The sequence below is a fragment of the Agrobacterium sp. 22-223-1 genome, from assembly GCF_053522385.1.
The window spans coordinates 1-56,348 of the sequence record NZ_JBNWCN010000003.1 but is presented as its reverse complement, the minus strand read 5'-3'; the positions used below and the strand labels follow the sequence as shown (position 1 = coordinate 56,348).

General features: G+C 61.0%; 53 protein-coding genes (1 of these 53 running past the window's edge). 24 read left to right on the top strand and 29 right to left on the bottom strand.

What is annotated here, in order from left to right; genetic code table 11:
* Positions 1–150: the 3' end of a WD40 repeat domain-containing protein gene (locus tag ACQZ60_RS15730; RefSeq protein ID WP_004433450.1), read on the top strand. The gene continues 843 nt to the left of window position 1, outside the view; 150 of the gene's 993 nt are visible here — the last part of the coding sequence; its start codon lies off the left edge, out of view; it ends in the stop codon at positions 148–150.
* 222 nt (positions 151–372) lie between these two features.
* Here the strand turns inward: ACQZ60_RS15730 and ACQZ60_RS15725 are convergent, their stop codons facing one another.
* On the bottom strand, positions 373–1,554 hold the full coding sequence (locus tag ACQZ60_RS15725) for an MFS transporter (RefSeq protein WP_448735573.1): 1,182 nt from the start codon (positions 1,552–1,554) through the stop codon (positions 373–375).
* Positions 1,555–1,587: 33 nt separating this feature from the next.
* Here ACQZ60_RS15725 and ACQZ60_RS15720 point away from each other — a divergent pair, with 33 nt between their 5' ends.
* Positions 1,588–1,755: a hypothetical protein gene (locus tag ACQZ60_RS15720; protein WP_156430056.1), complete on the top strand. Its 168-nt coding sequence runs from the start codon at positions 1,588–1,590 to the stop codon at positions 1,753–1,755.
* Positions 1,756–1,758: 3 nt separating this feature from the next.
* Here the strand turns inward: ACQZ60_RS15720 and ACQZ60_RS15715 are convergent, their stop codons facing one another.
* Positions 1,759–2,406 carry an outer membrane protein gene (locus ACQZ60_RS15715; RefSeq protein ID WP_059758498.1) on the bottom strand — a complete coding sequence of 216 codons (648 nt, stop codon included), beginning with the start codon at positions 2,404–2,406 and terminating at the stop codon, positions 1,759–1,761.
* 545 nt (positions 2,407–2,951) lie between these two features.
* Positions 2,952–3,239, bottom strand: coding sequence for a hypothetical protein (locus tag ACQZ60_RS15710; RefSeq protein WP_004433441.1), 288 nt, complete (start codon positions 3,237–3,239; stop codon positions 2,952–2,954).
* A 270-nt stretch (positions 3,240–3,509) separates the two neighbouring features.
* Between ACQZ60_RS15710 and ACQZ60_RS15705 the strand changes: the two genes are divergently transcribed.
* The 3 genes from ACQZ60_RS15705 to ACQZ60_RS15695 all read left to right on the top strand — a co-directional run bounded on the left by ACQZ60_RS15705 (position 3,510) and on the right by ACQZ60_RS15695 (position 6,480).
* A complete protein-coding gene (locus tag ACQZ60_RS15705; protein ID WP_059758500.1) occupies positions 3,510–4,688 on the top strand; it encodes a hypothetical protein in 1,179 nt (392 codons plus the stop codon).
* Between the two features lie 107 nt (positions 4,689–4,795).
* The gene (locus ACQZ60_RS15700) at positions 4,796–5,437 is read left to right on the top strand and encodes a DUF1007 family protein (protein ID WP_059758503.1); all 642 of its coding nucleotides are present in this window, start codon (positions 4,796–4,798) and stop codon (positions 5,435–5,437) included.
* The gene (locus ACQZ60_RS15695) at positions 5,431–6,480 is read left to right on the top strand and encodes a nickel/cobalt transporter (RefSeq protein WP_059758505.1); all 1,050 of its coding nucleotides are present in this window, start codon (positions 5,431–5,433) and stop codon (positions 6,478–6,480) included. Before ACQZ60_RS15700 ends, ACQZ60_RS15695 begins: the two co-directional genes overlap by 7 nt.
* Here the strand turns inward: ACQZ60_RS15695 and ACQZ60_RS15690 are convergent.
* The 4 genes from ACQZ60_RS15690 to ACQZ60_RS15675 form a co-directional block, all read right to left on the bottom strand.
* The gene (locus tag ACQZ60_RS15690) at positions 6,477–6,737 is read right to left on the bottom strand and encodes a hypothetical protein (protein ID WP_020812153.1); all 261 of its coding nucleotides are present in this window, start codon (positions 6,735–6,737) and stop codon (positions 6,477–6,479) included. The two genes, ACQZ60_RS15695 and ACQZ60_RS15690, sit on opposite strands and share 4 nt — an antisense overlap.
* Positions 6,724–7,416, bottom strand: coding sequence for a GNAT family N-acetyltransferase (locus tag ACQZ60_RS15685; protein WP_059758508.1), 693 nt, complete (start codon positions 7,414–7,416; stop codon positions 6,724–6,726). Before ACQZ60_RS15685 ends, ACQZ60_RS15690 begins: the two co-directional genes overlap by 14 nt.
* Before the next feature lie 266 nt (positions 7,417–7,682).
* Positions 7,683–8,378, bottom strand: a complete 696-nt coding sequence (locus ACQZ60_RS15680; RefSeq protein WP_059758510.1) for a tellurite resistance TerB family protein — start codon at positions 8,376–8,378, stop codon at positions 7,683–7,685.
* Positions 8,379–8,486: 108 nt separating this feature from the next.
* On the bottom strand, positions 8,487–9,125 hold the full coding sequence (locus tag ACQZ60_RS15675; protein WP_004433419.1) for a 2-dehydro-3-deoxy-phosphogluconate aldolase: 639 nt from the start codon (positions 9,123–9,125) through the stop codon (positions 8,487–8,489).
* Positions 9,126–9,296: 171 nt separating this feature from the next.
* On the opposite strand from ACQZ60_RS15675, the gene ACQZ60_RS15670 reads away from it, so the two are divergent.
* The 3 genes from ACQZ60_RS15670 to trhO all read left to right on the top strand — a co-directional run bounded on the left by ACQZ60_RS15670 (position 9,297) and on the right by trhO (position 11,789).
* Positions 9,297–9,785 (top strand): CYTH domain-containing protein, encoded by a 489-nt coding sequence (locus ACQZ60_RS15670; protein ID WP_004433417.1) that lies wholly within the window; start codon positions 9,297–9,299, stop codon positions 9,783–9,785.
* A complete protein-coding gene (locus ACQZ60_RS15665; protein WP_080819088.1) occupies positions 9,769–10,677 on the top strand; it encodes a CHAD domain-containing protein in 909 nt (302 codons plus the stop codon). Before ACQZ60_RS15670 ends, ACQZ60_RS15665 begins: the two co-directional genes overlap by 17 nt.
* Positions 10,678–10,844: 167 nt before the next feature.
* Positions 10,845–11,789, top strand: a complete 945-nt coding sequence (gene trhO, locus ACQZ60_RS15660) for an oxygen-dependent tRNA uridine(34) hydroxylase TrhO (RefSeq protein ID WP_448735572.1) — start codon at positions 10,845–10,847, stop codon at positions 11,787–11,789.
* Between the two features lie 229 nt (positions 11,790–12,018).
* On the opposite strand, the gene ACQZ60_RS15655 is transcribed toward trhO, so the two are convergent.
* The 11 genes from ACQZ60_RS15655 to ACQZ60_RS15605 all read right to left on the bottom strand — a co-directional run bounded on the left by ACQZ60_RS15655 (position 12,019) and on the right by ACQZ60_RS15605 (position 27,935).
* Complete coding sequence (locus ACQZ60_RS15655) at positions 12,019–14,262, bottom strand: putative bifunctional diguanylate cyclase/phosphodiesterase (protein ID WP_448735571.1); 2,244 nt, start codon at positions 14,260–14,262, stop codon at positions 12,019–12,021.
* Between the two features lie 253 nt (positions 14,263–14,515).
* Positions 14,516–15,295 carry a MetQ/NlpA family ABC transporter substrate-binding protein gene (locus ACQZ60_RS15650; RefSeq protein ID WP_004433407.1) on the bottom strand — a complete coding sequence of 260 codons (780 nt, stop codon included), beginning with the start codon at positions 15,293–15,295 and terminating at the stop codon, positions 14,516–14,518.
* A gap of 33 nt (positions 15,296–15,328) precedes the next feature.
* Complete coding sequence (locus ACQZ60_RS15645) at positions 15,329–15,997, bottom strand: methionine ABC transporter permease (protein ID WP_004433403.1); 669 nt, start codon at positions 15,995–15,997, stop codon at positions 15,329–15,331.
* Positions 15,987–17,027 (bottom strand): methionine ABC transporter ATP-binding protein, encoded by a 1,041-nt coding sequence (locus ACQZ60_RS15640; protein ID WP_004433400.1) that lies wholly within the window; start codon positions 17,025–17,027, stop codon positions 15,987–15,989. Before ACQZ60_RS15640 ends, ACQZ60_RS15645 begins: the two co-directional genes overlap by 11 nt.
* 468 nt (positions 17,028–17,495) lie before the next feature.
* Positions 17,496–18,125: an NAD(P)H-dependent oxidoreductase gene (locus ACQZ60_RS15635; protein ID WP_448735570.1), complete on the bottom strand. Its 630-nt coding sequence runs from the start codon at positions 18,123–18,125 to the stop codon at positions 17,496–17,498.
* 368 nt (positions 18,126–18,493) lie between these two features.
* Positions 18,494–19,873 carry a GH1 family beta-glucosidase gene (locus ACQZ60_RS15630; protein ID WP_448734429.1) on the bottom strand — a complete coding sequence of 460 codons (1,380 nt, stop codon included), beginning with the start codon at positions 19,871–19,873 and terminating at the stop codon, positions 18,494–18,496.
* A 748-nt stretch (positions 19,874–20,621) separates the two neighbouring features.
* The gene (xylA, locus tag ACQZ60_RS15625; RefSeq protein WP_448735569.1) at positions 20,622–21,932 is read right to left on the bottom strand and encodes a xylose isomerase; all 1,311 of its coding nucleotides are present in this window, start codon (positions 21,930–21,932) and stop codon (positions 20,622–20,624) included.
* Positions 21,933–22,173: 241 nt separating this feature from the next.
* Positions 22,174–23,628 (bottom strand): xylulokinase, encoded by a 1,455-nt coding sequence (gene xylB / locus ACQZ60_RS15620; protein WP_448735568.1) that lies wholly within the window; start codon positions 23,626–23,628, stop codon positions 22,174–22,176.
* Between the two features lie 105 nt (positions 23,629–23,733).
* On the bottom strand, positions 23,734–24,756 hold the full coding sequence (locus ACQZ60_RS15615) for a LacI family DNA-binding transcriptional regulator (protein WP_448735567.1): 1,023 nt from the start codon (positions 24,754–24,756) through the stop codon (positions 23,734–23,736).
* Positions 24,757–25,102: 346 nt separating this feature from the next.
* Entirely contained in the window at positions 25,103–26,686 is a 1,584-nt protein-coding gene (locus ACQZ60_RS15610) for a DHA2 family efflux MFS transporter permease subunit (protein ID WP_003520997.1), read from the bottom strand.
* A 34-nt stretch (positions 26,687–26,720) separates the two neighbouring features.
* Positions 26,721–27,935, bottom strand: coding sequence for an HlyD family secretion protein (locus ACQZ60_RS15605; protein WP_448735566.1), 1,215 nt, complete (start codon positions 27,933–27,935; stop codon positions 26,721–26,723).
* Between the two features lie 160 nt (positions 27,936–28,095).
* Here ACQZ60_RS15605 and ACQZ60_RS15600 point away from each other — a divergent pair, with 160 nt between their 5' ends.
* From ACQZ60_RS15600 to ACQZ60_RS15570, 7 genes are all read left to right on the top strand, one after another.
* Positions 28,096–28,782, top strand: a complete 687-nt coding sequence (locus ACQZ60_RS15600; RefSeq protein WP_059758536.1) for a TetR/AcrR family transcriptional regulator — start codon at positions 28,096–28,098, stop codon at positions 28,780–28,782.
* Positions 28,783–29,047: 265 nt separating this feature from the next.
* The gene (locus tag ACQZ60_RS15595; RefSeq protein WP_080853574.1) at positions 29,048–29,794 is read left to right on the top strand and encodes a TerC family protein; all 747 of its coding nucleotides are present in this window, start codon (positions 29,048–29,050) and stop codon (positions 29,792–29,794) included.
* 29 nt (positions 29,795–29,823) lie between these two features.
* Positions 29,824–30,312: a hypothetical protein gene (locus tag ACQZ60_RS15590; RefSeq protein WP_448735565.1), complete on the top strand. Its 489-nt coding sequence runs from the start codon at positions 29,824–29,826 to the stop codon at positions 30,310–30,312.
* Positions 30,313–30,426: 114 nt separating this feature from the next.
* The gene (locus tag ACQZ60_RS15585) at positions 30,427–32,199 is read left to right on the top strand and encodes an SLC13 family permease (RefSeq protein ID WP_448735564.1); all 1,773 of its coding nucleotides are present in this window, start codon (positions 30,427–30,429) and stop codon (positions 32,197–32,199) included.
* A gap of 212 nt (positions 32,200–32,411) precedes the next feature.
* The gene (gene gltX, locus ACQZ60_RS15580) at positions 32,412–33,869 is read left to right on the top strand and encodes a glutamate--tRNA ligase (RefSeq protein WP_269830150.1); all 1,458 of its coding nucleotides are present in this window, start codon (positions 32,412–32,414) and stop codon (positions 33,867–33,869) included.
* A 250-nt stretch (positions 33,870–34,119) separates the two neighbouring features.
* Complete coding sequence (gene lysS / locus ACQZ60_RS15575; RefSeq protein ID WP_448735563.1) at positions 34,120–35,619, top strand: lysine--tRNA ligase; 1,500 nt, start codon at positions 34,120–34,122, stop codon at positions 35,617–35,619.
* 306 nt (positions 35,620–35,925) lie between these two features.
* A complete protein-coding gene (locus tag ACQZ60_RS15570; protein ID WP_020812137.1) occupies positions 35,926–37,665 on the top strand; it encodes a patatin-like phospholipase family protein in 1,740 nt (579 codons plus the stop codon).
* Positions 37,666–37,719: 54 nt separating this feature from the next.
* Here ACQZ60_RS15570 and ACQZ60_RS15565 read toward each other — a convergent pair whose 3' ends face one another.
* Positions 37,720–38,622 (bottom strand): hypothetical protein, encoded by a 903-nt coding sequence (locus ACQZ60_RS15565; protein ID WP_031234278.1) that lies wholly within the window; start codon positions 38,620–38,622, stop codon positions 37,720–37,722.
* Positions 38,623–38,936: 314 nt separating this feature from the next.
* On the opposite strand from ACQZ60_RS15565, the gene ACQZ60_RS15560 reads away from it, so the two are divergent.
* From ACQZ60_RS15560 to ACQZ60_RS15540, 5 genes are all read left to right on the top strand, one after another.
* Positions 38,937–39,827, top strand: a complete 891-nt coding sequence (locus ACQZ60_RS15560) for a metal ABC transporter substrate-binding protein (RefSeq protein WP_035260061.1) — start codon at positions 38,937–38,939, stop codon at positions 39,825–39,827.
* Positions 39,824–40,732 carry a manganese/iron ABC transporter ATP-binding protein gene (locus ACQZ60_RS15555; RefSeq protein ID WP_003523118.1) on the top strand — a complete coding sequence of 303 codons (909 nt, stop codon included), beginning with the start codon at positions 39,824–39,826 and terminating at the stop codon, positions 40,730–40,732. The genes ACQZ60_RS15560 and ACQZ60_RS15555 overlap by 4 nt, the downstream gene beginning before the upstream one ends.
* Complete coding sequence (locus ACQZ60_RS15550) at positions 40,713–41,573, top strand: metal ABC transporter permease (RefSeq protein WP_035260059.1); 861 nt, start codon at positions 40,713–40,715, stop codon at positions 41,571–41,573. The genes ACQZ60_RS15555 and ACQZ60_RS15550 overlap by 20 nt, the downstream gene beginning before the upstream one ends.
* Positions 41,570–42,424 carry a metal ABC transporter permease gene (locus ACQZ60_RS15545; RefSeq protein WP_035260057.1) on the top strand — a complete coding sequence of 285 codons (855 nt, stop codon included), beginning with the start codon at positions 41,570–41,572 and terminating at the stop codon, positions 42,422–42,424. Before ACQZ60_RS15550 ends, ACQZ60_RS15545 begins: the two co-directional genes overlap by 4 nt.
* A 211-nt stretch (positions 42,425–42,635) precedes the next feature.
* Complete coding sequence (locus tag ACQZ60_RS15540; RefSeq protein ID WP_003499086.1) at positions 42,636–42,809, top strand: DUF1328 domain-containing protein; 174 nt, start codon at positions 42,636–42,638, stop codon at positions 42,807–42,809.
* 57 nt (positions 42,810–42,866) lie between these two features.
* Here ACQZ60_RS15540 and ACQZ60_RS15535 read toward each other — a convergent pair whose 3' ends face one another.
* Entirely contained in the window at positions 42,867–43,598 is a 732-nt protein-coding gene (locus ACQZ60_RS15535) for an SDR family oxidoreductase (RefSeq protein WP_003499083.1), read from the bottom strand.
* A gap of 199 nt (positions 43,599–43,797) precedes the next feature.
* Here ACQZ60_RS15535 and ACQZ60_RS15530 point away from each other — a divergent pair, with 199 nt between their 5' ends.
* On the top strand, positions 43,798–44,571 hold the full coding sequence (locus ACQZ60_RS15530; RefSeq protein WP_448735562.1) for an IclR family transcriptional regulator: 774 nt from the start codon (positions 43,798–43,800) through the stop codon (positions 44,569–44,571).
* 105 nt (positions 44,572–44,676) lie between these two features.
* Here ACQZ60_RS15530 and tal read toward each other — a convergent pair whose 3' ends face one another.
* Positions 44,677–45,642 carry a transaldolase gene (tal, locus tag ACQZ60_RS15525; protein ID WP_003523123.1) on the bottom strand — a complete coding sequence of 322 codons (966 nt, stop codon included), beginning with the start codon at positions 45,640–45,642 and terminating at the stop codon, positions 44,677–44,679.
* 206 nt (positions 45,643–45,848) lie between these two features.
* Here tal and ACQZ60_RS15520 point away from each other — a divergent pair, with 206 nt between their 5' ends.
* Positions 45,849–46,835, top strand: a complete 987-nt coding sequence (locus ACQZ60_RS15520) for a sugar-binding transcriptional regulator (protein ID WP_035228277.1) — start codon at positions 45,849–45,851, stop codon at positions 46,833–46,835.
* A 152-nt stretch (positions 46,836–46,987) separates the two neighbouring features.
* Here the strand turns inward: ACQZ60_RS15520 and ACQZ60_RS15515 are convergent, their stop codons facing one another.
* On the bottom strand, positions 46,988–47,860 hold the full coding sequence (locus tag ACQZ60_RS15515; protein ID WP_035259893.1) for a methylated-DNA--[protein]-cysteine S-methyltransferase: 873 nt from the start codon (positions 47,858–47,860) through the stop codon (positions 46,988–46,990).
* A 267-nt stretch (positions 47,861–48,127) separates the two neighbouring features.
* The gene (locus ACQZ60_RS15510; protein WP_060724565.1) at positions 48,128–48,610 is read right to left on the bottom strand and encodes a DUF2244 domain-containing protein; all 483 of its coding nucleotides are present in this window, start codon (positions 48,608–48,610) and stop codon (positions 48,128–48,130) included.
* Between the two features lie 37 nt (positions 48,611–48,647).
* Here ACQZ60_RS15510 and nth point away from each other — a divergent pair, with 37 nt between their 5' ends.
* Positions 48,648–49,430, top strand: a complete 783-nt coding sequence (gene nth / locus ACQZ60_RS15505) for an endonuclease III (RefSeq protein WP_448735561.1) — start codon at positions 48,648–48,650, stop codon at positions 49,428–49,430.
* Here nth and ACQZ60_RS15500 read toward each other — a convergent pair.
* Positions 49,392–50,129 carry a sulfate transporter family protein gene (locus tag ACQZ60_RS15500; RefSeq protein ID WP_448735560.1) on the bottom strand — a complete coding sequence of 246 codons (738 nt, stop codon included), beginning with the start codon at positions 50,127–50,129 and terminating at the stop codon, positions 49,392–49,394. The genes nth and ACQZ60_RS15500 overlap by 39 nt on opposite strands.
* 298 nt (positions 50,130–50,427) lie before the next feature.
* On the opposite strand from ACQZ60_RS15500, the gene ACQZ60_RS15495 reads away from it, so the two are divergent.
* A complete protein-coding gene (locus tag ACQZ60_RS15495) occupies positions 50,428–51,261 on the top strand; it encodes a MurR/RpiR family transcriptional regulator (protein ID WP_111782059.1) in 834 nt (277 codons plus the stop codon).
* 210 nt (positions 51,262–51,471) lie between these two features.
* On the opposite strand, the gene ACQZ60_RS15490 is transcribed toward ACQZ60_RS15495, so the two are convergent.
* The 5 genes from ACQZ60_RS15490 to ACQZ60_RS15470 all read right to left on the bottom strand — a co-directional run.
* Complete coding sequence (locus tag ACQZ60_RS15490) at positions 51,472–53,046, bottom strand: FGGY-family carbohydrate kinase (protein WP_448735765.1); 1,575 nt, start codon at positions 53,044–53,046, stop codon at positions 51,472–51,474.
* Positions 53,047–53,106: 60 nt separating this feature from the next.
* Positions 53,107–53,826 carry an HAD family hydrolase gene (locus ACQZ60_RS15485; RefSeq protein ID WP_448735559.1) on the bottom strand — a complete coding sequence of 240 codons (720 nt, stop codon included), beginning with the start codon at positions 53,824–53,826 and terminating at the stop codon, positions 53,107–53,109.
* Between the two features lie 7 nt (positions 53,827–53,833).
* Complete coding sequence (locus ACQZ60_RS15480; protein ID WP_448735558.1) at positions 53,834–55,318, bottom strand: mannitol dehydrogenase family protein; 1,485 nt, start codon at positions 55,316–55,318, stop codon at positions 53,834–53,836.
* A 61-nt stretch (positions 55,319–55,379) separates the two neighbouring features.
* Positions 55,380–56,156 carry an L-iditol 2-dehydrogenase gene (locus ACQZ60_RS15475; protein ID WP_448735557.1) on the bottom strand — a complete coding sequence of 259 codons (777 nt, stop codon included), beginning with the start codon at positions 56,154–56,156 and terminating at the stop codon, positions 55,380–55,382.
* A partial coding sequence (locus ACQZ60_RS15470; protein WP_448735556.1) for a TOBE domain-containing protein occupies positions 56,153–56,348 on the bottom strand: 196 nt, incomplete at its 5' end. The genes ACQZ60_RS15470 and ACQZ60_RS15475, both read right to left, overlap by 4 nt.

The following is a 56,348-nucleotide window of genomic DNA, read 5'->3' as shown; positions in this document are numbered from 1 at the left end:
CTCGGCGTGCGCCTTGCCGATGGCAAGGAAGCCCTGCTGCGCCGCCCCGGCAAGGGCGCCATCACCGGCATGGACTGGAGCGCCACCGGCAAATTGCTCGCCTTTGCTTCGGAAGCGGGGGATTGCGGGATTATCGATATTTCGGCTTGAGGGATGGACGCGGGCGTAACAGGCCGCCCCACACTCCCCTCATTCCTGTTCCCCGGAACCAGCCCGAGGATGTCACAGGAATCCAGCCGACGCGCGTCTGCGCGGCGAAGGGAGTCTTTTCAGCCCAAGGACTTGGGCTGACTGGATTCCTGTGACAAGCACAGGAATGAGGGTTCGAGCTGCAAGGGCAAATGAAACTCTCCGCACTTCCGCCGGAACGCCCTACTCCCCCACCTGCCGCCGCGTCAGAAACAACAGCAGCAAGGCCGCGCCAGCACCAACCGAAGCGAGCCGGATCGAGACGCCGAAACTCGCATATTGCGATACGAACCCCATCAGCGGCACCGCAAAAAGCGCGGCGAGGAAAATGGAGTTCATGTAGAGCGCCGTCGCCCGGGCCGTGCGGCCGCGCGCAAAGCCCTGCACGAAGGTAAGGCAAGTGCCGGCGCAAAGGCCGTAATAGGCGCCCTCCAGCGCCGCACCCGCGATCATGGCCGGCAATGTGGTGACCGAGGCGATGACGTTGAAGGCGACGATGGCCATCACCGCCGAAACGCCCAGAAGCAGGCGGGCGCTGAAGCGGCGCATCATTCGCGGTGCAAGCAGGATGAACAGAACCTCCATGGCGCATTTGACGCTGAGCGACAGGCCCGGCACGTAATCCGGCAGGCCGACCTCCCGCACCAGAAACACCGGCAGGGCCGAGGCGCAGAGAGCATGGGCAAAAGACATGCAGAAGCTGGCGGCCGCCGCCAGAAGCAGCGGCAGGTTGCGCCCTGTATCGTCGTCACCCGCCTGTCGCCGCTCCATCGGGCTGGTCTGGTCGCGCGGCACGACCGCAAGGGCAAGCCCGCCCCAGATGACCGCCATCAGCATGGCATTCATGAACACGGCCTTCGCGCCGGCAAGATCGAAGATCAGATAGGCGGCGGCAGGCAGCAGCATCCACGCCAGCGACACCATCGTCCGCAGGAAGGCATTATAGGCGGCCGTATCGAGCGCCTTCACCCGGCCATGATACCGGCCGTAACTGAAAATGAGCGTGCTGGCGGCATTGGAAAGCCCCATGCCGGTCGCCGTTATCGCCACCAGCAGCGCCAGATGCCCGAAACTCGCCGCAGCCGCCGCGACAAAAGCGCCGCACACGGAAAGCATCAACAACGGCCTCACCCGCACCCCGGCATCGACACGCTCGCCATAAACACGGCTGGCGACAATCGAAGCCAGCGCCGCCGTCACGCTGTAAAAACCGACGGTCGCCGGCGGATGGCCGAGCACCTGGATGATGTAAAAACCGATAAACGGCACAACAGCCGCATTGGTGCTGCCGGCAATAAAAACCAGCAGAGCGATCAAATAGGCCTGACGATCGAAAGCGCCCGGCAAAGTGCTTTTCTGTAGCATGGGAATCGACTGAAGGCTGGGAGGCGAGACGGGATGACGGCGACCACCATCACACCAAAACGGCCTGCTGTTCAAGCCTGCCTGAAAAGCAATGCGCGTTTTCATCTTCGGCGGAACGTTCGCTGGATTGATGCCAGGATCGCCGCATCGAGCGCGTGGGGCGTCGCAACGTTGCGCCGCCCCCTGTCGAAAACGGAATAACCGTCAGAACTTCACGCCGAGGCCAACCTTGACGACGTGTTCGCTGACATCGCCGGTCGAGGTGATCGGACCGGTACGGTAGGTTGCCTTGCCGAAGTCGTTGTAACGATATTCGACGCGTCCAAACAGGTTGTTGGTGAAGGCATAATCGATACCCGCACCGACCGTCCAGCCGTGCAGGACCTTGCTGTCCTCGCCGAACGGCGCTTTGACTTCGCTGTCCGTCGCGGTGTAGCCGGCGGCGGTATAGATCAGCGCGCGGTCGACCGCGTAACCGGCGCGCAGGCGTGCAGAACCATTCAGGCCTGCAGAAACCTCGCTGGTGACAATGGTCTTGTCGCCCCAGGCGTAACCGAGATCGCCCTCGACGCCAAGAATGACGGAAGGGGCAACTTCGAAATTATAGCCCGCGAAACCGGAAAAACGGCCGCCGTCAAATTCATGCTTCGTGGTGACGCCAAAAGTCGTCGACTTAACCCGGTTCCAGCCGTAACCCGCAGACGCACCGACATAAACACCATCCCAGGAAAAGGCAGGCGCAACGTCGTTGACGACCGGCGCGGACGGAATGTCGCTGACGGCATCGGCGGCAGCGGCCACACCGGAGAAAACACCGAGCAGGCCGAGCGCGAGAAGTGATTGTTTCAACATGCGATAGCTCCTTGAAAATAACATCCCGTCACCTGCGGGCTGCGAGTATTTCGCGACCGGAAGCGCAGCGTCGTGACGGGGTTAACGCACCCGTAGATTGAAGAACATCGTGGTTAAAATCGCGTAAATAGCGCAGATAAAATAGCCGTCATGAAACGTATTTCGATTAATATCTGCAATATTTACCAAATATAAATTAGAATTAGCGCAGATATTCACAAGTCGGCCGTCGCGATGTAAAAACGGCTACCACCACATCACAAAAACCACCACGAGTAGTGGCCATCCCGCACTTCTGTGCGCGTCGTTCACATCGGCGACGCGGACAAAAAAAGAGGGCCGCGAGGCCCTCTTCCAGTCATGCGATGCGCCGTTTGTTCTTGCCGGAAACGCCATGCGTCAAACACACGCAACTCGAGGATCATTGCCGGCTTATGCGCTGCGCGCATCGTCTGCGTCGAAAATCCCTGAAGATTTTCGAGCTGTTGCGTTGGAGCGGGATGGAGAAAAGCCCGATGGTTTCGCCATCCCGTTCCACGTTTCGGTTAGTGCCGGCGCTTTTTGCCGCCGTCATTCTTGTTGTCGATGACATCGACGGACGTCTTGTTGCCGTTCAGCACACCGTTCAGGATGCCGGTCTTGTTGCCGTTCAGAATCCCGTTATTGGACAGGATGCCGCTGACACCGAGATCGATGCTGGGCGAGACGACGACAAGGGCGCCGCCCTTGTTGCTGTTGCCGGACAGGATGCCTCCCAGAAGACCGCCCGCATTGGCCTGACCAACGGAAGCGACAGTAAGAATAGCGGCTACACAAGCGAACTTTGCAATCATTTCTCTCTCCTCTTTTGTTTGATCACGCCATCTGGCGTAACCGAACTGTATATTTAGAGGATTCTAATTCAAGCAAAGGCTAATATTACAATAAACGATTAACACTAATACTTATGATTTTAATCAAATTTTACATATCGCACCTTCGCGTTTCCGCCCCTTGTTCAAACAATGCCTGCCGGCACCTGTGCCGCAACAGTAAAGCGGTGCGGGAAACTTTATTAACCATCCAAATATAAGATATTGCTTAATTAGAGACCGGAGATGCGAATGCGGGTGGGGGGATATATCGCGCTTGTTCTCGGGCTTGCCTGCGCCTGCGGCGCGTGGGCGGGGGAAAAGGCCGATGAGCACAATGTCACCTATAAATCCGGCATTGCTTATGACAGCAATTATTTCGCCGATACCAACCGGCTGAGCGCGATTTCGCTGCGCGCCGGCTTCGGGCTCAATGGCAAGATCGCGCTGGAGGGGGCGGAGCTGCGTTATTCGCTCGAGCAGGAAGAGGTTCGCCTGCCCCGTTATCGTTTCGCCAATGAACATAACACCATCGCGGCGCTGGGCTTGACCAAGCGATTTTCCGAAAAGCTGGAATGGGCCCTTGAGCTGCGCGGCACCCGCAGCGATGCCGGCGATATATTCCTGCACCTGCCGGAAGAAGACATTGGTTACCGGCAGCTGGATCACAAGCTGGAGGCCTCCTCCCAGCTCGGCATCCTCGCCCTTGGCGGCAAGAACACACTGACGGCAAGCCTGGCCAGCCTGATGAAAGGCAAGGCGCGGTTCCGCCCGGCTTATTTCCTGCCCACCCGACTGGAAGCGAACGAGGCGCTTTTATCGCTGAAGGCCGAACATGCACGATCACTCGGCGGCGGCGAGGCCGGGTTGACCCTTGCTTACGACCGTATCGCCGTGCCTGAGGGGCAGCAGGAAAAATATGAACGCTTCCCGGCCAACACGCTGCGAGGTTCTCTGGCCTATGGTTACAGGTTCTCCGACCGTTTCGCGGTTCTGGCCGAAGCGGGCTTCACATCCATTTCCGGCGATGAAATCAGCGACAAGGTAAAGCGCACCCGCCCCTATCTGCGGGCCGAGGCCGAGGTGAAGGCCACCGATCGCATCGCCTTCGGCGCGGGCTTTTCGCAGGACTATGCGCTTTTCGACCCGGATGACCCGATTGCCGAATTCCATCGCCGCTTTCAATTCGTCATCAAAAGCAGGCTCACCGAAAAGGTGGGGCTCGATCTTGCGCTGCACCGGGTCCACAAGGACTGGATCTATTATAATTACGATACCAGCGAGCGCCGGCTGGTCGCGACGCTCTCCTTCGATACCGGCAAGAACAGCAAGCTGGAGGTGGAGTTCAACCGCCTGCTGCATGGCGAGCGCGATACCGATCTTGCCTATAGCGGCTCCAGCATCACCTCGCGTTTCAGCGGCACCTTCTGAAATTTAGTATCGGCCCGCGCGAAGGATCGGACGCATCAGGTCGAAATTCGGTCCCAATTTCTGCTAGAGTCAGGCCTTCCAGATTCGAAGGCAGGACAGACCGGATAATGAACAGACGCTTTTTGCTCCTCGCGGCCGGCCTTGCCTGCGTTCCCGTCGCCGCGGCGGCGCATCCGCATATCTTTGCCGAAGCCCGCATGGAAATCGTCGAGGGGCCGAACGGCACCGTTCAGGAAGTGCGCAACATCTGGCGTTTCGACGAGATGTTCTCGGCAAGCGTGGTGATGGATTACGACAAGAACAGCGATCTGAAGCTCGACAAGGACGAGCTGGCGGAAATCGGCAATACCGTGCTGGAATCGCTCGCCGAATATTCCTACTACACCTTCATCACCGCCAATGGAAAACCGGTGGAGTTTTCGAAGCCCGAGGCCATTCACGTGGACTACAAGGATCAGCAGATCCTGATGTTCTTCTCCGTGAAACCGACCAAGCCTCTCGCCGTCAAGGGCAAGCTCAGCTTCGGCGCCTGGGATCCGACCATGTATACGGCGATCGATTTCGCCAAGGATGGCGATATCGCCACGCAGGGCAAGGATCTGAATGCCTGCAAGCATCATGTCGTCCGTCCCGATCCCGACGAGGTGATCTCGCAGAACCAGAGCACGCTCACCGACGCCTTCTTCAACGATCCGACCGGCACCGACATGACCAAGCTCTTCGCCACCCGGCTGGAGGTCTCATGCTGAGCCGCAGGGCCGGCCTCTTCGCCGTCGCCATCGGCCTCATTGCCGTGGCCGGTGCGGCCCATGCGCAGTCGCCGCTCGGCATCGGCTCGGCCGAACCTTCCTTTTCCGTCGGCGGCCCCTTCGCGCCACTGATGCAATGGATCAACGTGCACCAGCAGATGTTCTATCGTGCGCTGACCGGCGCGTTGAAGGCCATGCGCGAGGATGGCTGGGCGCTCAGCTCGCTGATCGGCCTCTCCTTTGCTTATGGCGTTTTCCACGCCGCCGGCCCCGGCCACGGCAAGGCGGTCATTTCGTCCTATATGATCGCCAATGAGACGCAGCTGAAACGCGGCATTCTCATTTCTTTCGTCTCGGCGCTCATTCAGGGTTTGATGGCCATCGGCCTCGTCGGCGCGGCCTGGCTCGTGCTGCGCGGCACTTCCATCACCATGACGAAGGCGACGCAGGCGATGGAGATCGCCAGCTTCGCCATGGTGGCGCTGTTCGGCGCCTGGCTGCTGGTGCGAAAACTCTGGTCGCTGCGCATCCGGCGCGAGCCGGTCGCGGTTTTCGCGCCGGCAGGTGAAACCGCGGCCGGCAGAACCACCGGCATGGGCACGGGCCTCCGGTTCCAGGGCAAGCCGGTTTTTGCCGATCACGACCATGACGGCACGGGCGATCTCTGCGCCGCCTGCGGTAAATCCCATGCGCCGGATCCGATGCTGCTCAAGGGCAAGAACTTCAGCCTGCAAGAGGCATGGTCCGCCATCATCGCGGTGGGGCTCAGGCCCTGCTCGGGCGCGATCATCGTCATGAGCTTCGCGCTTCTGAACGGGCTTTATCTCGGCGGTGTGCTCTCCGTCCTCGCCATGTCGCTCGGCACCGCCATAACGGTATCGCTGCTCGCCATCATGGCCGTCTCGGCAAAAGGCCTCGCCGTCCGTTTCGCTGGCCCCGGCAGCCGCAGGGCAGCCGGCATTAGCCATGCGATCGAGATCGCCGGTGCGCTGTTCGTGCTCATCATGGGACTGTTGCTGCTCGGCGCGTCGCTTAAGCTCTAACCGTCACGGCGACGCTGGTAACGCGCACGCAGCCAGAACAGCAGGAAGAAACACAGCACTGCCACCGTGCCGAAGGCAGCGGCGAGCCAGGGCGAATAATCGCCCAGCCACAGCATGATCTTCGGCATCACAAAGAAGACCAGCCCGAAACCGACGATGATGAGGGCGGCTGCGATGGCCGGAGACCAGTCCTTCTTGCCGGGGCTCGGCTTTTCAGGCGCCGGGTTTTCAGGCGCCGGATTTTCAGGCAATGGCATCGGCAAACTCCGCACGGATATCCTCAAGCTTGCGCTTCTGCGCGCCGTCGGCCGCAAAATTCTCCGGCGCAAGCCAGGCTTCGAAGGCCTTGCCGATCAGCGGCCATTCGCCGTCGATCATGGAAAACCACGCCGTATCGCGGTTCTGGCCCTTCGAGACCATATGCTGGCGGAAGACGCCCTCGAAGGTGAAGCCATAACGCTTCGCCGTGATCTTGGAGGGCTCGTTTTCATTGTGGCATTTCCACTCGTAACGGCGATACCCCAGATCCTCGAAAACATGTTTCGCCATCAGATAATGCGCCTCGGTGGAAAGAGGCGAGCGCTTCATCTTCGCGCCATGGGCGACGGAGCCGACCTCGACCACGCCATTGGCGGGATCGGGCCGCATATAGCTCGCCATGCCGACGATATCGCCGGTGGCGTTTTCAACGAAGACCAGCGTGACCCAGTTAAGCTTCTGCCCCGCGCCGACGAGCCAGTCGCCGAAAGCGTCGGCATCGGGAAAGGCGCTTTGCGGGAAATATTTGAGCAGCGCATTCACGCCCTCGCCGCCAAGTGCGGCCCAGAGCCTTGCGAGATGTTTTTCGCGATCGAACGGCTCCGCCGTCACGTAACGGCCCTTCAACACCACCGGCTGCGGCGGCGGACATCCCTTGAAATCACTCAGATCGCGCATTCTCTTCCCCATTTGCTGGGAGAAGGATTAGGGCAAGCGGGGCGGGATGACAACAGTGCATATGGGGTGGGATGCGGGTGCTGTTCACCCCCCTCTGCCCTGCCGGGCATCTCCCCCTCAAGGGGGGAGATCGGCAGGAGGCGCTACCACCACTTCATTCGCAAACGTTGAGAGAGGCGAGACATAACCACTTGTCGATCTCCCCCCTTGAGGGGGAGATGCCCGGCAGGGCAGAGGGGGGTAAACCGCGCCCGCCGAGGCTAACCTCAAACCTTCGCCGCCACCACCGTCGCCTCGATATGGTCCACCAGCGCATCCGGCAACCCAAGCCGCCCTGCCAGAAGATCGAGATACCCCCGCTCCGCCCGCGTATCGGCCTCGATGGCAAGCCGCGAGGCGGTGTAAAGCTCTACCTTCTGCTCTTCCGTGCGGGCAGCAGCGACCAGCGCGTCGATGTCGAGCGGATCGGCCAGTTCCTTTTCGAGGAACCGCTCGGCTTCGCTATCGAGACCGGAGACCTGCACCTTGTCCATGATGTTGGCGCGCTCCTTCTCATCGATATGGCCGTCCGCCTTGGCGGCGGCGATCATCGCCTGGATGAGCTTCAGCGCAAAATCATTGGAAAGGGCGGGCGATTGCGGATGGAAGGCGGAATCGGCGGGCGGGGCGAGAAGTTCCGGCTCGGGTTTCGGCGCGGCTTCAGGCGCCTGGCCGGACTTGTAATTCTTATAGGCGAGGTAACCGAGACCGGCGATGGCGGCCACGCCGCCGATGGTGGCGACATTACCGGCAAGCTTGCGGCCGGTCTTGGTGCCCAGAATGGCGGCGGCGAGCGCGCCGGCCTTTAGCGGATTGTTCCTGGCGATATCGGCGGCCTGCCCGGCTCTGTCACGGACGCTTCCCGAAAGGCCCGGCACCTGCGAGCCGAGGAATTGTTCAAGAAGCTTCTTGGCGTCGAACATCAAAATCTCCTGTAGAGGTCAAATCTACAGGGGAGATAGGAAGCCGAGGGCTGAAAACAAATGTCAAACCCGCTCACGCCTTCGTGAACGGGTTTGACAGGATGCAAATCAGGCGCGCAGTGCGGCGGCTTCGGCGGCAAGCTTGGTGATGCCCGCCCAGTCACCCGTGGCCACCAGTTCGCGCGGGGCGACCCAGGAGCCGCCGACGCAGACGACGTTCGGCAGGGAGAGATAGTCATTGGCGTTCTTGAGCGACACGCTGCCGGTCGGGCAGAAGACCGTGCCGGCGAGCGGCGAAGACAGCGCCTTGAGATAAGGCGCGCCGCCGGCCTGTTCGGCCGGGAAGAACTTCAGCACCTTGTAACCCTCGTCGCGCAGCGCCATGACTTCGCTGGCGGTGGCAGCGCCCGGAAGCAGCGGTACTTTGGAACCGCGCGCGGCTTCCAGCACGCTTTTATTGATGCCGGGGCTGACGATGAAGGTGGAGCCGGCTTCCGCCGCCGCTTCGAAATCCCTGGCATTGAGAATGGTGCCGGCGCCGACATTCGCGCCCTCCACTTCCGCCGCAACTGCGCGGATGGCATCGAGCGCCGCCGGTGTGCGCATGGTGATCTCGATCGCCTTCAGGCCGCCTGCGACCAAAGCGCGTGCGAGCGGCACGGCGGAAGCGGCGTCATCCACGATCAGCACCGGCACGACCGGCTGGAGCTTGAGGATGGAGAGCAGTTTTTCGGAGTCCTGGGCCAAGATGAGCCTCCCTTGCGCAATTGAAACGATTGAAATTCCGTCTACCGATTAGCCTGCCTCGGCTTTCATGTCGAGGCGCGCCAGCCGCATTTTTATCCAGATACTTCAATCAATTCGCTTCATCACACTATCATATTGCGATAATCTGGCGCCCCAGTTCGCGGAGACAGCATGGCCAAGGAAATTGAACGGAAGTTTCTTGTTGCAGGTGGTGAATGGCGCAATGAGGTCACGCATAGCATGGCTTTCCGGCAGGCATATGTCGCCTCGATGGAAAACCGCTCGGTCCGGGTCAGGATCGTTGACCGGCGCGATGCGACCCTGACCATCAAGATCGGCGCAAGCGCGCTTGTCCGCGACGAATATGAATATTCCATACCCCTCAAGGACGCCGAAGAGCTGATGGCAAGCGCGCCGGGCGTGGTGATCGAAAAAACCCGCCACACCGTCGACCACGGCGGCTTCACCTGGGAAGTGGATGTTTTCGAAGGGAAATATCACGGGCTGGTGGTGGCGGAAGTGGAAATGAACGACGAGAATGCCGACCCCGATCTGCCGTCCTGGCTGGGCAGGGAAGTCACCGGAGACAAGCGCTTCTCCAACCAGTCGCTCGCCATGGACTGTCCGAACGGAGACTTGCCGGATGCCCTTCAGAATTGATCCGAAAAAGCCCTTCGACAATGAAATCCGTCGGGCCGGGCTGGAGCTGATCGACGATACGGTCACGATCCTTCGCGACCAGCCGTCCGGATCGCACGAGGCCGTGCACGACGCCCGCAAGCGGTTCAAGCGGCTGCGCGCCCTCTATCGCCTCATCCGCAAGGCGGCGCCGGATTTCGGCCGCGAGGAAAACGCCCGTATTCGCGATATCGCCCGCTCCCTCGCCTTTGCGCGCGATGCAACGGCGCTGGTGGAGACAGCGGAATATCTCGAGGCCTTCGCGCGTTCCGATGCCCAGGGCGAAGCGCTGCGCTCGATCACCGCGATGCTGCGCGCCCGCCGCGACGACGCCATAGAACATGAGGCCGGTCTCGACGAGGCCATTGCCGCCGCCATTGCCGGCTGCGGGGAAGCGCGCAGGAAGCTTGAGGACCTGTCGCTGCCGGATGAGTTGAAAGACACCGCCCGGCTGCTCAGAAGCGCCTGGGCGAAACAGAGGAAAACGGCACGCAAGGCGCTCACCGATTGCCACGAACAGGCCGACGTTGAGCATTTCCATGAATTGCGCAAGTCCGGGCAGGCCTATTGGATGCATCTTGGCCTGATGCGCCGGCTCTGGCCTTCCGCCATGCGCGCCAAGCGGGCCGATACCAAGCGGCTGGTGGACATTCTCGGCCATGAGCACGATCTCTCGGTTCTCGCCGCCGTCGCCGACCGCGAGCCGGAGCGTTTCGGCAATGGCGAGCGGCTGGCCCTGCTGCTCGATGCGATCATCGAGCGACAGCAGGCGCTGCGCACGGAAGGCCTGGCGCTGGCGAACGAGGTGTTTTCCGAATCCGCCCGCACCGAAAGCCGCATCGTCGGCCTGTTGTGGCGGCAGGCGGCGAAATAGCCCAAACGCCACTTTCGGCGCTCGCCCACCTCCGTCATTCCGTTGCCTGCACACGGCAGCAGGAATGACAGGAAGCCCGCAAATCCTCCCGATTTGACGATTTTCAAAATGCCCGGAACCGCCGATAAATATTGCTTTGCGGTCGCCGTCGCTGTATTTCAGCGCCCATGACCGACACGACCATTCTCCCCCGCCCGGAAGTCTCTGGTGATTTCCTTGTGGCCGCGCTTTATCATTTCGCCCGCCTGCCGCGGTTCGAGAGCCTGCGCGAGCCGTTGTTCGAACTCTGCCAGGAAAACGGCGTCAAGGGCACGCTGCTGCTTGCCGCCGAAGGTATCAACGGCACCATTGCCGGGCCGGATGCGGGCATTCACGCCGTGCTCTCCTTCCTGCGCGCCCAGCCGGAATTCGCCGCGCTGGAGCACAAGGAAAGCCGCGCCTCGCACATGCCTTTCGTGCGGCTGAAGGTGAAGCTCAAGAAAGAGATCGTCACCATGGGCGTGCCGGATATCGATCCGAACCGCATCGTCGGCACCTATGTCGACCCGCGCGACTGGAACGAGCTGATCTCCGATCCGGATACAATCGTCATCGACACCCGCAACGACTACGAGACCGCCATCGGTATCTTCAAGGGCGCGGTCGATCCGCAGACGAAAACCTTCCGCGAATTTCCCGACTGGGTGAAGAACAATCCCGGCCTGCACAACAAGCCGAAGATCGCCATGTATTGCACCGGCGGCATTCGCTGCGAAAAGGCCACCGCCTTCATGAAGGAACAGGGTTTCGACGAGGTCTATCACCTCAAGGGCGGCATCCTGAAATATCTGGAAGAAGTGCCGGAAGAAGAAAGCATGTGGGAAGGCGCCTGCTTCGTGTTCGACGAGCGCGTCTCGGTGGTGCACGGCCTTGCCGAAGGCGACCACCAGCTCTGCCACGCCTGCCGCAACCCGATCACACCGGAAGTGCGCCTATCCCCCAAATTCGAGGAAGGCGTGTCCTGCCCGAGCTGCTACGATGACCGCAGCGAAGAGGACCGCCAGCGCTTCCGCGACCGGCAGCAGCAGATCGAACTGGCAAAGAAGCGCGGCGAGCGGCACCTGGGGCGCTAAGCCGGGTCGGCTATCGGACTGCACAGAGGTAGGATTTCGATTGAGCGGGTGCCGCGTATTTCTTCTCCCCGGCGGGGAGAAGTCCGCGGCAGCGGCATGAGGGGGCAAGCTCTCCGAAATCCGGCAACGTCGCCCCCTCATCCGACCCTTCGGGCCACCTTCTCCCCGGCGGGGGAGAAGAAATGGACCGCACCTTCAGGTGATCAAGAATGGGTGGAAGTAATCAGCCTCACGCCCCTGCCCGCAACGCAAAGAGCGGCGCGTCCTGCCCGTCCAGCATGGCGGTGATCTCTTCCGCCGCGACCGGTTTCGAGAACAGGTAACCCTGCAATTCATCGCAGCCGCACAGATGCAGGATGGCCGCCTGCTCTTCCGTTTCCACGCCTTCGGCCGTCACCGGAATATCGAGCGACTTTGCCAGCGCCACGGTGGCCTGCAGCATTTCCAGCGACCGACCGCCCTTGTCGAGCGCCATGATCAGCGAACGGTCGATCTTCATGCGGTCGAAACCGAAGCGGCGCAGATAACCGACACTGGCGAAGCCGGCGCCGAAATCGTCGAGCGCTATATGCAGGCCAAGCTGTTTCAGCTTGTCGATGGCCGCACTCGCCCGTTCCGGATGCTGGATGAAATAACCTTCCGTCATTTCCAGCCGCAGCCTTTCGGGCGGCGTCTGCGTCGCGTCGAGAATATCGGCCACATGGCCGGAGAAGGCCGGATTGCGGAACTGCACCGGAGAAATATTCACCGAGAGCTTGATGGACGGCCATTGCTGCGCCGTATCGCAGGCCTTGTGCAGGACGAGAAGGCCGAGCCGGTCAATAAGGCCGCTGGTTTCGGCAGCGGCAATGAAGATATCCGGCGGCACGAAGCCATATCCCGGCCGCTGCCAGCGGGCCAGCGCCTCCACCCCGGTAATACAGCGCGTGGCGGCGCTGACGACCGGCTGATAGACCACCTGTATCTCGTCGTTCAGAATGGCGGAGCGAAGATCGGCTTCGAGCTGCAGCTTTTCCTCGCGCAGCGCATCCATCTTCAGCTCATAGGAAACGTAACGCCCGCGTCCGTTCTCCTTGGCCTGATACATGGCCATATCGGCACGCCGCAGCAACTCCTCGCCATTGATATCGCCGGCGCGGGAAACCGAGGTGCCGATGCTGCAACCGATGCTCGCCACCCTTTCACCGATGCTGAAAGGCTCGGTAAAGAGTTCAAGAAGCGCCAGACACAGTTTGCGGCCTTCGGCCCAGACGTCGTTGCCCTGAATGGCGATGGCGAATTCGTCGCCGCCGAGCCGCGCCAGCACCGCGCCTTCCGGCACCAGCACTCTCAGCGCCGCCGCCACGCCCTTGATCAGCCGGTCGCCGGCGGCATGGCCGTAGGAATCGTTGATTTCCTTGAAACCGTCGAGATCGAGATAGAGCAGCTTGATATCCGTCTTGTCATGGCGACCCCTGTCGACCATGCGGTTCAGCCTGGCGAAGAGCCCGGCGCGGTTGCTGAGCCCGCTCAGCCGGTCGCGCAGCGCCTCCTCCCGCGCCGCCGCCTCATCCGCCTTCAGACGGTCGAGCGTGGCCGAACCGATGATGAGCAGCACCAGAAAAAACGTGCCGGCAATGCCAAGCGCGGTAAAGACGACCGGACGCGCCTCATGAAAGCTGACGTCTCCCGGCAGGTGCGAGCGCCAGACGAGCCGGGCCAGCACCTCCCCCAGCGGATTGACGATATCCACATGGTTGGCGGCAGGCCCGTCGCCATATTGCAGTTCCAGACCGTCGATGACGTAATTGCGGGCAAGCTTGTCCACCGTCGCCTGCTTGAGATGACGGGCGAAAACCAGGTAACGCCGCTCCGCACCGACCGGCGGCAGCGCCCCGGACTTTAGCCGCACGAGCGCGACGCCCGCGGCGGCGATACCATCGCCGGTCTTGACGAAGCCGGTCACCTGCGAGGTGATACCCGGACGCATGGAACGCACGCGCTCGATCATTTCCCGGAGGCCGCCGGCAAAATAGGCGTCCGGCTTCCATGCTACCGGCTTGCCGTCCTGATAGGCCATGCGGACCTTGCCGTCCTCATCGATGACCACGGCCGTATCGAAGAGATCGTTATTGACCGTCATCTCGCCATAATTGCTTGCCACCCAGTCGAACCGATCAGGGGCATAGACATATTCGGCGGCATCGTCCCAGGCGGCGTAGTCGTTCAGCGTCGCGCCGAGCTGTTCGCGAAAGGTGACGAGGGCGCCCGCCGTCGTCTCGCGCGAACGGGCATTGTCAAGCAGGTTGGCCTTTTCCCGAACCTGGCTCAAGGCGGATAAAACCAGCGCGGTGACGATGATAAGCACCAGCGCGAAGGTGGACAAGACGACGCCCACGGCGGTTCTGCGCCCGACCGGCAAATAGTCCCCAATGTTGCGCGGCGCAATCCGCATAAAATCCCCTTCGAAAGCATCATCTTCCGAAGGAAACATTCAAAAGCGGTTAAGCCGCATTGTGGCCCCGCCCCAAAAAACTACGGGTATAAAACGACAGTCTGGCAGGGGCGCTGAAAAATCCTTCCCTGAAATGCCCTGGGTTTTTCATGGAAGGCGGATTTGCGTCCGTCCGGAAAAGAAAAAACCTCCCCCGCGAACGGGAGAGGTCGTGATTTTTTTTAGACCGGGATGGCGAAAACTGTAAGCGGTTTTCGCCTTAAATCCCGGTCTGATCTAGTGCTGGAGCGGCTTACCAGGACGGGATGACCGTGCCGTTGTACTTTTCCAGAATGAAGGCCTTCACTTCCGGGCTCTGGTAGGATTCAACCAGCGTCTTCACCCACGGCTTGTCCTTGTCCTGCGCACGAACGGCGATGACGTTCGCGTAAGGGGACTTTTCGCTTTCGATGGCGATGGCGTCCTTCTTCGGGTTCAGGCCGGCAGCCGTCGCATAGTTGGTGTTGATGACCGAAGCGTCGGTATCGTCAAGCGAGCGCGGCAGCTGGGCGGCGTCGAGCTCGACGATCTGGATGTTCTTCGGGTTTTCGGTGATGTCGGCAGGCGTTACCTTGAGGCCGGCTTCTTCCTTGACCTTGAGCACGCCCTTGGAAGCGAGAACCAGCAGCGCGCGGCCGCCATTGGTCGGGTCGTTCGGAATGCCCACGGTTGCGCCGTCCTTCAGCTCGTCGAGGTTCTTCACCTTCTTCGAATAAACGCCCATCGGGGTGGTGATGGTGGTGCCGACGCTGACGAGATCGAACTTGCGGTCAGCGATCTGGTTGTCGAGGTAAGGCTGGTGCTGGAAGGAGTTGGCCTGCAGCTCGCCATCGGCCAGCGCCTGGTTCGGCACGACATAGTCGGAGAATTCGACGATATCGATATCGAGACCCTTGGCGGCCGCGATCTTCTTCACCTGCTCCATGATCTGCGCGTGCTCGGCGGGGGTTACGCCGATCTTGATGGTCTCGGCCAGCGCCTGACCGGCGGTGAAGAGAGCGGCGAGCGAGGCCGCGAGAATGAGTTTCTTCATGGGTGTCTCCTTGGGTTGTTATTATAAACGCAGTTAATTCTTCCGGGTCCGCTTGTCGAAGCTGCGGGCCAGTCTGTCGCCGGCGCTCTGCACCAGCTGTACCAGCACGATGAGCACCAGAACCACGACCAGCATCACATCCGGCATGAAGCGCTGGTAACCGTAGCGGATGCCGAGATCGCCCAGCCCGCCGCCGCCGACCGCGCCGACCATGGCCGAATAACCGATGAGGCTGACCAGCGTGAGCGTGAGCGCCAGCGTGATGCCGGGCTTGGCTTCAGCAAGCAGAACCTTGGTGACGATCTGCAGCGGCGTGGCGCCCATGGCGCGGGCGGCCTCGATCAGGCCCTTGTCCACCTCGCGGATCGCCGCTTCCACCAGCCTTGCGATGAAGGGCACGGTTGCGACCGTCAGCGGCACGATGGCCGCGCTGGTGCCGATGGAGGTGCCGGCGACGAGACGGGTGAACGGAATGATCGCCACCACCAGAATGATGAAGGGCGTGGAGCGCGCGGCGTTCACGACGAGGCCGAGGATGCGGTTGGTCATCGGCGCCGGAAACAGCTCGCCCTTGCCGCTGGTGGCAAGGAAAACGCCCATGGGCACGCCGATCAGCGAGCCGACGATGCCGGCAACGGCGACCATGTGCAGCGTCTGCAACAGGCCCTTGGAGAGAAGGCTGAACAGCATATCAGGCGACATAACCGAGCACCTCCGTGTGAAGACCGGTCTCAGCATAAAAGCGATTGGCGCGGGCGGTGACATCCGCCGAGGCCGGATAGGAGACGACCAGCGAGCCGAAGGGCTGGCCGGAAATTTCCTCGATGGTGCCGGCAAGGATGTTCACATCAGGGCCGATTTCGGCGACGAGGCGCGCCGTCAGCGGCTGGAAGGCCGTCTCGCCGAAGAACACGAGGCGCACCAGAACGCGGTCGCCTTCCGCCGCCTGCGGTTTCAGGCCCGAAGTGACCCAATGCGGCAGCTTCACGCCGACCGAGGACGACAGCAGGCTGCGGGTGGTCTCATGTTTCGGCGCGGTGAAGATATCGAAGGTCGTGCCTTGCTCGACGATCAGGCCCCTGTCGATGACCGCCACCTGCGAGGCGATGGTCTTCACCACCTCCATCTCGTGGGTGATGAGCAGCACGGTAAGCCCCAGCTCGGCATTGATGCGCTTCAGCAGTTCGAGAATGGATTGCGTCGTTTCCGGATCGAGCGCCGATGTCGCCTCGTCGGAAAGGAGCAGCTTCGGCTGGGTGGCAAGCGCACGGGCAATGCCCACACGCTGCTTCTGGCCGCCGGAGAGTTCCGCCGGATAACGATTGGCCTTGTCGGAAAGGCCGACGAGATCGAGCAGCGGCGCAACCCGCGTTTCGATCTCCTTCTTGCCCATGCCGGCGATTTCGAGCGGCAGGGCCACATTGTCGAAAGCGGTGCGCGAGGACAAAAGATTGAAGTGCTGGAAGATCATGCCGACGGAACGGCGCAGCGTGCGCAGGCTCTTTTCATCGAGCGCCGCGACATCGACGCCATCGACGACCACGCGGCCGGTCGAGGGCTTTTCAAGGCCGTTGGCGAGGCGGATGAGCGTGGACTTGCCGGCACCGGAGCGGCCGATGATGCCGGTGATGGAGCCTTTCGGCACGACGTAGTCGATACCGGCAAGGGCTGCGAAGCCGGGCTTGCCGCCGGCGCCGCCAAAGGTCTTGGTCACGCCTTCAAACGTGACCATAGGCTCCTTTGCCGACCCTTCAGGGACCGCCTGTTCTTGGCGCGCGGGGGATGCCGCGCTGGATGGAAAACTCATTGTAAACTCTGGGAATGCGTGACGGATCGGGTCTCAAAAAATCCTGTTGCGGTGCTGAACCGCTCTCTTCATGCAGCCTTCTGGCACATTCGATGACAGCTGATTTTCCGGGTCATTTCGTCAGGCTTTCACTCAGAAATGCCGGGGATCGGCAATTCGATGGCGCATACTTGCCCGCACACGCCACCTTTTAACAGGGATGTTTTTTCAATTATCTGAAAAGAGAGGAAAAATCTACCGCAAAGCCGCGTGTGCAGCCCTGCGGCAGTCTGGAGCGTTTTTGCGTTCTTCGAATCGCAAAAACGCTCCAGCTCTTTGTGTGCCGCATTTCCGGACGGAAAACCGGATTCCACTTTTCCTGGAAATGCTTTAGCTTTCGCGAGCGGCGTAAAATCAGACGCGGCTGACGAATTCTCCGACGGGGCGGCGCACCTTCTTCAGGTTCACCAGCCAGTCGCCTTCCGGCTGGCGATAACCGAGCGGCAGGATGGTGACGGAGCGCAGGCCCTTCTCGCGCAGACCGAGGATTTCATCGAGCTTCGCCGGGTCGAAGCCTTCCATCGGGGTGGAATCCACGCCCTCGAAAGCGGCCTGAGCCACGGCCATGCCGAAGCCGATATAGGCCTGACGGGCGGCGTGCTCGAAATTCACCTGCTGCTCGCGCTGCGGATAGGTGGAAAGCAGCATCTGACGATAGGCTTCCCAGCCTTCATTCTTGATGCCGCGTTCTTCGTTGGCCAGATCGAACATGTGGTTGATCCGCTCTTCGGTGTAATTGTCCCATGCCGCAAAGACCAGCAGATGCGAACCGTCGGTGACCTGCGCCTGGTTCCAGGCGATCTCGCGGATCTTGGCGCGCACTTCGGGATCGGTGACGACGATCACCTCGAAGGGCTGAAGGCCGCTGGAGGTGGGGGCAAGCCGCGCCGCCTCGACAATGCGCTCGACCTTGTCTTCCGACACGGCCTTGGAAGGATCCATTTTCTTGGTGGCGTAACGCCAGTTGAGTTTTTCGATAAGCATGTTCGTTTTCCCTGGGAGGACCAACCCGCCCTGCCCCTTGGACGCCAGAACGGGTGCTACGCCTTCGTAGCCCGTCTGACATAGGAGGCGGGACGGCGGGCGCAAGCAGGTACCGCGGGGTAACCGATAAAAAAGTTTGGAAAACTGATAATAAGGGGAGAGAACTTTATTGCGGCGGGCGCTGACACGTCGCCTGCTACCGGATGCGGCGCGTAAAGTTCATGCACGGCCGTCCCCCAACCCTCATTCCTGTGCTCGTCACAGGAATCCAGCCGACACGCGTCTGCGTGGCGGAAAGACTCTTTTCAGCCCAAGGACTTGGGCTGGCTGGATCCCTGTGACAAGCACAGGGATGAGGGAGGTGACCGTTACGGCTTCACCAAACCGTGATTGCCCTTCGGAAAGCCCGAAGCCAGCGCGCTGTACCATTTGCCGCTGTTCTTCAGCGTCCGCACCTGCGTGTCGTAATCCACATGCACGAGACCGAAGCGCATGCGATAGCCCTCTGCCCATTCGAAATTATCCATCAGGCTCCAGGCGAAATAACCGCGCATCGGATAACCCTCGCGGATGAGATCGGCGACGATGCCGAGATGTTCGGCGTAATAGTCGAGACGCGGCTGGTCATCCACCTCGCCGTTTTCCACGCCCATATTATAGCAGGCGCCGTTTTCGGTGATGTAGCATTCCGGCAGGTCGTAACGCTTGTAGAGCGTTTCCACCAGCGACTGGAGCGCCGGGGCATAGACCTCCCAGCCGATATCGGTCTTCACATCGCTGACGGCCGGGGCCGGTGTCGTGGCGGGGAATTCCGCGCCCGGCGTCGCATCGTCGGCAACGCGCATCGGCGTGTAATAATTCAGGCCCCACCAGTCGAGCTTCTGGCTGATGATGGCGAGGTCTTCCGCCTCCACCACCGGCATGCGGCTTCCCAGCGCCTCCATCATCTCGGCCGGATATTCACCCTTGAAGACCGGATCGAAAAACGCGCCGTTGTGGAACTGGAAGGCCCGTTCGGCGGCCTTGAGATCGGCCTCGTTATCGGAAGCCGGGATGACGGAATGGGCGTTCAGCACCAGCCCCACCGGCACTTTCGGCGCGACATGGCGGGAGGCTTCCACGCCGAAACCATGGGCGAGATTGATGTGATGCATGGCGGCAAGGGCTGCCTCCATGTTGCGCTCGCCTGGCGCATGAATGCCATAGAGATGGCTGAGCCACACCGCGCACCAGGGTTCGTTGAAGGTCGCCACCGCATCCAGCCGGTCGCCCAGACGGGCCATCACGGTCTTGGCGTATCGCTGGAAGGCATGCGCGGTGGAGCGCGAGGCCCAGCCGCCATCGCCCATCAGCGTCAGCGGCAGGTCCCAATGGTAAAGCGTCGCATAGGTCTTGATGCCGCGCGCCTTGCAGCCATCGACGAGGCGGTCGTAGAAATCCAGCCCCTTCTCGTTGATCGGCCCGAAACCATCCGGAATGATGCGCGGCCAGGCGATGGAGAAACGATAGGCCTCGACACCCATGTCCTTGATGAGATCGAGATCCTGCTCCCAGCGATTGTAGTGATCGCAGGCAATATCGCCATTGTGACGCTCGAAGACATGGCCCGGCATGTTGCAGAAGGCGTCCCAGATGGAGGGCTTGCGGCCATCCGCCTTCGTGGAGCCTTCGATCTGGAAAGAGGCGGTCGCGACGCCGAACAGGAAATCGCCGGGGAAACGGGCGGCTAGCGTTTTGGGATCGGTCATTTACGAGGCCCTTCTCTGTCCATCGAGCGTGAAAAGATCAGCAGCGGTTTAGACCATGTCGGCCGGCAGGTACAGTCGTGGGCGGCAGGAATCTACAACGTTTCAGGATGCGCAGTTAACAAGTCCAAAGCGCTTTGCATGGGGGATTGCCGCCGCAGCGGTTTGCCGGCGGCGCAAGGCATCGACCCGGAGAATGCGGGTGGGAGATGGGAGATGGTGGAAGTCGTTGCATTCACCGGGCCGTATCATCAGGCCGCCACGGCAGCCCATCGGTCACAGCCTTTTCACGGCACCTATCGGATCGGTCCTTCCCGCCTCTGGCCCGGCGGAATGCCTTTCCGAAACACGGTCTGCCAGAACCATGCTTGTCGATGCCGGCCTCCGGTTCGCGAAAGGCGCCGCGCGTATCGCCCTTCCGTTCCGGTTGCGGGAGGAATGATGCGGCCAAATGGGCTGATGGGGATGAGTGGGGACGTATTTTTCGGGAAGTGACTGAAAAGGAAGGAGTGGCGGTGTGGAATTGTCCTCGCCTTTGGGAAGAGATGGCGAGCGGGCCCCCTCATCCGGCCCTTCGGGCCACCTTCTCCCCGGCCGGGGAGAAGAATTGTGCAGTGACCGCAGCATATTCTCAGGAGAGGTCGCTTTGGGCAAAGAGCACCCCGCTTGTTCTTCTCCCCGCCGGGGAGAAGTGCCGGAGCGAAGCGAGGCGATGAGGGGGCGACGCTGCCGTTGCCCCCTATTGCCCGCGTCAAACGTAACGATTGACCACGTTTTCGAGATATTCCTGACGGCCGGACTTCGGCTCGGGATTGATATCCTCGCGCTCCACCAGAGCGGCAATCTCTTCCAGCTTCAACTCGCCGCGCAGCATCTTCTGGGCTTCAGCCGAATCCCATTTGGCGTAACGCTCCGCAAGCGGCTTCGACAGCGCGCCGTCCTCGATCATCTTCGCCGCCGCCTTCAGGCCGCGGGCGCAGCAATCCATGCCGCCGATATGGCCGATCAGCAGGTCCTGCGGATCGAGCGACTGACGACGCAGCTTGGAATCGAAGTTGGTGCCGCCGTTCTTGAAACCGCCGCCGGCCAGAACATGGTAATAAGCGAGAGCCATTTCCGGCACGTTGTTGGGGAACTGGTCGGTATCCCAGCCGGACTGGTAATCGTTGCGGTTCATGTCGATGGAGCCGAAAATGCCGAAGGCATTGGCCATGGCCAGTTCGTGCTCGAAGGAATGGCCGGCGAGAATGGCGTGGCCCTGCTCGATATTGACCTTCACTTCCTTTTCCAGACCGTTCTTCTGCAGGAAGGCGTAAACGGTGGCGACGTCGTAGTCATACTGGTGCTTGGTCGGCTCCTGCGGCTTCGGCTCGATCAGGATCGTACCTTCGAAGCCGATCTTGTATTTATACTCCACCACCAGATTGAGGAAGCGGCCGAGCTGGTCGAGTTCACGCGACAGATCGGTGTTGAGCAGGGTCTCGTAACCTTCGCGGCCGCCCCACAGAACATAGTTCGCGCCGCCGAGTTTCTTGGTGGCGTCCATGCAGGTCTTCACGGTCGCGGCGGAGAAAGCGAAAACATCCGGATCGGGATTGGTGGCAGCACCCGACATGAAGCGGCGGTTGGAGAAGAGGTTGGCCGTGCCCCACAGAAGCTTCACGCCGGTATCGGCCTGCTTTTGGGCAAAATAATCAACGATCTCGTTGAGGTTCTTGGTATTCTCCGCGAAGTTCCGGCCCTCCGGGCGCACGTCGGCGTCGTGGAAGCAATAAAACGGCGAACCGAGCAGCGAGAAGAATTCGAAAGCCACATCCGCCTTCAGTTTCGCCGCCTGCATCGTATCTTCGAACCATGGGCGCAGGAAGGTCTGGCCACCGAAGGGGTCGCCGCCCGGCCAGGTGAAGGTGTGCCAATAGGCCACCGCAAAACGCAGGTGATCTTCCATGCGCTTGCCGGCGACGATTTCGTCGGGGTTGTAATGACGGAAAGCCAGCGGGTTGGTGCTGTCGGGGCCTTCATATTCGATCTTGGCAATATCGCCGAAGAAACCTGTGCTCATGGTGATCCTCCTCTTGGGGTGGGTTTAGATGGTGTTCTGAAATTTCAGGGTCGGCGTTTGCCGCTCACCCCCCTCTGTCCTGCCGGACATCTCCCCCTCAAGGGGGGAGATCAGCAGGACGCTATCGATCGCTCCATACTCAGCCTCGCATGAGGACGAGATGTAGCCGCTTGTCGATCTCCCCCCTTGAGGGGGAGATGCCCGGCAGGGCAGAGGGGGGTGAAGCCGCACACACCGTGTCTCAATGCGAAAGCGCCCGAATAGCCGGATAAAGCGCATGATAGCGCCGGTAAGCCTCCTCATAGGCGCCGGCCAGCGCCGCCACCGGCTCGATGGTCCGCGCCGTTTCCGGCTGCGCGCAAACCGCCACCGGATCGGCCCCGGTCGCGGCAATGAGGCCGAGGCGGGCCGCACCGAAGGCGGCGCCGAAATCGCCCTCGGCCGGAATATCGACGGGCACACCGAGCGAGGTGGCGATGGAGGCCAGCCAATAGGCCGAGCGCGAACCGCCGCCGATGGCGGTGACGCGGGAGATGGACGTGCCGGCCGACTTCAGCGCTTCGAGATTGTCACGGATGGCGAAAGTCACGCCTTCCAGCACCGCCTGGGTCAGCGCCTTGCGGTCGCTTTCATGCGAAAGGCCGATGAAGGAGCCGCGAATGGCGGCGTCGTTGTGCGGTGTGCGCTCGCCGGAGAGATAGGGCGCGAAGGTGACACCGGTTGGTGCAAGCAGCGTTTCGCCCAATTCGCCAGTCAGATCGGCGGCGGATTGGCCGGTGAGGCGCGAATACCAGTTCAGCGCATCGGTGGCGGAGAGGATGACGCCCATCTGGTGCCAGGTATTGGGCAGCGCATGGCAGAAGGCGTGAACGGCGCTTTCCGGCTTCGGCAGATAGGAGGCGTTGGCGGCGAAAAGCACGCCGGATGTGCCGAGCGAGACGAAGGCATGGCCTTCCTTCACCGTGCCCATGCCGCAGGCGGAAGCGGCGTTGTCGCCCGCGCCGCCGGCAACGACGGTGCGGCCGGAAATGCCCCATTCGGAGCCAAGTTCGGCGCGCAGCACGCCCGCCTCATCCGTGCCTTCCACCAGCGAGGGCATGTGTTTTTCATCCAGCCCGGTGGCGGCAAGAAGTTCGGAAGACCATTTGCGTGCGCCGGTATCGAGCCAGGAGGTGCCGGCGGAATCCGACATTTCGGAGATATAGTCGCCCGTCAGCCAAAGACGCAGATAATCCTTCGGCAGCAACACCTTGGCCACTTTCGCGAAGATTTCAGGTTCGTTCTTCGCCACCCAGGCAAGCTTCGGCGCGGTGAAACCGGGGAAAACGATGTTGCCGGTGATCTTGCGGAAGCGCGGATCGGCATCCAGCGTGGCGGCCTCGGCATAAGAGCGCGTGTCGTTCCACAGGATGCAGGGGCGCAGCACCTTGCCGGCCGCATCGATCAGCGTTGCGCCATGCATCTGGCCGGAAAGGCCGATGCCCTTGACGGCGGCAAGCTCCTTCGGAAACTTCTGCTTCAGGCCGGCAACGGCGGTTTTCGTCGCGGCAATCCAGTCCGCCGGGTCCTGTTCGGACCAGCCGTGATGCGGGCGCGAAACGTCCAGCGAGCCGTTGGCCGAGCCGATGATTTTCTGATCGCCGTCCATCAGCAGGGCTTTGACGCCGGATGTGCCAAGATCGAGACCGAGATACATGTATTTCTCCATTCCGGCGCGCCATGCGCCGCTTTCAGCGTTTTTTAAAAGTCACCGCATTTCCGGACGGAAAACCGGCGGCCACTTTTCCTGGAAATGCTCTCATCAGGGCAGATTGTCCCTGAGGAATATGTCGATACGGATACGTTCCTGCGCGGCGATGACGGGCAGACCGTCGGCCCGCGCCTTCAAAACGCGGATGGCGCTGCGCACCTCGTGGCCGGCATCCTGGTTGAGCACGGCGTCCAGCAGCCCTTCCCGCAGCGCATTGGCGGTGTTTTCCGTCAGCTCATGGGCGATGACCGAAAGCGCTCTTTCGCCCTCTGCCGCGCCAAGCGCCCGGATGAGGCCGCGATTGCCCGCGCCGAGGCTGTAGATGCCGGAGAGCGCGGCATTGCCGAGCGCCTTGCGCACCAGCGTCTCGACGGTGAGCGGATCGTCCCTGCCCTCCAGCACCGGCAGCAGCCGCAATTGCGGAAATTCGGATTCGATGACAGCGCGAAATCCTTCCAGACGTTCGCGATGGTCGCGCACCAGCATGGAGCCGGCGACAACCGCGACATCGCCGCCGCGCCCGGAGAGAAAACGTCCCATCAGGCTCGCCGCCGTGCGCCCGGCCGCGACGTTGTCCACGCCGGCATAATGATCCCGCCGCGAACCGGAAAGATCGGACACCAGCGTCACCGTGGCGATGCCGTCTTCGGCCAGCCGGTCGGCGGCTTCGGCCACATCTTCGGAATCGGTGGCGACGAAGGCGACGCCCGAGGGCTTTTCCTGCCGCGCGACTTCGAGAGCCTCCGTCAGCGCCGTAGCATTGAACGGCGGCACCTCGATGACGCGGATCGCCGTGCGCTCCAGATGCGCCCGTGCCGCTGCGGCCCGCACTTCCGTGCGCAACGTCGCCATGAAGGAATTGTCATTGCCCGGCAGGATGAAGACCAGCGAATAATTGCGGCCCTTGGCCAGATTGGCAGCCGCGATATCGCGCACGTAACCAAGCTCGGCAATGGCCGCCTCCACCCGTGCCCGCGTTGCCGCATGCACGCCGGGGCGCATGTTCAGCACCCGGTCGATGGTGGCGAGACTGACGCCCGCCCGCTCGGCGATATCGTGAACTGTCGGCTTCATGGCTCCTCCCTCCCCTTGCATATCCAGCTTTGCAGTCGAGGTAAACTGAAAAATGATGTACGTACCTCATATTCTGCCCAAAGCCGCAGCGATCAATCGGCAGAGGTTCTTTCACGGCGTTGCAGCGTGTTTCTTCTCCCCGAGGGGGGAGAAGGTGGCCCGAAGGGTCGGATGAGGGGGCCAGCTCTCCGCATATCGTTACCCTCGCCCCCTCATCCCGCTGCCGCGGACTTCTCCCCGGCGGGGAGAAGAAGCGGGCGGCACCCGCTCGCTCCGTATTCAAAACAAAAAAGGGGCCGTCATTTCCGACGGCCCCAGCTCTGCGGTGGATGGGAGGGGATGCTTGTTAGTGCGCCGCGTCTGGCGGCGGCGCTGCCTTGGGTTTCTGGATCAGCACGGTCATGAAGATCAGGCTCGAGAACAACAGCGTCAGCGCGAAGAACACATCCGCGAAGGCCAATATCCATGCCTGCTGCGAGACCATGCCGACCAGTTTCTTGACGGCGACGGACGCGCCGTCCAGCCCGTAGGAATCGTAGTTGGCGCCGACACTGTTCAGCCATTCCAGCGCCTGCGGATTGGAATAGCTGACATGTTCGGCCAGCCGCACATAATGGTCGTCCGTGCGCTGCGACAGCATGGTGTTGATGATGGCAAGACCGACCGCGCCGCCGAGGTTACGGGTGAGGTTGAACAGGCCGGACGCATTGCGGATGCGGGCCGGCGGCAGGGTGCCGAGCGCGATGTTGTTGATCGGCACCATGCACATCATCAGGCCGAAACCGCGCAGGATCTGCGGGATCAGCAGCTCGTAGAAATCCCAGTCGGTCGTCACATGCGTCATGATCCATGTGCCGCAGCCGAAGCTGATGAAGCCGATGGCCATCATCGCCCGCGGGTCGAGCTTGGTGGAGACCTTGCCGGCAATCGGCGCGGTGAAGAACATGGCAAGACCGGAGACGAACATGGTCTCGCCGATCATCAGCGCATCGTAACCGCGCACCCGGCCGAGATAGAGCGGGTAGAGATAGGTCAGCCCGTAAAGCCCGATGCCCATGACGAAGGAAAACAGCGAGCCGATGGAGAAGTTGCGGTCGGCGAAGGCGCGGATATCGACGACGGGGAATTCCACCTTGAAGGCGCGCCAGAAGAACACGACCGCGCCGATGACCATGGCGACCGTTCCCATGACGATGTGCTCGTCGTTGAACCAGTCCTTGTTGTTGCCCTCTTCAAGCACATATTCCAGCGAGCCGAGGAAGACGGCCATGGAGATCAGCCCCCACCAGTCGAACTTCTTCCAGAGCGACTTTTCCGGCTTGTCGAAATCGATCAGGCTCCAGGTGAGGATGGTGACGATGATGCCGGGGATGATGTTGACGAGGAACAGCCAGTGCCAGGAAAAGGCATTGGAGAGATAACCGCCGACCGTCGGGCCGATGGTGGGCGCGAGCGTTGCGACGAGACCGATGATCGGCGAGACGACCGAGCGCTTCGAAGGCGGGAAGATCGTGAAGGCGGCGGCGAACACGGAGGGGATCATGCCGCCGCCGATAAAGCCCTGGATCGCGCGGTAGACGATCATCTGGTCGATATTGGTGGCTGTGGCGCAGAGCGCGCTCGATATGGTGAAACCGGCCGCGCAGGTGGCGAAGAGCACGCGCGTGGAGAGAATGCGCGCCAGCGTGCCCGACAGCGGAATCATGATGACTTCGGCGATCAGATAGGAGGTCTGCACCCAGGCGATCTCATCGGAACCCGCGCCGAGACCCGCCTGGATTTCCGCCAGCGAGGCGGAGACGATCTGAATATCGAGGATGGACATGAACATGCCGAAGACCATCGCGAAGAAGGCGATGAGCCTGCGCCTGTCCATCGGGGGATCGGCGGGGATGGACGCCCCGCCCGTACCGACAACCGTAGCCGCCATGATCTTGACCTCAACGGCGCATCAGCGATGCGCCTTACTTGGCTTCCGGGTTAACTTGCGCCGTTTTCGTGGTTTCCGGCGCCGTGCGGGTATCGACATCGACAACGACGCTGAGGCCGGCGCGCAGATTGTGCCTGGCGAGGTCTTCCCTGGAGAAGACGATGCGCACCGGCACGCGCTGGATGACCTTGGTGAAGTTGCCGGTCGCATTTTCCGGCGGCAGCATGGAGAAGACCGAACCCGAGCCGGGCGAAATCGACTGCACCGTGCCTTCAATGGTCGCATCGTCAAAGGCGTCCACATGCACGCGAACCTTCGAACCCGGAACCACGCGCGCAAGCTGCGTTTCCTTGAAATTGGCGTCGATATAAAGCTCGTTCATCGGCACCAGCGAAGCCAGACGCTTGCCGACCGAAACCAGATCGCCGTTCTGAACCGCCAGATTGCCGATGACGCCGTCATAGGGCGCCTTCAGAACCGTGAAGGAAAGATCGCGGGCGGCCTTGTCGCGGGAAAGCTGCAGCGAACGGATCGTGCTTTCGGCCTCCTCGCGCTGGGCGCGCAGAAGTTCCACATTGGCCTTGGCCGAGGAGATGGCGGCATCGCCGGCCACGACATTCGCCTTGGCCTGATCGAGCGCGACCTGCGCATTGTCGGAAGCGGCAACCGTACCGACATCCTTCGCCTGCAGCTCGCTGGCGCGCTTCTGGGTGATTTCGGCACCGCGAAGGGCCGCATCCAGCGCACCCTTCTGGGCGACGGCCTGTTCCAGCGAAGCTTCGCCGCCGACGATCTGCGCATCGATGCGCTTCAGCGACAATTGCTCGGTGCGGATCTGGGCTTCGGCCTGATCGAGCGCGATGCGATAATCGCCGTCGTCCAGCGTCACCAGCGGATCGCCCGCCTTGACTTCCTGGTTCTCGACCACGTTGACCTTGGCGACATAGCCCGAAACCTTCGGTGCGATGACGGCGATATCGCCTTCTATATAGGCGTCGTCCGTCGACACCATGAAGCGGCCGTCGACCCACCAGTTGTAACCGTACCAGCCGGCGCCGGCGAGAAGGGCGACAGCGATGACCGGCAGAAGCTTCGAACGCTTCTTCTGCTTCGGCGCCGCAATGGTCTGGGGCTGCTGCGGCGGCGCGGCCTCAGCCGGCTTTGCCGGAGAGGTCTCGGCCTTGGCGGAGATATCCGCCTCTTCCGCATCGTTGACGGCGCGAACCGCGCTATTCTTCTGGGCCGACATGGGAGCTTACCGTGATAAATTGAAGAAAGTTTTTCGAACTGAACCGTTCGGTTCGATTGACATAATCTCTTTCCTGACACATATCAAGTGTTATCGAACCGATTGGTTCGACGTTCGGTTAATTTTTTTTACGCCATTGCGATGCTAAGAGACGGTAGCGATGGCAGGTGAAGACAGGGATATGGAGACGGAAACGGAAACGGGCTGTCCGGGCAATGCCGCCGGGCGTTTTGCGGCGGGTGAAGACCCGGCCAAACGCGAGCAGATTCTGGCGGGCGCCTGGCGTGTGTTCAAGCGCAAGGGTTTCGATGCGGCCAGCATGAACGACATCACGCGCGAAGCGGGCGTTTCCAAGGGCACGATCTATGTCTATTTCTCCAATAAGGAGGATCTGTTCGCGGCGCTGGTCGATCACCACCGGCAGGAATTCGCCACCTCCATGCGCAATATTCTGGCCGGCACCGAAGAGGTGCGCGACGGGCTGAGACAATTCGGCAAGGCCTTCGCCAACAAGATGATCTGCTCGGAGATGATCCCGGCCATGCGCTCGGTCATCGGCGTCATCGACCGCATGCCGAAGCTGGCGCAGCGCTTCTTCATCGCCGCACCCAACAATGTCCGCACCGTGCTTCAGGATTTTATCGAGCACCATGTCGCGCTCGGCCATCTGAAGGTCGATGACGTGGAACTGGCCGCCCGGCAATATATCGAGCTTTCCACCGGCACCTTCTTCAAGCTGCGCCTGTTCGGAGAGATCGAAGGCCCGGTTCCGGAAGAAGAACTGGACCGGGTGATCGCCAGCGCCATCAAGGTATTCATGGCCGCCTACGGAACCGACAAGGCCTGAGATCATTTAGAGTTTTTTCGCTTTTCCCCGAATCGCGAAAACACTCTAACTCTTTGTTCTGGCGCATTCCCGGACGGAAAACCGGGGGCCACTTTTCCTGGAAATGCACTCGCAACGGCGTGAACGCCAATACGCGGTCTGCGCGAAATTTCGATGAAATCTTGCGCCCCGGAGCCATCAACTCCTTGTTTCTCGCGTATTGCGCTATAAATTCCACCCACCGAATGTTTCGGCTGGCCTTGTTGCTGAAAGGAAAACCTACCTGATGGAGTCCATTCTCCCTCTTCTATCTGACCCCGCCGCCTGGGTGGCGCTCGTCACGCTGATCGTCATGGAGGTCGTGCTCGGCATCGACAACCTGATCTTCATCTCCATCCTCACCAACAAGCTGCCGCCCGAACAGCGCGAAAAAGCCCGCAAGATCGGTATAGGCCTTGCGCTCGTCATGCGTCTCGGCCTGCTCGGCACCGTCGCATGGATCGTGCAGCTCACCACGCCGGTCTTCGAACTCTTCGGCCACGCCTTCTCCTGGAAGGACATGATCCTTATCGCCGGCGGTCTCTTCCTGATGTGGAAGGCCACCAAGGAAATCCACCACAATGTCGACCCGGAAGACCACAAGGAAGACATGGTGGGTGGCCCCGTGGGCATGAATTTCGGCGCCGCCATCGGCCAGATCCTGCTGCTCGACCTCGTCTTCTCGGTGGACAGCATCATCACCGCCGTCGGCATGACGCCGCATCTGCCGATCATGATCGTCGCGGTCATCGTGGCCGTCACCGTCATGCTGCTGGCCGCAACGCCGCTCGCCAACTTCATCGAGCGCAACCCCACCATCGTCATGCTGGCGCTCGCCTTCCTGATGATGATCGGCACGACGCTGATCGCCGAAGGCATGGGCTTCCATGTTCCGAAGGGCTACGTCTATGCCGCCATGGCGTTCTCGGCGCTGGTGGAACTGCTCAACATGCTGGCCCGCAATGCGAGGCGAAAGAAAAAACAGCCGCAGTGACGGCTGCGACGACTTGCAGGGCCCGCCACATGCGGGCCTTGCGCTACCAAAACCGGACAAAGCGGTGTCGACATCCCGCACCGCCCGGAGGGGAAGAGAACATGGCTTTCGTCATCAAAGCGGAAATCTCGAATCCCGACGCGGAAACCTTCGCATTCGCCGCGCAAAAAACCATGTATGGCGGCAAGACCATAACGGAAGGCGACACCGTTTTTCTGTTTGCCAGTGAAAATGAGGGCGGGCATGGCCTCATCGCGCGCGGCACGGTGACAAGCGCCCAAGCAGTTGCCCGCAAACCCGGCATCGCGCGACAGACACCCCGGGTCGATCTCACCATAAAACGAACCGCAACCGCTCTGCGTCCGCTGGGTCGTGCGGAACTTCGCGACTTCCGTGACTGGGACGACGGGCAGCCCGGAACCGAGCTCAATTTCAAGCTTTATCGCCAGGCGACAGACAAGATCGTCGGCATCTCTGACCGGGCAGCAGATTATATCGACAGTTTTTTCATGCAATGAAACGATATGCGCCTGCGGGAGGAACTCCCGTTGCGCACTTGCGTTGATGGTTACGTTCCTTACAAAAAAGCAGATACGATTCCATCTCCCCGCATGCGAAAGTAACCCGCCCAGATGACGACAGACCAGATTCTCGCCTTCACCGTCATCGCCGGCATGATGGTCGCGTTCATCTGGGACAGGCTGCGTTACGATGTCGTCGCCTGCAGTGCGCTGCTCGTGGCCGTCGCGCTCGGCGTCGTGCCTTTCGAAAAAGCTTTTTCCGGTTTTTCCGACGATATCGTCATCATCGTCGGCAGCGCGCTGGTGGTCAGCTCGGCGGTGGCGCGGTCGGGCATCGTCGATATGACGATCAAGAAATATTTCCCCGAAATGCACTCCAAGAGCCTGCAGCTCGCCTTCCTGATGATCGTCGTCGCCGTGATGTCGGCCTTCATCAAGAATATCGGCGCGCTCGCCATCATGATGCCGGTCGCCTTCCAGTTCGCCCGCAAATCCGGCAGCCCGGTCTCCTATTATCTGATGCCCATGGCCTTCGCCGCCCTGCTGGGCGGACTGATGACGCAGATCGGCACCTCGCCCAACATCGTCGTCTCGCGGCTGCGCGAGGAGATGACCGGGCAGAGTTTTTCGATGTTCGACTTCACGCCCGTCGGCGCGGGGCTGACCGTCATCGGCATCATCTTCCTGACCTTCGGCTACCGGCTGCTGCCGGTGCGCAACCGCCAGCAGGCATCGGTGGAGGATATTCTCGACCAGTCCGCCTATACCGCCGAAGCCACCCTGCCCGCCGACAGCACCCATGCGGAGAGGCCGCTGCGCGAATTGCTGAAACAGGCCGACGGCGATGTGATCGCCAGCACCATCCTGCGCGGCCCCCGGCGCATCTCCCCCTTCCCCGACGTGACGCTGAAGGCGGGTGACACGATTCTTCTCGAAGGCAGCCCGGAGGGGCTGGACCGCATCGTCTCGCAGGCAAAGCTTTTGCTTTCCGGCAAGCCGCTGAAGGAGAACGGCCAGAAAACCGCCGACCTCATCTCCATGGAAGCGGTCATCAGCAATGAATCGGTGCTGAGCGGCATTTCCGCCCGCGAGCTTTCGCTCTCCTATACGCGTGGCGTCAATCTGATCGCCGTCAGCCGGCGCGGCCAGCGCGTCAGCCAGCGGCTCTCTGAGCTGACATTGCAGGCGGGCGACGTCATTCTTCTGCAGGGCAGCCGCAAGAACCTGCCGCAGGTATTGCAGGAATTTTCGCTCTTGCCGCTGGCGCAGCGGGAAATCCTGCTGGGCGTGCAGCGCCGCGCGCTTCTGCCCGTCATCGTGCTCGCTGCCGCCATGATCGCCGCCGGCAGCGGGCTGGTGCCGGTCTCCGTTGCCTTTTTCGCCGCCGCCTTCCTGATGATCGTCGTCGGCGCTATCCCGCTCACCGAAGTCTATAAATCCATCGACGGGCCGATCCTCGTCATGCTCGCCGCCCTCATTCCCGTCAGCGACAGCCTGCGTACCAGCGGGGCAAGCGAGTTGATCGCCGCCTGGCTCGGCCATGCCGCACAGGGATTGCCGCCCTTTGCGGCGCTGGGCATGATCCTGCTCACCGCCATGGCGGTAACGCCCTTTCTCAACAATGCCGCCACCGTGCTGGTCATGGCCCCCATCGCCGCCGGTTTCGCCACCACACTCGGTTTCCGGCCGGAGGCCTTCCTGATGGCGGTGGCGATCGGCGCGGGCTGCGATTTCCTCACCCCCATCGGCCACCAGTGCAATACGCTGGTCATGGGTCCCGGCGGTTATCGCTTCAGCGACTATCCGCGCCTTGGCCTGCCGCTGTCGATCATGATCGTCATCGCCAGCATTCCCATGCTGCTTTACGTCTGGCCAGTGAGCTAGGACTCTCAGCTGGGACGCTGAACCAGCGCGGGCTTCGTATTTCCTTGACGCCTGCGGCAGAATATGGCCTAAGCCGAAGCCGAACGGGAATGTGCAAAAGGCGCTTTCATTGCGTCTTCCAACATGATTTCCTGCCGCATCCAAACGAAAACATCGTGACAGACGGGTGAAACCGCCCCGATGTCACTGCCACGTCACGACGAGTGAATTTCATGACCACTTCCGGCGTTCGCGTCCGCATCGCACCTTCCCCCACCGGCGAGCCGCATGTCGGCACCGCCTATATCGCGCTGTTCAACTATCTCTTCGCCAAGAAACACGGCGGCGAGTTCATCCTGCGCATCGAGGATACCGACGCCACCCGCTCGACCCTCGAATATGAGCAGAAAGTGCTGGAAGCCCTGCGCTGGACCGGCCTGACCTGGTCGGAAGGCCCTGACGTCGGCGGCCCTTACGGTCCCTACCGCCAGTCCGAGCGCAAGGCCATGTATTGGCCCTATGCTGAAGAGCTTCTGGAAAAAGGCCATGCCTTCCGCTGTTTCTGCACGCCCGAGCGCCTGGAAGAAATGCGCGAGGCGCAGCGCGCCGCCGGCAAGCCGCCGAAATATGACGGCCATTGCCTCAACCTGAAGGCCGAGGAAGTCACCGCCCGCGTCGCCGCCGGCGAACCCAATGTCGTGCGCATGAAAATCCCGACCGAAGGTTCGTGTGATTTCCATGACGGCGTTTATGGCGATGTCTCGATCCCGTGGGATTCGGTCGATATGCAGGTGCTGATCAAGGCCGACGGCATGCCGACCTATCACATGGCCAACGTCATCGACGACCATCTGATGAAGATCACCCATGTGGCACGCGGCGAAGAATGGCTGGCATCCGTGCCCAAGCACATTCTGCTTTACCGTTATTTCGGCTGGGACCAGCCCACGTTCATGCATCTTTCGCTGATGCGCAATGCCGACAAGTCGAAGCTTTCCAAGCGCAAGAACCCGACCTCGATCTCCTATTATTCTGCGCTCGGTTACCTGCCGGAAGCGCTGATGAACTTCCTTGGCCTGTTCTTCATCCAGATCGCCGAAGGCGAAGAGCTCTTGACCATGGACGAGCTGGCGGCGAAGTTCGATCCGGAAGCGCTGTCCAAGGCCGGCGCGATCTTCGATATCCAGAAGCTGGACTGGCTGAACGGCCGCTGGCTGCGCGAAAAGCTGTCGCCGGAGGAGTTCATTGCCCGCACGCTGGAATGGGCGATGGAAAATGCCCGCCTGACCGAAGGCCTGAAGCTTGCCCAGAGCCGCATTTCCAGACTCGGCGAATTGCCGAACCTTGCCGGCTTCCTGCTGGCGAGCGATGTCGGCCTGACGCCGGCTTCCTTTGCCGGGCTGAAGAGCAAACCGGAGGAAATCCACGAAATCCTCACCACGGTTGCCGCAGACCTCGAAAAAATGCCGGACTGGAATGTGGAAGCGATCGAGGCCGAACTGCGCGATGTGGCCGAACGCACCGGCAAGAAGCTGCGCGTCGTGACGCCGCCGCTGTTTGTGGCCATGTCCGGTTCCTCGCGCTCGCTGCCGTTGTTTGACTCGATGGCGCTGCTTGGCCGCTCCGTGGTGCGCCAGCGTTTGAAGATGGCGATTGCTGTCGTGGCCACGATGGTGGGCAGCGGAAGCTGATAGTTATGTGCTGGCGGTGACGCCGGCAGACTGAAATATACCCCTCCGCTCGGGGTACCCCCCTCTGCCCTGCCGGGCATCTCCCCCTCAAGGGGGGAGATCGACAAGCGGCTGACACCTTGCCCATGGAACGGGCGGGCGCGGCATCTGATCTCCCCCCTTGAGGGGGAGATGTCCGGCAGGACAGAGGGGGGTAAGCCCGGAGCACACAGGGTAACCGCAACGAACAAGGCCGCTGAAGGCGAATACGATGAACGACAAGACGACCGAAACCACCGCCCTCTCCTCCGACGCCACCGAAGTGCGCCGCCAGAAACTTGCGCTGCTGCGCGAGCAGATCGGCGATGTCTATCCGGCGCATTTCCACCGCACGCTGACCAATGCGGAGCTCGCGGAAAAATATGCCGATATCGAAGCCGACGTCGAAACCGGCAATACGGTGACGGTGGCCGGTCGCGTTTATTCCTCGCGCAATTCCGGCATGTTCATGGATATCCATGACGCCTCGGGCAAGGTGCAGATCTTCTCCCACAAGGATACGACGCCGGAAGCGGCGCGCAACCTTTTGCCGATGATCGATATCGGCGACATCATCGGCGTGACCGGCAAGGTGCGCCGCACCAAGCGCGGCGAGCTGACGATCAACGCCGAAGAAATCACCATGCTGACGAAGTCGCTGCTGCCGATGCCGGAAAAGTGGCACGGCGTCTCCGACATCGAGCTGCGTTACCGCAAGCGCCACCTCGACATTCTCTCCAACGAGGAATCCAAGCTGCGCTTCCTGCAGCGTTCGAAGATTCTCTCCGGCATCCGCCGCTTCATGGAAGCCGAAGGCTTCCTCGAAGTGGAAACGCCGATGCTGCAGACCATCTATGGCGGCGCGACGGCCGATCCGTTCAAGACCTTCCACAACACGCTGAAGATGGACATGTATCTTCGCATCGCGCCGGAACTGTTCCTGAAGCGCACGCTGGTTTCGGGCCTCACCGACAAGGTCTTCGAAATCAACCGCAACTTCCGCAACGAAGGCGTTTCCACAAGGCACAATCCTGAATTCACCATGATGGAGTGCTACTGGGCCTATGCCGACTACGAAGACATCATGGGTCTCGTGGAGCGGCTGTTCGAGACGCTGGCGATTGCCCTGCACGGCACGACCGAAGTGGAATTCCAGGGCCAGACGATCTCCTTCAAGGGTCCGTTCAAGCGTGTGCCGATGCCTGATGCTGTAAAGGAAGCGACCGGTATCGATTTCCTTGGCCTCAAGACCGACGAAGAAGCCCGCGCTGCCGCCAAGGCCGCCGGTTTTGCGGTGGAGAAGGACTGGACCTGGGGCGAATGCCTTGCCTTCATCTTTGAAGAAAAGGTCGAAGGCACGCTGATCCAGCCGAGCCATGTGACGCATTTCCCGAAGGACATTTCGCCCTTCGCCAAGGAAGTGCCGGGCGAACCGCGCCTCGTCGAGCGTTTCGAAAGCTATTGCAACGCCTGGGAAGTGGGCAACGCCTTCTCAGAACTCAACGATCCGGAAGAACAGCGCCGCCGCATGGTGGAGCAGCTGGAGCAGGCGCACGCCCGCGGCGAAAAGGACAAGCAGCTGGACGACGAATTCCTCGACGCCATCGACCAGGGCATGCCGCCCGCCGGCGGCCTCGGCATCGGCGTCGATCGCCTGATCATGCTTCTGACCAACGCCCCGTCGATCCGCGACGTCATTCTCTTTCCGGCCCGCCGCAACAAGGCGGACTGATCGGACGAAACCTGGGGCGGCCTCACGGCCGCCTTCCGCGCCCCAACTTTCTCGTTAGTGGCGAAGGGGCATATTTTCTTGACGTCGGAGAGTGTGGCGAGGTTTCGCCCCGTTTGTCTGTCGGTTTTCCCCTCCATAGATAGACGCTCGCAAGTAACTATCCGGCTCTCAGCGAACGGATCGCGTCGGTTTATTTAACTTTCAGTAGAATATACTGGCGATATCGCCTCAACTTGTGATACCCATTCTCCATCATTCGCATTGTGTTTGACGGCTTTCGATCAGGAGCCGCCGGGGGAGATACGCATGCCCGAGAATGAGCTTCCCAAATACCAGCCCGATATGTTCGCCGCACCTGAAAAGGAATGCGACGTGGTGATGAAAGGTGGCATCACCTCCGGTGTCGTTTATCCCTATGCCGTTCTGGAACTGGCGCGCCGGTATCGCTTCCGCTCGATAGGCGGCACATCGGCCGGGGCGATTGCCGCCGCCTTTGCGGCGGCGGCGGAATATTCCCGCACGGTCAGAAACGATCCGGATGGTTTCACCCGCCTGCAGGCTCATTGCGACACGATACCCACCATTCTGGACAGGCTTTTCCAGCCGCAGCGCCGTTTTCGCCCGCTGATGCGTTACCTGCTGTGGGCGCAGGCCGGCGGCTGGCCGGGCAAGGTTTTGGGCTTGCTCCTGGCTTTTCCGCTGGCAGCCATAGCCGGCATTGTCATCGGCGCCGGCGCCTTGTGGGTTCTGGGCGGCGGTTGGGCCGGGTCGGTTCTCGGCGGATTGGTGGGAATGCTGGCCGGCATCCTCGGCCAGATCCTGTGGCTGGTTTTCTACCGGTTGCCAAGGGACGGCTTCGGTTTCTGCTCGGGACTAACGGTTTCCGATGCCGAGGTTCCGGGCCTGACGGAATGGCTTCATGCATCGATCCAGGACATCGCTTTCGGCAGCGATGCCGCAACCGCGCCACCGCTGACCTTCGGCGACCTCATCGGTGCGGAGCCGGAGAAACCGGTCATCAACCTGAAGATGGTCACGACGAACCTGTCGATGCGGCGGCCGCACACGCTTCCGACCACCAGTCTCATGGTGGCTTACGACCCGACGGAATGGAGCCAGCTCTTTCCCGCGGCCGTGATGAACTGGCTGAAGCAGATCGCAACACCGGGCGGCCCCTTTCCCGAACTCAAGGCTTTTCCGGAGCCCGCCCAGTTGCCGGTCATCATCGCAACGCGCATGAGCCTGAGCTTCCCGGTGCTGTTCAAGGCCATTCCGGCCTATACCAACGATCGCGGCACGCTGGATATCGTGCAGCGTCTCGGCGGCAAAGCGCGGCCCGTCATGAAGGCGAAAATCTGGTTCTCCGATGGCGGCATCAGCAGCAACTTCCCCATTCATCTTTTCGATGCCCTGCTTCCGTCGCGCCCCACTTTCGCGCTTAGCCTCGATGAATTGCCGAAATCCATCGCAAGTAGCGGCAAGCGCGTCACGATCCCGCAGGCGGCGGGCGAAGGGATCGGCGTGCCCGTTCACAAGATGGAAAAAATGAGCGGCTTTCTCGGCAGCATCCTCAGTTCGGCGAAGGACTGGCAGGATCAGTCGCTCGCCACCATGCCGGGCCAGAGAGAACGCATCGCCCGCGTTTTCCTCAACGAGGAGGAAGGCGGGCTGAACCTCACCATGCCGCCGGAACGCTCTGCGAAGCTGATGAGCTACGGCCTCGAGGTCGGATCGCTCTTCGCCAACGGCGCGCTGGATTTCGACGAGCATCGCTGGCGACGGACGCTCGTTGCCTATGATCGGCTGGAAGACACGGTGTTTGCGACTGAGCGGCTGTGGAACGAAGGCAAATATCAAGACTGGCTGACGGGCTATATCGACGAGATAAAGAGCTACGAAGCCGTGACAAAAGGTGATCGGGAAAAGCTGATCGCCCGCATTGCCGCCTTTGCCGCCCTGTCGCAGAGTTTCTCTCCGGCAATCGTCAACAAACGGAAGAAATTTCCAAATCCGGCTGGCCGCCTGCGGATCGGGCCGGATATCTGACACGTCAGATGCGAGCCCCGGAAGGATTCGGGGAGAGAAACCGCCCTCGCCCGCTTAGTGGCTCGCGGCCTTTTTCTCCGCACCGGGTTCTTCCGCCGTCGCATTTTCGGCAGCCGGCTTTTCTTCCGCCGCCTGTGCGGTCGTCGAGCCTTTGCCGAAGATCAGCGATTTCAGATAGGACAGGCTGAAGATGCTGCCGCCATCGGCTTCCGGCGTCGAGGTCAGAAGTTCGTCGGCAGCGGGTTCGCCATGCGCTTCGGGAGACGGGGTTTCGCCGTGGGCGGCCCCGCCGTCTTTGGCTTCCGCCGGCGCGCCGCCGTGGCCGCCCGCGCCGTCATCTTTGGTTTCGCCGTGTCCCGTCGCAGTTTTCGCGGGTTTTGCTTCATGGCCTTCAGAACCGCCATCCAGAGCCGGGGTCGCACAATCGGCCGAATCGCTGAGGCCTGTCGCCAGCGCCTCGGCATCTTCCAGCGGCAGATCGATACGCAACCCGTAAAACTGGCCGCTGGCATTGGCGGCGCCATCGTAATAAAAGGCCGAATAACGATGGGCATCCGCGCCTTCGGGAATTTTTGCCGGATCGGGAATGAAAACCACCTGTGCGGCAATGGCACGGCCACGCATTTCCGAGCGCAGCTGCGGACCGTTCTTGTCGAGCACGGAGACCTGAACCAGATCGGGTTTCTGCTTGTCGTAAACCGCCCTTGCGACACGAAGCGCAGTCTTCAGCCGCTCTGTGCCGTCACCGCCCTGGGTGCGAATGAATTTGCGGACCCATAAGGAACCGTTCTTGCGGATATTAACCGTCTGGACCGCGTCGCAGGAAAGCCCGTTGGTGGAGGCATAGGATGGGCCGAGCAGCCGCTCGCTGCCGATAAACACGGCAGCAGAGCCGGTCGCACCCGCCAAAAGCAGGATCCCGCCTCCAATCATAACGAGCTTGCGCGAAAACCGCATTCGTCCGAATACAGCTTTCACCCGCAACATCCTGACATCAAGTACCCCGTCTTACGCCCTCACCCCAACACGTGGCTCGAAGGATGAGGAACACACGCGGGACAAGCTCCGGACCACGCTGTCCGAGCCTTGCGATAGTGCCGCTTTCTCATTGAAAAAAGTTTAATCCCGCCGGCGCAACACCGGCAAAAACGCACCATTTTCGGACATTTGCGAAATGCGCTAATTTGCGAATGATTTGCAATAGCGTTGACAAGCGTGATTTTATAACAGATGGTATTGCGAATTAATCGCAACAAAATCTGGTGAGCCCCGTGAACTTCCATAAAATCCGCCACGCCATTTTCGCTTTTTCGCTTTTTCTCCCCGGCGCTGCCCTCGCTCAGGAAAAACCGACCGTCGTGACGACCTTCACCATCATCGCCGACATGGCGCGCAATGTGGCGGGCGATGCGGCCGAGGTGGAAAGCATTACCAAGCCGGGCGCTGAAATTCACAACTACCAGCCGACACCGCGCGATATTCTGAAAGCCCGCAAGGCCGATCTGGTGCTTCGCAATGGCCTCAATCTGGAATTGTGGTTCGAAAAGTTCCTGGCCAACCTTTCCGGCGTGCCGAGCGTGACGGTGAGCGAAGGCGTGGAACCCATGGCGATCAGCGGCGGCGCCTATCAGGGCAAACCCAATCCGCACGCCTGGATGTCCCCCGATAACGCCTTGATCTACGTGGAAAATATCCGCAAGGGCCTGACCGAGATCGACCCCGCCCATGGCGATGTCTATGCCGCCAATGCCAAGGCCTATTCGGACAAGATCAGAGCCACCGTGCAGCCGATCCGCGACACGCTTTCCGTTCTGCCTGAAAACAAGCGCTGGTTGGTAACGAGCGAAGGCGCGTTTTCTTATCTCGCCCGCGATTTCGGCCTGAAGGAACTGTTCCTGTGGCCGGTCAATGCCGACAGCCAGGGCACACCGCAGCAGGTGCGCGGCGTGATCGACGCCATGCGCGAGCACAATATCCACGTCATCTTCAGCGAAAGCACGGTTTCCGCCGATCCCGCCCAGCAGGTGGCCAAGGAAACCGGCGCAGCCTATGGCGGCATCCTCTATGTGGACTCGCTGAGCGAGGCGGACGGCCCGGTTCCGACCTATCTCGACCTTTTGCGCGTGACCAGCGAAACCATCGCCAAGGGGCTGTCTTCATGAGAATGGGCAGTAAAAAATCAGGCGGCGGCCTGACGGTTCAAAATGCGACAGTGACCTATCGAAACGGCCACACCGCATTAAGAAATGCCAGCTTTTCCATCCCCCGCGGAACGATCACTGCACTTGTCGGCGTCAATGGCGCCGGCAAGTCCACGATTTTCAAGGCGATCATGGGTTTCGTGCCGCTGGCCGCCGGTTCAGTCTCTATTTTCGACCTGCCGGTGAAGGAAGCGCTCCGGAAAAACCTCGTCGCTTATGTGCCGCAGGCCGAGGAGGTGGACTGGAGCTTTCCGGTGCTGGTGGAGGATGTGGTGATGATGGGTCGTTACGGCCACATGAATTTCCTGCGCATCCCCTCGAAACGCGATCATCACATGGTCGAAGAGGCGCTGAAACGCGTCAATATGCTCGATTATCGCAAGCGCCAGATCGGCGAACTCTCCGGCGGGCAGAAGAAGCGGGTGTTTCTGGCCCGCGCGCTGGCGCAGGAGGGTCAGGTGATCCTTCTGGACGAGCCTTTCACCGGTGTCGACGTAACAACGGAAGAGCAGATCGTCGCACTTTTGAAGGCGCTGCGCGACGAGGGCCGCGTCATGCTGGTCTCCACCCATAATCTCGGCAGCGTGCCGGAATTCTGTGACCGCGCCGTCTTCGTCAAGGGCACGGTGCTGGCATCGGGCAAGACGGCGGATACCTTCAACGAGGAGAACCTGCAAAAAGCCTTCGGCGGCAGCCTGCGCCACTTCGTGCTGGGCGGGGCAGACCTGCATAACGACGCCGATCCGCGCCGGGTGAAGGTCATCACCGATGACGAGCGGCCTTTCGTGATCTACGGCAAGAATGGCCAGAACGGACGCGATCCTGAGGCTCCGAAAGAAAAAGTCGATGATAAACAGCCTTCTTGAGCCCTTCACTTACGGTTATATGCTGAACGCCATCTGGGTCAGCGCACTGGTGGGCGGCGTCTGCGGCTTTCTCTCGGCCTATCTGATGCTGAAGGGCTGGTCGCTGATCGGCGATGCGCTTTCCCATGCCATCGTTCCGGGCGTGGCGGGCGCCTATATGCTGGGCCTGCCCTTTTCGCTCGGCGCGTTCCTTTCCGGCGGGCTTGCGGCCGGTTCCATGCTGTTCCTGAACCAGAAGACGCGGCTGAAGGAAGACGCGATCATCGGGCTGATCTTCACCTCGTTTTTCGGGCTGGGGCTGTTCATGGTGTCGCTCTCGCCCACCTCGGTGAATATCCAGACCATCGTGCTCGGCAATATTCTGGCGATCACCGCCGAAGACACCATCCAGCTCGCTTTGATCGGCGGCATCAGCCTCATCGTGCTGGCACTGAAATGGCGTGACTTCATGGTGGTGTTCTTCGATGAGAACCACGCCCGTACCGTGGGGCTGAAGCCGGAAGTGCTGAAGGTGATCTTCTTCACCCTGCTTGCTGCTTCCACGGTTGCCGCCCTTCAGACCGTCGGGGCCTTCCTCGTCGTCGCCATGGTGGTGACGCCCGGCGCCACCGCCTATCTCCTGACCGACCGTTTCGAGCGGCTGATCCTGATGAGCCTCATCATCGGCGCGGCCACCAGCTTCGTCGGCGCCTATCTCAGCTATTTCCTCGATGGCGCGACCGGCGGCGTCATCGTCGTGCTGCAGACCGCGATCTTCCTTGCCGCCTTCGTCTTTGCGCCCAAGCACGGGCTTCTCGCCTCCCGGGCCAAGGCCCGCAAGGCGCTGGGGGAAACGCCATGAGCGAATATCTCGAACTCGCCATCCTGCCGTTTCAGCTGCCCTTCATGCAATATGCCTTCGTGATCACGCTGATGATCGCGGTGCCGATGGCGATGCTCTCCTGTCTTCTGGTGCTGAAGGGCTGGTCGCTGATGGGCGATGCGGTTTCGCACGCCGTGCTGCCCGGCGTGGTGCTGGCCTATATCGTCAACATCCCGCTTTCCATCGGCGCCTTCATCGCCGGCATGATCTGCGCGCTCGGCACCGGTTTCATCAAGGAAAACAGCCGCATCAAGGAAGACACGGTGCTCGGCATCGTCTTTTCCGGCATGTTCGGGCTGGGGCTGGTGCTTTATGTGAAGGTGCAGAGCGATGTGCATCTCGACCACATTCTCTTCGGCGACATGCTGGGCATTGCGCCGTCCGACATGCTGGAGACGGGCCTGATCGCGCTTTTCGCCACGCTGTTTCTCGGCATTCTGCGCAAGGATCTGCTGGTCAACGCCTTCGACGCGCAGCATGCGAAAGCCATCGGCCTGCCGGTGCGTGTCCTGCATTATGGCCTGTTGATGGTTCTGTCGCTCACCGTGGTTGGAGCGCTGAAAGCGGTGGGTATCATCCTCTCGGTCGCCATGCTGGTCGCGCCGGGCGCAATCGCCTTCCTGCTGACCCGGCGTTTTTCCGCCATGCTGCTGGTGGCCATTGCGGTGGCGATAACCTCATCGCTGGCAGGCATATGGCTGAGCTTCCTCATCGACAGCGCGCCGGCTCCCACCATCGTCATGTTCATGAGCCTTGCTTTCGTCGCAACCTTCATCCGCACCACCTGGAACGCCCGCAGGATCGACGCGGCGCGTGAAACGGGTTTCTAGAGCATTTCCAGGAAAAGTGGAGCCCGGTTTTCCGTCCGGAAATGCGCCAAAACAAAGAGTTAGAGTGTTTTCGCCATTCGAAGCAAAGCGAAAACACTCTAAAACAACGATTTTTGCGGGCGTATGGAACATTTTCGCCTTTTGCGCGTCATTTTACCGAGCCTGTCGCGGGGCGGCGGGCTCGGGAAAATTATGCAAAAGGGGAAGCGCCATGCTGAAGTGGGCTCTTATTTTCTTTGTTATCTCTTTGATCGCGGGCGTATTCGGCTTTACCGGCATTTCGGCAGCCGCAGCGGGCGTGGCCCGAATCCTGTTCTTCATCGCCGTGGTGATCTTCCTGGTCTTCCTCGTGCTTGCACTGATGGCCGGAAGCGCCGTCGTCTGAACGAAAAAGGCGACCGGCTTTTACGCCGGTCGCCTCTCCTCTCTCCCTTAAAAAGCTTCAGCCAGTCCAGCCGCCGTCAATGACATGAATTTGGCCGGTGGTGAAACCTGCCTCGTCCGACGCGAGATAGGTAACCAGCGCTGCGATTTCTTCCGGCGTGGCGATGCGGCCCATCGGCTGGCGGGCGATGAAATCGGCCAGCGCCTGTTCGTAATTGCCGGTGGCGCGCAGGCGATCATGCAAAGACGGGCTATCGACCGTGCCGGGGCAGATGGCGTTGCAGCGAATGCCTTTGGTGACGAAATCGGCCGCGATGGCCTTGGTCAGACCCACCACGGCCGCCTTGGAGGCGGTATAAGCGAAACGGTTCGGCACGCCCTTCACACTGGAAGCGACGGAGGACATGTTGACGATTGCGCCCTTGCCCTTTTCCAGCATGCCGGGAAGGAAGGCGCGGCAGGTGCGATACATGGCCTTGGCGTTGAGATCGAAGGAGAAATCCCAGTCTTTCTCTTCGCAATCGAGAATGGTGCCGGAATGAACGAAACCGGCGCAGTTGAACAGCACATCCGCATGGCCGATATCGGCGGCGAAATCCTTGACGCCATCGCCATCCAGCACGTTCAGAACCCGGGTTTCAGCACCCTTCAGCGTCGAAAGCGCCTGCTCATTGATATCGGTGGCAATGACGCGCGCACCGAGCGATATGAAGCGCTCCGCCGTCGCCCGGCCGATACCCTGGCCGGCGGCGGTAATCACCACTGTCCGGCCGTTAAAATCCTGCACCATGAATAGCCTCCCGCTAAGGCCCGCCCGCCCTTCAGGCACCGGACCGCTGAATTTCGATGATCTCAAATATGGATCGACAATTCATATGTAAACGCGGTATTCATATGGCGTCAAGCAAACTTGCGTGGATGACGGCTATCGGGCAACCATATTTTCAGGCTGCCCACCCGGCGACCGCGCAAAACACCATCGAGGCCAGATGACCGACGACGACAGCGAAAGATATCGCGCTCCCGCCCTCGACAAGGGTCTGGACATTCTCGAACTTCTGGCGCGCACCGATGGCGGGCTGACCCAGATCGAGATCGCCAAGTCTATCGGCAAAAGCCCGAACGAGCTTTATCGCATGCTGGACCGGCTGGTGCGCCGCGGCTATGTGCAGCGGCTTGACGGAGACCGCTTCTCATTGACGCTGAAAATGTTCGGGCTGGCGCATTTCCACGCGCCGATCCGCCGGCTGGTTTCTTTCGCCGCACCGGTCATGCGCGATTTTTCGGCGAGCGCCGAGCAGGCCTGTCATCTGGCGGTTTATGATCGCGGCAGCGTCGTTGTCATCGCCCAACAGGAATCGTCCACCTATTGGGCCATGTCCATGCGGGTCGGCGCGCAGATGAGCCTGTTCCACACCGGTTCCGGCCATGTGCTTCTGGCCTTCCAGACCGAGGCGCAGCGCCAGATCATGATAACCGAACAGGTGCGCGGCGGCGGCGAAACCGTGCCGCCGGACCTTGCCGGGCGGCTGGCGGAGGTACGCAAAAACGGTTTTGAATCCATGGACAGCCTTCAGACCGCCGGCGTGCGCAATATTTCCGCCCCGGTGCTGACGCTGGACGGCACGGCGCTTGCCGTCATCACCTGCCCCTATATCACGCCGCTTGGCGGCAAGGCCCCGACACGCGAGGCCTGTGAAGCGCTGATCCGCGAGGCGGCAAAGCGGATCTCCGAAGTGGCGACGGGAAACGGAAATTTCTGAAACGCACAAAAAAACGCGACCGACAGGGACCCGATCGCGTTTTGAGTGACTGGAGATTTATATCTCTTAAACGTGGGGGAACGTGGATGGTTCCCCCTTTTTGTATCAGGCCGCAGCCAGCGTCAGTTCCTTGCGGACCATTTCGCGCAGCGTCACCAGATCCTTGGCGAAGAGGCGGATGCCTTCCGAAAGCTTCTCGGTGGCCATCGCGTCTTCGTTGAGCGCCCAGCGGAATGCCTTCTCGTCGAGTGACTGTAGCGGCTCTGCCTTGATATTGTCGGGCGAAAGCTTGCGCTCCAGCTTGCCGCTGTCCTTGTCCAGCTCTTCCAGCAGCGCCGGGCTGATCGTCAGGCGGTCGCAACCGGCCAGCGCTTCGATTTCACCAACATTGCGGAAGGAGGCACCCATGACGACGGTGCTGATGCCATTGGCCTTGTAATAATTGTAGATGCTGCGCACCGACACGACGCCCGGATCGGTTTCGGCGGTGTAGGTCTCACCGGTCGACTTCTTGTACCAGTCGAGAATACGGCCGACGAAGGGCGAGATGAGGAAGACCTTGGCTTCGGCGCAGGCAATCGCCTGGGCCTGCGAGAAGAGCAGCGTCAGGTTGCAATCGATGCCTTCGGACTGGAGAACCTCGGCGGCCTTGATGCCTTCCCAGGTGGAGGCGAGCTTGATGAGGATGCGTTCACGCTCGATGCCGCGCTCCTTATAGGCGGCAATGATGTGGCGCGCCTTGGTGATGGAGGCTTGCGTATCGAAGGAAAGGTCGGCATCGACTTCGGTCGACACGCGGCCCGGAACGAGGCCGGCGAGAGCCGCACCCACGGAAATGGCCAGACGGTCGGCAACGGCGGCAACCACGGCGTCGGACTGGCCGCCCTGCTTCTTGCCCCATGCGACGGCTTCCTTCACCGCATCGGCAAAGGCCGGTGTGCCGAGCGCTTTGAGAACGATGGTCGGGTTGGTGGTGCAATCCACCGGCTTCAGGCGCGCAACCGCCTCGATATCGCCGGTATCGGCAACGACCGTGGTGATGGCGCGAAGTTGTTCGAGTTTGGACGTCATATCGAATGATCCTTCATGATCTCTTGAAAACTTGCTCTGCCGTCATTTCGTTCCCGCACCAAGGGTGCGCCCAAGGCCGAAATCGCGGTTTGTCCGGCTCCGACTATCGCAAGCGGCAAGGTCGAAAGTCAAGACATTTGCGCATCGCAATTGACATAAGTTTCACGCCTGCGATACTCCGCCGCTAATAAAGAATGGCGGAAACCGTGGCGAAACTGAGAAGAGAAACCCATACGGCCTATTCGGAAGCGGCGTCTCTGCGGCTGCGCGCCGCATGGCTCTATTATAATCAGGGCATGACGCAGAAAGACGTCGCGGAAAAACTCGGCATCAGCCGCTCCACCGTCATCCGCCTGCTGGACGAGGCGATGAAACGCTCCGAAGTACAGATATGGATCAACGAGGGCATCGAGGATTTCGTCGAGCTGGCCGGCCGGCTGGAGGCGGCTTACGGGCTGGATGAGGCGGTGATCATCCCTTCCCCCGGCCCATCCCCGGATAAGGCGAACGCCGAAGGCACGGCCAAGGCGGTCGGGCTGGCGCTCGGGCAATTCCTCTCCGAAGCGGTGCCGAACGAGGCCACCATCGGCGTCGGCTGGGGCCGCACCATGACCGCCTCGCTTTCCAGCTTTCGTCCGCCGCGCCGGGAAAATTGCAAGGTCGTCTCGCTGCTCGGCGGTATCGTTGCCGTGCACCAGACCAACCCGCTCGATTACACCTGGCGGCTGGCGAGCGCGCTCGGGGCGGAATGTTACATGTTCCTTGCGCCGCTCCTGGTGGATTCGGTTGAGACCAAACGGGCGCTGATCGAAAAATGCGGGCTAGCGACGCTTTACGATCTCGCCGAAACGCTCGATCTCGCCATCGTCTCCTGCGGCGATATCGGCCCGCATTCGACCTCGCTGTCGGAGGGTTTCATTTCCAAGGCGACGCTGCAGGAACTCATCGATGCCGGCTGCGTCTGCGACACCATGTTCAATTTCATCGATGCCGAGGGCCGCTCGGTCGATCACCCGATCAACCAGCGCGCCATGGCAATCGATCTCGATACGCTGCGCAAGGCCAAACACATCGTACTGGCCTCCGGCGGCGCCCACCGCGCCATCGCCATCCGCGCCACGATCAAGCGGATCGGGTGCAATACGCTGATAACAGATGAGGCGGCGGCGCGGGCGTTAATGGAGCTGGTTTAGGCTTCGTCAGTCAATTTAGGCCCGCCCTCATTCCTGTGCTTGTCACAGGAATCCAGTCGGCGCGCGTCGGCGCGACGGGAAGAGTCTTTTCAACCCAAGGACTTGGGTTGGCTGGATCCCTGTGACAAGCACAGGGAAGAGGGAAACCGGCGTCACACCTTCCCCGTTTCCCAGCCGAGCATAGCCCGCTTGCGGGTCAGGCCCCAGTGATACCCCGTCAGAGCCCCGCTTTTGCCGACGGCGCGATGGCAGGGAACGACGAAGGACACCGGGTTGGCGCCGACCGCCGCACCAACCGCACGCGACGCGGTGGGCTGGCCGATATCGCAGGCGATGTGCGAATAGGTAACCGCGCGGCCCATCGGGATTTTCAGGAGGCTTTCCCAGACCCGCACCTGAAAATCCGTGCCAAGCAGCACGACACGCAGCGGCCTGTCCGCCGACCACATGGACGGATCGAAGATGCGGGCGGCGTAGGGCGCGGTCGCTTCGCGATCCTCGACATAACCGGCATTCGGCCAGCGGCCGGCCATGTCCTCGAAACAGGCCCTTTCCTCACCCGGATCGGCAAAGGCGCAGCCGGCAAGGCCACGATCGGTCACCATGACCAGCGCAAGACCGAAGGGCGAGGTGTGGAAACCGTAACGGATCGTCAGCCCGCCGCCCTTGGCCTTCCATTCGCCGGGCGACATGGCCTCATGGGTAACGAACAGATCGTGCAGGCGTCCGGGGCCAGACATGCCGACCTCGATCGAGGTTTCCAGCAGCGGCAAATCCTCTTCGCGCAACAGCCGCTTGGCATGATCGAGCGTTACGGCCTGCAGGAATGCCTTGGGCGAAAGGCCGGCCCAACGGGTGAAGGTCTTCTGCAATTGCGTCGGCGACTGGCCAAGCTCTGCGGCAATGGCTTCGAGGGAGGGCTGCTCGCGATAATCCAGCGTCAAAAGCTCGATAACCCCGCGCACCGTGTCGTAATCCGTTCCGATGGGGGTGATGTCTTCGTTCAGCGTAATATTGGCGTTCATCGCAAATCTCCTAACGGGTAAGAGAAAATCACTAAAGCGACTTCGTCTCCACCCGTTTCTTGCGCGGCATCACGATACGCAAGGAATGTTCGTTAGCCGGAACACCCACGCACCCTCATTCCTGTGCTTGTCACAGGAATCCAGCCGACGCGCGTCCGCGTGGCGAGGGACTCTTTTCAGCCCAAAGACTTGGGCTGGCTTGATCCCTGTGACAAGCACAGGGATGAGGGAAAGAGACTACAGCGCCACGACAACCCTCTGATCCGTTCACATCCGCCGCCGCACAGTCGCCAGCGCACCGCCAAACGCCTTCGCGAAACTTTCCCGGTCATCCGGATTGAGAAACGAACCGATATCGGTCGCCCGGCCTTCACCCGTCACATGCATGGAGACGATGCCGATCTCGTCATGCCGCCTGACCCTGAAGCGCGCCCAGAAGGGATTGAAGCGATGCTCCACCATACGCCCGGCCGGAGAAAATTTGCGGATAGACAGGCTGGTGCGCGAGACGCTGACCTCTTCCCGCGCCTTCGCAGCCCGGTAATTGGCGCGGAAGGCGACATAAAGCAGCAGAAAATCCAGCCCGAAGAACAGGCCGACGGGCCAGGCCCCGGTGGCGAGGAAGAAGCCGCCATAGACAAGGCAGGCCAGACCGGAGACAAGCAGGAGCAGCCGGAAGCCCCTTCTGCCAAGCGAACGGTGCGGAACGAGTTCCGCCGCGAAAATCGGCTGGTCGTTGAGCGTATCCACGTTGCTTTCCTTTGGGCTGGCTGGCTATAGATAGTCCATGACAGTCGCCAAAAAACGATCCAGCACCCAAACATTGAAAAAGTCAAATCCGGCATCCGTCCGCAAGCCGGCGCGGGTGAAAACGGTCTATTCGAAGGATGAGCTGACCGAAATCTTTCGCCGCTTTTCCATTCAGCGGCCGGAGCCGAAAGGCGAGCTGGAACATACCAATCCCTTCACCCTGCTGGTGGCCGTGGCGCTTTCCGCACAGGCGACCGATGTGGGCGTGAACCGCGCCACGCGCGCACTGTTCAAGGTGGCCGATACGCCGGAAAAAATGCTGGCGCTCGGCGAGGAAGATCTGATCGGCCATATCAAGACCATCGGGCTTTACCGCAACAAGGCCAAAAACGTCATTGCCCTGTCGCAGATGCTGATCGACAATTTCGGCGGTGAGGTGCCGAAGACCCGCGAAGAGCTGGTGACGCTGCCCGGCGTCGGCCGCAAGACGGCCAATGTGGTGATGTCGATGGCTTTCGGCGTGCCCACCCTTGCGGTGGATACCCACGTCTTCCGCATTGCCAATCGGCTCTGTCTTGCGCCGGGCAAAACCCCTGACGAGGTTGAAGACCGGCTGATCCGCATCATTCCCGAACAATATCTGTTCCACGCCCATCACTGGCTGATCCTGCACGGGCGTTATTGCTGCAAGGCGCGCAAGCCGGAATGCGAGCGCTGCGTGATTGCCGATATCTGCAAGTCGCCGGAAAAGACCTTCGATATTCCGGCGCCGCTGGTGGAATTACCCGCGCAGCTGTTCGGTGTGGCCGGCGGCGAATGAGGGATCGCGCCGGCTGACGGCCTTGTGCAGATGCACCATCATCGAGGCGGCAAAAAGCGGCGTCAGCAGATTGAGGAACGGCACCGCCAAAAAGGCCGCGATCACCAGCCCGGCCATGAAGACGGTGGCGCGGTGTTTTGAGCGGAACTGCCTAGCTTCCAGGGGTGTTCGGAAACGCATCGCCGCAAATTCGAAGAATTCCCGGCCGAGCAGATAGCCGTTCACCAGGAAAAACGCGATGAGGTTGACGCCCGGCACCAGAAGCAGCAACAGCGCGACGAGGTTGCCGGCAATGACGACACCAAAAAACTTGATGGACGACAGCACGGCCTCGCCGATCGGCATCGCCTCGCCGGGCGGATCGTTCGGATAGCTCTTTTTTTCAACCACTTCGGCGACATCATCGAGAAACAGGCCGGCAATGACGGCGGTGACCGGCGAAATGAGCAGCGCGAGCGCCAGTGCAAGGCCTATTCCGGCGAAAATGGCGAAAACGAAGCTCAGCCAGCCCGCCCAATCAGGCACGCCGGGTATCAGCGTATCCACCCACGGCAGGGCGAAATAAATGAAGATCGAGCGGATGGCGAACCAGAGCGCCGCCAGCACGAGAAGCGTGAGCCCCAGAACCTTCCAGAACACCGACCGGGTTTCGGCGGCAAAGAGATTGTGAAAGGCAAGCCTCGCCGCATCAAAAATCATTCGGAACTCCTCGACGCCTTTAGCGTTGAAACACTCTTATCAGGCGAGAGATAAGCGTTGCCCGCCCGCTCTGCAAGACAGGTGGAAAGACGCCAGATGTCTGGATTTAAACCGCAGATGGAATTTCTCTTGAATAAAAGGTATCTCTAAAATATAATAATCTATCTATTATAATTCGCATTCCGGTCCGGTGGAGGACAAGGCCGGAGAAGCTATCCCCCACCGTCAAATTGCGGTTCGCACGCTCGTTTGCGCGCGCGCATGCATCATCGTTCAATAAAGATAAAAGAATGAGGCGTTGGTGGAAAAGCTGCTGTTGAACCTTACGCGCGCCATGAAGGCAGGCACGCCTTCCGAGCGCAAGATCGCCAAATATCTGATCGAACATCTGGACGAATTACCGTTCGAGACGGCGCAGACGCTGGCTGTCAAGCTCAGTCTCAGCCCGATGACGGTCGGACGTTTCCTGCGTTCGCTGGGATACCGGCAATTCAGCGACATCCGCGCCGATCTGCGCCATGCCGAAGAAACCGCCGGTGCGGACCAGCCAGCAACGGCAGAAGGCGGCGAACGCCAGTCCAACCCGTTTTCGCAGCTTCTGTCCCAGCAGATCCAGGCCATCCAGACCGCCTTCGACATGACGACCCAGTCGATCTGGCGGCTTGCCATGAACGAGATCGCCACGGCGGGCGATGTTTTTCTGGCAACCTCCCCGGAAGGCCTCGACGCCGGGCGTCATTTTTACGGGCGGCTTCTGGAGAGCCGGGGCCACATCCATTATCTCGGCAGCGATAGCGCGGCCTATGTCGCCCTGTGGGATTTCGACCCCGCTCACACCCTGCTCGTCATCATGGATTGCGGCGGCAGCCTGTCGCCGCTGCAGCGCCTGTCGGCAATGGCGCGCAAGGGCGGCTACAGGACATTGCTGATCACCACACGCTTTTATGAATGGGGCCCGGAAAGCACCGATCTCTGTCTTGCCATGCCGCAGGCGCAGAATGGCGGTCAGGGCCTGCTTCAACTGGTTTCCCTGCTGGAATTCACCCTCTGTGCGCTTGGCGCCAGCGCTGATGATAGCGGCAGGGCAAGGGCAAAGAACCTAACCGCCCTGAAACGCTCGCTGCGTGGTTAATTGCGGCTAGCAGCAGCGGCGGCATATGGATCGAGCGGTTGCCGCTCGTTTCTTCTCCCCGCCGGGGAGAAGTCCGCGGCAGCGGGACGAGGGGGCTAGAGTGCGTTCATCGCTCGCGTTCCCCCTCATCCGGCCCTTCGGGCCACCTTCTCCCCGGCGGGGAGAAGAAACGCGCGGCAACCGCTCGGCCTCGTATTTGCCTTCAGAAAATCAAAGGCTCTCCAGTTCCTGACGATGCCGGTACATGGCGAGGAAACGCCTGTAATCCCGCTCATAACGGGGTGCGAGCGCCGGGTTGCCTGATATTTCCGCGTTGCCCGGATACATGGCGGCCCCGGCGGCCGCAAGGCTCGCATGCACCCCGCCGGCCGTCGCCGCCGTCATTGCCGTTCCGAGAAGCACCGCGTCGGCGGTTGCGGGAACCACGATGCGCTTGCCCGTCACATCGGCATAAAGCTCCATCAGCAGCGGGTTCTTCACATGTCCACCGGTGACATGCAGGCTTTCCACCGCATAACCGAAACGCTCCATCGCATCGAGCACATGGCGGGCGCCAAGCGCAATGGCCACGGCGGTGCGCCAGTAAAGACGGCAGAGACTGTCGAAAGACGTATCCAAAGTCAGCCCGCTGATGACACCGACGGCATGTGGATCGGCAAGCGGCGAGCGGTTGCCGTGGAAATCCGGCAGCACATGCAGCCGCTCGGCGAAGGCCTCACCCTCAAGCGCGCGCAATTCCGTTACCCGCGCAACGATGCGGGCATGCAGCGCCGTATCCGGCTCACCGCCAGCCGCATGCATGCGCACAATATGGTCGAGCAGCGCGCCGGTGGCCGATTGCCCGCCCTCCACCAGCCAGTGACCCGGCAGGATCGCCTGCCAATAGGGACCCCAGAGGCTGTGGCCGGGCATCTGCCGCTCGGACATGGCGACAAGGCAGCTCGACGTACCGGCGATCAGCGCCACATGCCGGCCCACATCCGCAGACAGGCAGCCGCCCAATGCGCCGAGCGCGCCGGCATAGGCGTCGATCATGCCCGCCGCCACCTGGCAACCGGTATCGAGACCCAGCTCGGCAGCGGCTTCGGGCGAAAGCGGACCGATGCTTTCCCCCGGCATTACCGTGGTGTCGGGCAGCCCTGCCCGCTCTCTCAAATCGGCAAGGCCCGCCAGTTCCAGATAATCCGCCTGCCAGCCGGGATTTTCCTGCGCCAGGAAATTCCACTTCGCCGTCTGCGTGCAATTTGAACGCTGCGCTGAACCGGTCGCCTTCCACGTCAGGAAATCCGCCAGATCGAAAGCGAAGAACATGCGCGACCAGCTTGCCGGCATATGCGTCTTCAGCCACATCAGCTTCGGCATCTGCATTTCCGGCGAGACGCTGTTGCCGGCGAAATCCAGCACCCGGTGGCCGGATGCCGTCAGCCGGTCGGCCTCGTCGATTGCCCGGTGATCGAGCCAGACGATGGTGTCGAACCGGTCTTCACCGGTAACGGAAACCGAAACCGGCTCACCCCGCCCATCGCGGATGACCAACGAGCAGGTGGCGTCGAAACCGATGGCGGCAATGCTTTGCGGTGAAACACCGGCCTCGGCAAGCGCCGCCCTCACCACGATGCAGACCGCTTTCCATATGTCGGTGGAATCGTGCTCGGCGTGGTTTTCCTGCGGCCTCTGCATCAGGATGGGATGGGTGGAGCGGGCAAGCAGCCGGCCGGCCGGATCGAAAATGCCGGCCCGGGCGCTGGCGGTGCCGACATCGACAGCGACGAGATTTTGACGCATCAAGACTGCAATTCCATCCCTTGCGCAACGACCCGGCGACGACGGCAGGCAAAATCTGCTTCAGCCCGCATCACGTTCCATTTGGCCGTCAAAACCGCCCTTCCCCACATAGCTGCCGACAAGTTGGACCAAATCCGGCATCGCGTCAAACACCGCATCCGCGTCAAGCCCGGCGATCTTTTCACGGAATGCGGGAAAGCGCGCATGCGAACCGCCGGTAAAGGCAAAAACGCCCATACCCGCGGCCTTTGCGGCGGCAATGCCGGCCGGGCTGTCCTCGATCACGATGCAGTGACGCGGATCGACGCCCATTTCGCGCGCCGCATGAAGAAAAAGATCGGGCGCCGGTTTGCCGTTCTTCACCATGGTGGCGCTGAAGACATGCGGTTCGAATTTGTCGATCAGGCCGGTCAGCCCCAGCGAATAACGGATGCGTTCCGGCTGGCTTGAGGAAGCGACGCAGCGCCGCAGCGGCAGGAGCCTGTCCAGCGTTTCGCCAATGCCGTCGATCGGCCGAAGCTCGGTGCGGAAACGCTCGAACAGCGTCGCCCGCATATGGTCGAGAAAATCGATGTCGGTTTCGACACCGTAATCCTCAAACAGCGTCGCCGTCATGCTGGCGACGCTGCGGCCGAGAAAGCGCTCATAGGCCTCTTCCTCTCCCATCGTCACGCCGAGATGGGAGAGCATGTCGAGAAGGACGGAGATGGAGACCGGCTCGCTATCGACGAGAACGCCGTCGCAGTCGAAAATCAAAAGGGGCCCGGTCTCGTCTTCCATCTCTCAGTCACTTTTCAGCCAGCTTGTCATCCAGATAAAGCTGCAAGGTCTTCGCCGTGCCTTCTTGCCACAGCGTCTTCAATGCATGGGCAAAGCGTTTACGGAAAAGCTCCGATTCGGCAACTGCTCCGAAGATATCCTCAAGCGCGAGGAAGGCCATCGGATCGTCCTTGGCCTTGATCGCCGCCGCCTGAAGCCGCTCGGCGCTGGCATCGTTGAAGGCGATTTCCTTGCCGCTGTCGGAGGTGCCCTGGAAATAACGGCACCAGAGCGCCGAAACCAGCGAAAGGCCGACGATATCCTCGCCGCGCGCCAGACGGTCGGCGGTGGATGGCAGGATGAATTTCGGCTGGCGGTTGGAACCGTCCTGCGCCAGACGCGGAATGGTGTCGCCGATCTTCGGATTGAGGAAACGCCGCTCGATCAGCGCGAAATAATCGGCGAGATTTGTATCGGGAACCGGCGGAATGACCGGGATGATCTCTTCATTTTCAAGCTTTGCCAGAAATGCCCGGATCAGCGGATGTTCCATGGCCTCATGCACGAAATGGATGTCGAGCAGCGCCGCCGGATAGGCGATTGCCGCGTGGCCGCCATTGAGGATGCGGATTTTCATGTGCTCATAGGGCGCGACATCCTTCACGAACTGTACGCCGGCCTTTTCCAGCGTCGGGCGGCCGGCGGGGAAATTATCCTCCATCACCCATTGCTTGAACTCCTCGCAGAAGACCGGCCAATTGTCCTCGATGCCGAAATCGTCGCGGGCGATATTGCGTTCGCGCTCGCCGGTAGCAGGCGTAATGCGGTCAACCATGGAATTGGGGAAAGCGACGTTTTCGCCGATCCAGTTAGCGAAGGCCGGATCGGACAGGGCCGCGAGCCCAACCACCGCATTTTTGGTGACCTTGCCATTATGCGGAATGTTGTCGCAGGACATGACGGTGAAGGGTTGCAGCCCTTTGTCGCGCCGCGCCTTCAGCCCGGCGACGATGAGGCCGAACACGGTTTTCGGCGAAGCCGGGTTTCTGCCGTCTTCGGCAATGGCCGGATGCTGCGGGTTGAAGGAACCGGAAGCATCGATGAAATAACCGCCCTCGGTAATCGTCATTGAGACGATGCGGATTTTCGGATCGGCGAGCGTATCGATGATGGCCTTTGTATCGCCAACCTTCAGAATGTCGATCATCGGGCCGGTAACACGCGCGCCGGTGCGGTTATTGTCCTGCTCCACCACCGTCGTCAGGAAATCCTGCGTGGCAAGTTTCTCACGCATCACCGCATCGGACGGCAGAACGCCGGCGCCGATGATGGCGAAGTCATGGTCCGCGCCCGTGTTGAAGAGGTCATCCAGATAGACCGCCTGATGGGCGCGGTGGAAATTGCCAACGCCGAAATGCACGATGCCGGCGGAAAGATCGGCCCGGGAATAGGCCGGAACAGCCGCGGTTTTTCTGGCGTCGTCAAGCGTTGCGAGGGAGAGTTTGCATGTCATGTCACGATCCTCGGAGGGGAAACGTTGTTCGTGCCAAGGCCGGGCGGCAGGCGCCCGATACTCAGCTCATCCAGTTGCCGCCATCGACATTATAGGTCTGGGCGACGATGTATTGCGCCTCATCGGAGGCAAGGAAGATCGCCATGCCGGTCAGGTCTTCGGCACGGCCCATGCGGCCGAAGGGTACGGCCTCCCCGACCAGCCGCTTCTTTTCACCGGCGGGGCGGTTTTCATATTTCGCAAACAGCGCATCCACGCCGTCCCAGTGCTCGCCATCGACCACGCCCGGCGCAATCGCATTGACGTTGATGCCGTGCCTGATGAGATCGAGCCCGGCCGACTGGGTGAGGCTGATGACGGCGGCCTTGGTGGCGCAATAAACCGCCACCAAGGCCTCGCCGCGCCGGCCCGCCTGGCTTGCCATGTTGATGATCTTGCCGCCTTTTCCCCGAGCGATCATTGTTTTTGCGGCGGCCTGCATCATGAACAGCGTGCCGGACACGTTGATCGAAAACAGTCTTTCGTAGCTCTCGCGTTTGATCTCGACAATCGGTGCGAGGTCGAACAGCGCGGCATTGTTGATGAGGATATCCAGCCCGCCGGTCTGACCCTCCACCGTGCGAATGGCGGTGTCGATGGAATGCTGCTTGGTCACGTCGAGTTCGACGGCATAGGCATTCTCGCCGATCTCGCGGGCGGTCTTGCTGGCGCGCTCGAAATCGATATCGCCAATGGCGACGGTTGCCCCCTCACGTATATAGGCTTCGGCAAAGGCACGGCCGATGCCGCGCGCCGAACCTGTTATCAGCGCGGATTTGCCTTCCAGTCTCCCCGTCATATCGCCACACCCTTTTCATCGAACCTGTGTATCTTGGTCTCATCCGGGGTGATGAACACGGTATCGCCGTGTTTGCATTCGAACTCACCGTCAGTGCGGGCAGTGATCGGCCCGATGCCTGACACCTCGAGATGCAGGAAAGTATCCGATCCGAGATGTTCGGCGACGGTGACCTTGCCCTGCCACAGCCCG

Bases quoted from the DNA above. Each gene is read 5' to 3' on its own strand.
- ACQZ60_RS15725 (WP_448735573.1), bottom strand. From the start codon at position 1,554: ATGCTACAGAAAAGCACTTTGCCGGGCGCTTTCGATCGTCAGGCCTAT.
- ACQZ60_RS15720 (WP_156430056.1), top strand. From the start codon at position 1,588: ATGACGGCGACCACCATCACACCAAAACGGCCTGCTGTTCAAGCCTGC.
- ACQZ60_RS15715 (WP_059758498.1), bottom strand. From the start codon at position 2,406: ATGTTGAAACAATCACTTCTCGCGCTCGGCCTGCTCGGTGTTTTCTCC.
- ACQZ60_RS15710 (WP_004433441.1), bottom strand. From the start codon at position 3,239: ATGATTGCAAAGTTCGCTTGTGTAGCCGCTATTCTTACTGTCGCTTCC.
- ACQZ60_RS15705 (WP_059758500.1), top strand. From the start codon at position 3,510: ATGCGGGTGGGGGGATATATCGCGCTTGTTCTCGGGCTTGCCTGCGCC.
- ACQZ60_RS15700 (WP_059758503.1), top strand. From the start codon at position 4,796: ATGAACAGACGCTTTTTGCTCCTCGCGGCCGGCCTTGCCTGCGTTCCC.
- ACQZ60_RS15695 (WP_059758505.1), top strand. From the start codon at position 5,431: ATGCTGAGCCGCAGGGCCGGCCTCTTCGCCGTCGCCATCGGCCTCATT.
- ACQZ60_RS15690 (WP_020812153.1), bottom strand. From the start codon at position 6,737: ATGCCATTGCCTGAAAATCCGGCGCCTGAAAACCCGGCGCCTGAAAAG.
- ACQZ60_RS15685 (WP_059758508.1), bottom strand. From the start codon at position 7,416: ATGCGCGATCTGAGTGATTTCAAGGGATGTCCGCCGCCGCAGCCGGTG.
- ACQZ60_RS15680 (WP_059758510.1), bottom strand. From the start codon at position 8,378: ATGTTCGACGCCAAGAAGCTTCTTGAACAATTCCTCGGCTCGCAGGTG.
- ACQZ60_RS15670 (WP_004433417.1), top strand. From the start codon at position 9,297: ATGGCCAAGGAAATTGAACGGAAGTTTCTTGTTGCAGGTGGTGAATGG.
- ACQZ60_RS15665 (WP_080819088.1), top strand. From the start codon at position 9,769: ATGCCCTTCAGAATTGATCCGAAAAAGCCCTTCGACAATGAAATCCGT.
- trhO (WP_448735572.1), top strand. From the start codon at position 10,845: ATGACCGACACGACCATTCTCCCCCGCCCGGAAGTCTCTGGTGATTTC.
- ACQZ60_RS15655 (WP_448735571.1), bottom strand. From the start codon at position 14,262: ATGTTTCCTTCGGAAGATGATGCTTTCGAAGGGGATTTTATGCGGATT.
- ACQZ60_RS15650 (WP_004433407.1), bottom strand. From the start codon at position 15,295: ATGAAGAAACTCATTCTCGCGGCCTCGCTCGCCGCTCTCTTCACCGCC.
- ACQZ60_RS15645 (WP_004433403.1), bottom strand. From the start codon at position 15,997: ATGTCGCCTGATATGCTGTTCAGCCTTCTCTCCAAGGGCCTGTTGCAG.
- ACQZ60_RS15640 (WP_004433400.1), bottom strand. From the start codon at position 17,027: ATGGTCACGTTTGAAGGCGTGACCAAGACCTTTGGCGGCGCCGGCGGC.
- ACQZ60_RS15635 (WP_448735570.1), bottom strand. From the start codon at position 18,125: ATGCTTATCGAAAAACTCAACTGGCGTTACGCCACCAAGAAAATGGAT.
- ACQZ60_RS15630 (WP_448734429.1), bottom strand. From the start codon at position 19,873: ATGACCGATCCCAAAACGCTAGCCGCCCGTTTCCCCGGCGATTTCCTG.
- xylA (WP_448735569.1), bottom strand. From the start codon at position 21,932: ATGAGCACAGGTTTCTTCGGCGATATTGCCAAGATCGAATATGAAGGC.
- xylB (WP_448735568.1), bottom strand. From the start codon at position 23,628: ATGTATCTCGGTCTCGATCTTGGCACATCCGGCGTCAAAGCCCTGCTG.
- ACQZ60_RS15615 (WP_448735567.1), bottom strand. From the start codon at position 24,756: ATGAAGCCGACAGTTCACGATATCGCCGAGCGGGCGGGCGTCAGTCTC.
- ACQZ60_RS15610 (WP_003520997.1), bottom strand. From the start codon at position 26,686: ATGGCGGCTACGGTTGTCGGTACGGGCGGGGCGTCCATCCCCGCCGAT.
- ACQZ60_RS15605 (WP_448735566.1), bottom strand. From the start codon at position 27,935: ATGTCGGCCCAGAAGAATAGCGCGGTTCGCGCCGTCAACGATGCGGAA.
- ACQZ60_RS15600 (WP_059758536.1), top strand. From the start codon at position 28,096: ATGGCAGGTGAAGACAGGGATATGGAGACGGAAACGGAAACGGGCTGT.
- ACQZ60_RS15595 (WP_080853574.1), top strand. From the start codon at position 29,048: ATGGAGTCCATTCTCCCTCTTCTATCTGACCCCGCCGCCTGGGTGGCG.
- ACQZ60_RS15590 (WP_448735565.1), top strand. From the start codon at position 29,824: ATGCGGGCCTTGCGCTACCAAAACCGGACAAAGCGGTGTCGACATCCC.
- ACQZ60_RS15585 (WP_448735564.1), top strand. From the start codon at position 30,427: ATGACGACAGACCAGATTCTCGCCTTCACCGTCATCGCCGGCATGATG.
- gltX (WP_269830150.1), top strand. From the start codon at position 32,412: ATGACCACTTCCGGCGTTCGCGTCCGCATCGCACCTTCCCCCACCGGC.
- lysS (WP_448735563.1), top strand. From the start codon at position 34,120: ATGAACGACAAGACGACCGAAACCACCGCCCTCTCCTCCGACGCCACC.
- ACQZ60_RS15570 (WP_020812137.1), top strand. From the start codon at position 35,926: ATGCCCGAGAATGAGCTTCCCAAATACCAGCCCGATATGTTCGCCGCA.
- ACQZ60_RS15565 (WP_031234278.1), bottom strand. From the start codon at position 38,622: ATGCGGTTTTCGCGCAAGCTCGTTATGATTGGAGGCGGGATCCTGCTT.
- ACQZ60_RS15555 (WP_003523118.1), top strand. From the start codon at position 39,824: ATGAGAATGGGCAGTAAAAAATCAGGCGGCGGCCTGACGGTTCAAAAT.
- ACQZ60_RS15550 (WP_035260059.1), top strand. From the start codon at position 40,713: ATGATAAACAGCCTTCTTGAGCCCTTCACTTACGGTTATATGCTGAAC.
- ACQZ60_RS15545 (WP_035260057.1), top strand. From the start codon at position 41,570: ATGAGCGAATATCTCGAACTCGCCATCCTGCCGTTTCAGCTGCCCTTC.
- ACQZ60_RS15540 (WP_003499086.1), top strand. From the start codon at position 42,636: ATGCTGAAGTGGGCTCTTATTTTCTTTGTTATCTCTTTGATCGCGGGC.
- ACQZ60_RS15535 (WP_003499083.1), bottom strand. From the start codon at position 43,598: ATGGTGCAGGATTTTAACGGCCGGACAGTGGTGATTACCGCCGCCGGC.
- ACQZ60_RS15530 (WP_448735562.1), top strand. From the start codon at position 43,798: ATGACCGACGACGACAGCGAAAGATATCGCGCTCCCGCCCTCGACAAG.
- tal (WP_003523123.1), bottom strand. From the start codon at position 45,642: ATGACGTCCAAACTCGAACAACTTCGCGCCATCACCACGGTCGTTGCC.
- ACQZ60_RS15515 (WP_035259893.1), bottom strand. From the start codon at position 47,860: ATGAACGCCAATATTACGCTGAACGAAGACATCACCCCCATCGGAACG.
- nth (WP_448735561.1), top strand. From the start codon at position 48,648: ATGACAGTCGCCAAAAAACGATCCAGCACCCAAACATTGAAAAAGTCA.
- ACQZ60_RS15500 (WP_448735560.1), bottom strand. From the start codon at position 50,129: ATGATTTTTGATGCGGCGAGGCTTGCCTTTCACAATCTCTTTGCCGCC.
- ACQZ60_RS15490 (WP_448735765.1), bottom strand. From the start codon at position 53,046: ATGCGTCAAAATCTCGTCGCTGTCGATGTCGGCACCGCCAGCGCCCGG.
- ACQZ60_RS15485 (WP_448735559.1), bottom strand. From the start codon at position 53,826: ATGGAAGACGAGACCGGGCCCCTTTTGATTTTCGACTGCGACGGCGTT.
- ACQZ60_RS15480 (WP_448735558.1), bottom strand. From the start codon at position 55,318: ATGACATGCAAACTCTCCCTCGCAACGCTTGACGACGCCAGAAAAACC.
- ACQZ60_RS15475 (WP_448735557.1), bottom strand. From the start codon at position 56,156: ATGACGGGGAGACTGGAAGGCAAATCCGCGCTGATAACAGGTTCGGCG.